The organism is Altericroceibacterium indicum (assembly GCF_009828105.1).
Taxonomy (GTDB): Bacteria; Pseudomonadota; Alphaproteobacteria; order Sphingomonadales; family Sphingomonadaceae; genus Altericroceibacterium; species Altericroceibacterium indicum.
The window spans coordinates 1-56,532 of record NZ_WTYQ01000003.1; the positions used below are offsets into that span (position 1 = coordinate 1).

Annotated in this window: 54 protein-coding genes, 3 tRNA genes, 2 rRNA genes and 1 pseudogene; 24 read left to right on the plus strand and 36 right to left on the minus strand. The window is 57.2% G+C overall.

Annotation, left to right across the window (positions count from 1 at the left end):
• The 4 genes from GRI39_RS08415 to GRI39_RS08430 all read right to left on the minus strand — a co-directional run.
• A 23S ribosomal RNA gene (locus tag GRI39_RS08415) occupies positions 1 to 1,859 on the minus strand; the annotation flags it as partial.
• A 374-nt stretch (positions 1,860 to 2,233) separates the two neighbouring features.
• Positions 2,234 to 2,309, minus strand: a tRNA-Ala gene (locus GRI39_RS08420).
• 20 nt (positions 2,310 to 2,329) lie between these two features.
• Positions 2,330 to 2,406: transfer RNA gene (locus GRI39_RS08425), tRNA-Ile, on the minus strand.
• A gap of 207 nt (positions 2,407 to 2,613) precedes the next feature.
• Positions 2,614 to 4,102, minus strand: a 16S ribosomal RNA gene (locus GRI39_RS08430).
• 635 nt (positions 4,103 to 4,737) lie between these two features.
• Here GRI39_RS08430 and GRI39_RS08435 point away from each other — a divergent pair.
• The gene (locus GRI39_RS08435) at positions 4,738 to 6,195 is read left to right on the plus strand and encodes an oligosaccharide flippase family protein (protein ID WP_160739294.1); all 1,458 of its coding nucleotides are present in this window, start codon (positions 4,738 to 4,740) and stop codon (positions 6,193 to 6,195) included.
• On the plus strand, positions 6,192 to 7,361 hold the full coding sequence (locus GRI39_RS08440) for a glycosyltransferase family 4 protein (protein ID WP_160739295.1): 1,170 nt from the start codon (positions 6,192 to 6,194) through the stop codon (positions 7,359 to 7,361). The genes GRI39_RS08435 and GRI39_RS08440 overlap by 4 nt, the downstream gene beginning before the upstream one ends.
• Here GRI39_RS08440 and GRI39_RS08445 read toward each other — a convergent pair.
• Positions 7,358 to 8,293, minus strand: a complete 936-nt coding sequence (locus tag GRI39_RS08445) for a hypothetical protein (RefSeq protein ID WP_160739296.1) — start codon at positions 8,291 to 8,293, stop codon at positions 7,358 to 7,360. The two genes, GRI39_RS08440 and GRI39_RS08445, sit on opposite strands and share 4 nt — an antisense overlap.
• A 244-nt stretch (positions 8,294 to 8,537) precedes the next feature.
• Here GRI39_RS08445 and GRI39_RS08450 point away from each other — a divergent pair, with 244 nt between their 5' ends.
• Both GRI39_RS08450 and GRI39_RS08455 read left to right on the plus strand, forming a co-directional pair.
• Positions 8,538 to 10,349, plus strand: coding sequence for an ABCB family ABC transporter ATP-binding protein/permease (locus GRI39_RS08450; RefSeq protein ID WP_160739297.1), 1,812 nt, complete (start codon positions 8,538 to 8,540; stop codon positions 10,347 to 10,349).
• Between the two features lie 213 nt (positions 10,350 to 10,562).
• Complete coding sequence (locus GRI39_RS08455) at positions 10,563 to 12,056, plus strand: SulP family inorganic anion transporter (RefSeq protein ID WP_160739298.1); 1,494 nt, start codon at positions 10,563 to 10,565, stop codon at positions 12,054 to 12,056.
• An 85-nt stretch (positions 12,057 to 12,141) separates the two neighbouring features.
• Here the strand turns inward: GRI39_RS08455 and GRI39_RS08460 are convergent, their stop codons facing one another.
• The 4 genes from GRI39_RS08460 to GRI39_RS08475 form a co-directional block, all read right to left on the minus strand.
• A complete protein-coding gene (locus GRI39_RS08460; protein WP_160739299.1) occupies positions 12,142 to 12,333 on the minus strand; it encodes a DUF1737 domain-containing protein in 192 nt (63 codons plus the stop codon).
• 13 nt (positions 12,334 to 12,346) lie between these two features.
• Positions 12,347 to 13,651, minus strand: a complete 1,305-nt coding sequence (gene hslU, locus GRI39_RS08465; protein WP_160739300.1) for an ATP-dependent protease ATPase subunit HslU — start codon at positions 13,649 to 13,651, stop codon at positions 12,347 to 12,349.
• 5 nt (positions 13,652 to 13,656) lie between these two features.
• Positions 13,657 to 14,229 (minus strand): ATP-dependent protease subunit HslV, encoded by a 573-nt coding sequence (gene hslV, locus GRI39_RS08470; RefSeq protein ID WP_160739301.1) that lies wholly within the window; start codon positions 14,227 to 14,229, stop codon positions 13,657 to 13,659.
• A 79-nt stretch (positions 14,230 to 14,308) separates the two neighbouring features.
• Positions 14,309 to 14,785: an outer membrane protein assembly factor BamE gene (locus tag GRI39_RS08475; protein WP_160739302.1), complete on the minus strand. Its 477-nt coding sequence runs from the start codon at positions 14,783 to 14,785 to the stop codon at positions 14,309 to 14,311.
• Between the two features lie 177 nt (positions 14,786 to 14,962).
• Here GRI39_RS08475 and GRI39_RS08480 point away from each other — a divergent pair, with 177 nt between their 5' ends.
• Both GRI39_RS08480 and GRI39_RS08485 read left to right on the plus strand, forming a co-directional pair.
• The gene (locus GRI39_RS08480) at positions 14,963 to 15,481 is read left to right on the plus strand and encodes a ubiquinol-cytochrome C chaperone family protein (RefSeq protein WP_160739303.1); all 519 of its coding nucleotides are present in this window, start codon (positions 14,963 to 14,965) and stop codon (positions 15,479 to 15,481) included.
• Positions 15,478 to 15,987 (plus strand): YceD family protein, encoded by a 510-nt coding sequence (locus GRI39_RS08485; protein WP_160739304.1) that lies wholly within the window; start codon positions 15,478 to 15,480, stop codon positions 15,985 to 15,987. The genes GRI39_RS08480 and GRI39_RS08485 overlap by 4 nt, the downstream gene beginning before the upstream one ends.
• 70 nt (positions 15,988 to 16,057) lie before the next feature.
• Here GRI39_RS08485 and ssb read toward each other — a convergent pair whose 3' ends face one another.
• The 5 genes from ssb to GRI39_RS08510 all read right to left on the minus strand — a co-directional run bounded on the left by ssb (position 16,058) and on the right by GRI39_RS08510 (position 20,212).
• The gene (gene ssb / locus GRI39_RS08490) at positions 16,058 to 16,621 is read right to left on the minus strand and encodes a single-stranded DNA-binding protein (RefSeq protein WP_160739305.1); all 564 of its coding nucleotides are present in this window, start codon (positions 16,619 to 16,621) and stop codon (positions 16,058 to 16,060) included.
• 97 nt (positions 16,622 to 16,718) lie between these two features.
• Positions 16,719 to 18,572 carry a FeoB small GTPase domain-containing protein gene (feoB, locus tag GRI39_RS08495; RefSeq protein ID WP_160739306.1) on the minus strand — a complete coding sequence of 618 codons (1,854 nt, stop codon included), beginning with the start codon at positions 18,570 to 18,572 and terminating at the stop codon, positions 16,719 to 16,721.
• A complete protein-coding gene (locus tag GRI39_RS08500; RefSeq protein ID WP_160739307.1) occupies positions 18,569 to 18,811 on the minus strand; it encodes a FeoA family protein in 243 nt (80 codons plus the stop codon). Before GRI39_RS08500 ends, feoB begins: the two co-directional genes overlap by 4 nt.
• Before the next feature lie 57 nt (positions 18,812 to 18,868).
• Positions 18,869 to 19,516: a COQ9 family protein gene (locus GRI39_RS08505; protein ID WP_160739308.1), complete on the minus strand. Its 648-nt coding sequence runs from the start codon at positions 19,514 to 19,516 to the stop codon at positions 18,869 to 18,871.
• Between the two features lie 69 nt (positions 19,517 to 19,585).
• Positions 19,586 to 20,212, minus strand: coding sequence for an ankyrin repeat domain-containing protein (locus GRI39_RS08510; RefSeq protein WP_343033317.1), 627 nt, complete (start codon positions 20,210 to 20,212; stop codon positions 19,586 to 19,588).
• Positions 20,213 to 20,309: 97 nt separating this feature from the next.
• On the opposite strand from GRI39_RS08510, the gene GRI39_RS08515 reads away from it, so the two are divergent.
• The 6 genes from GRI39_RS08515 (at position 20,310) to GRI39_RS08540 (ending at position 24,297) form a co-directional block, all read left to right on the plus strand.
• Entirely contained in the window at positions 20,310 to 20,903 is a 594-nt protein-coding gene (locus tag GRI39_RS08515) for an SCO family protein (protein WP_246204994.1), read from the plus strand.
• Positions 20,891 to 21,388: a YcgN family cysteine cluster protein gene (locus GRI39_RS08520; protein ID WP_160739310.1), complete on the plus strand. Its 498-nt coding sequence runs from the start codon at positions 20,891 to 20,893 to the stop codon at positions 21,386 to 21,388. Before GRI39_RS08515 ends, GRI39_RS08520 begins: the two co-directional genes overlap by 13 nt.
• The gene (locus GRI39_RS08525; RefSeq protein ID WP_160739311.1) at positions 21,385 to 22,107 is read left to right on the plus strand and encodes a M48 family metallopeptidase; all 723 of its coding nucleotides are present in this window, start codon (positions 21,385 to 21,387) and stop codon (positions 22,105 to 22,107) included. The genes GRI39_RS08520 and GRI39_RS08525 overlap by 4 nt, the downstream gene beginning before the upstream one ends.
• Before the next feature lie 66 nt (positions 22,108 to 22,173).
• Positions 22,174 to 22,695 (plus strand): hypothetical protein, encoded by a 522-nt coding sequence (locus GRI39_RS08530; protein WP_160739312.1) that lies wholly within the window; start codon positions 22,174 to 22,176, stop codon positions 22,693 to 22,695.
• On the plus strand, positions 22,685 to 23,689 hold the full coding sequence (gene ribD / locus GRI39_RS08535; RefSeq protein WP_343033318.1) for a bifunctional diaminohydroxyphosphoribosylaminopyrimidine deaminase/5-amino-6-(5-phosphoribosylamino)uracil reductase RibD: 1,005 nt from the start codon (positions 22,685 to 22,687) through the stop codon (positions 23,687 to 23,689). Before GRI39_RS08530 ends, ribD begins: the two co-directional genes overlap by 11 nt.
• Positions 23,674 to 24,297 (plus strand): riboflavin synthase, encoded by a 624-nt coding sequence (locus tag GRI39_RS08540; RefSeq protein WP_160739314.1) that lies wholly within the window; start codon positions 23,674 to 23,676, stop codon positions 24,295 to 24,297. The genes ribD and GRI39_RS08540 overlap by 16 nt, the downstream gene beginning before the upstream one ends.
• Before the next feature lie 68 nt (positions 24,298 to 24,365).
• On the opposite strand, the gene GRI39_RS08545 is transcribed toward GRI39_RS08540, so the two are convergent.
• Together GRI39_RS08545 and GRI39_RS08550 are read right to left on the minus strand one after the other, a co-directional pair.
• Positions 24,366 to 25,541, minus strand: coding sequence for an amino acid aminotransferase (locus tag GRI39_RS08545; protein WP_160739315.1), 1,176 nt, complete (start codon positions 25,539 to 25,541; stop codon positions 24,366 to 24,368).
• 78 nt (positions 25,542 to 25,619) lie between these two features.
• A complete protein-coding gene (locus GRI39_RS08550; protein WP_160739316.1) occupies positions 25,620 to 26,438 on the minus strand; it encodes a DUF1134 domain-containing protein in 819 nt (272 codons plus the stop codon).
• Between the two features lie 216 nt (positions 26,439 to 26,654).
• On the opposite strand from GRI39_RS08550, the gene GRI39_RS08555 reads away from it, so the two are divergent.
• Positions 26,655 to 26,745: transfer RNA gene (locus GRI39_RS08555), tRNA-Ser, on the plus strand.
• On the opposite strand, the gene GRI39_RS08560 is transcribed toward GRI39_RS08555, so the two are convergent.
• The 3 genes from GRI39_RS08560 to GRI39_RS08570 form a co-directional block, all read right to left on the minus strand.
• Positions 26,705 to 27,091 carry a hypothetical protein gene (locus tag GRI39_RS08560; RefSeq protein WP_160739317.1) on the minus strand — a complete coding sequence of 129 codons (387 nt, stop codon included), beginning with the start codon at positions 27,089 to 27,091 and terminating at the stop codon, positions 26,705 to 26,707. The two genes, GRI39_RS08555 and GRI39_RS08560, sit on opposite strands and share 41 nt — an antisense overlap.
• A gap of 145 nt (positions 27,092 to 27,236) precedes the next feature.
• Positions 27,237 to 27,479, minus strand: coding sequence for a hypothetical protein (locus tag GRI39_RS14460; protein ID WP_211371524.1), 243 nt, complete (start codon positions 27,477 to 27,479; stop codon positions 27,237 to 27,239).
• A gap of 228 nt (positions 27,480 to 27,707) precedes the next feature.
• Positions 27,708 to 28,070, minus strand: coding sequence for a CHC2 zinc finger domain-containing protein (locus tag GRI39_RS08570; RefSeq protein ID WP_160739318.1), 363 nt, complete (start codon positions 28,068 to 28,070; stop codon positions 27,708 to 27,710).
• Between the two features lie 114 nt (positions 28,071 to 28,184).
• Here GRI39_RS08570 and GRI39_RS08575 point away from each other — a divergent pair, with 114 nt between their 5' ends.
• Entirely contained in the window at positions 28,185 to 28,619 is a 435-nt protein-coding gene (locus GRI39_RS08575) for a helix-turn-helix domain-containing protein (RefSeq protein WP_160739319.1), read from the plus strand.
• Positions 28,620 to 29,157: 538 nt separating this feature from the next.
• Here GRI39_RS08575 and GRI39_RS08580 read toward each other — a convergent pair.
• The 7 genes from GRI39_RS08580 to GRI39_RS08610 form a co-directional block, all read right to left on the minus strand.
• Positions 29,158 to 31,698 (minus strand): hypothetical protein, encoded by a 2,541-nt coding sequence (locus tag GRI39_RS08580; protein ID WP_160739320.1) that lies wholly within the window; start codon positions 31,696 to 31,698, stop codon positions 29,158 to 29,160.
• 174 nt (positions 31,699 to 31,872) lie between these two features.
• The gene (locus GRI39_RS08585) at positions 31,873 to 32,376 is read right to left on the minus strand and encodes a DUF4262 domain-containing protein (RefSeq protein WP_160739321.1); all 504 of its coding nucleotides are present in this window, start codon (positions 32,374 to 32,376) and stop codon (positions 31,873 to 31,875) included.
• 120 nt (positions 32,377 to 32,496) lie between these two features.
• Positions 32,497 to 32,826, minus strand: a complete 330-nt coding sequence (locus GRI39_RS08590; RefSeq protein ID WP_120323635.1) for a helix-turn-helix domain-containing protein — start codon at positions 32,824 to 32,826, stop codon at positions 32,497 to 32,499.
• Positions 32,813 to 33,211 carry a type II toxin-antitoxin system RelE/ParE family toxin gene (locus tag GRI39_RS08595; protein WP_246204995.1) on the minus strand — a complete coding sequence of 133 codons (399 nt, stop codon included), beginning with the start codon at positions 33,209 to 33,211 and terminating at the stop codon, positions 32,813 to 32,815. Before GRI39_RS08595 ends, GRI39_RS08590 begins: the two co-directional genes overlap by 14 nt.
• Positions 33,204 to 34,136: a tyrosine-type recombinase/integrase gene (locus tag GRI39_RS08600; protein WP_160739323.1), complete on the minus strand. Its 933-nt coding sequence runs from the start codon at positions 34,134 to 34,136 to the stop codon at positions 33,204 to 33,206. Before GRI39_RS08600 ends, GRI39_RS08595 begins: the two co-directional genes overlap by 8 nt.
• Before the next feature lie 43 nt (positions 34,137 to 34,179).
• Positions 34,180 to 34,989 (minus strand): class II glutamine amidotransferase, encoded by an 810-nt coding sequence (locus tag GRI39_RS08605; protein WP_160739324.1) that lies wholly within the window; start codon positions 34,987 to 34,989, stop codon positions 34,180 to 34,182.
• A gap of 15 nt (positions 34,990 to 35,004) precedes the next feature.
• Positions 35,005 to 36,720: a thiamine pyrophosphate-dependent enzyme gene (locus tag GRI39_RS08610; protein ID WP_160739325.1), complete on the minus strand. Its 1,716-nt coding sequence runs from the start codon at positions 36,718 to 36,720 to the stop codon at positions 35,005 to 35,007.
• Between the two features lie 448 nt (positions 36,721 to 37,168).
• Here GRI39_RS08610 and GRI39_RS08615 point away from each other — a divergent pair, with 448 nt between their 5' ends.
• From GRI39_RS08615 to GRI39_RS08640, 6 genes and pseudogenes are all read left to right on the plus strand, one after another.
• On the plus strand, positions 37,169 to 38,053 hold the full coding sequence (locus tag GRI39_RS08615; RefSeq protein WP_160739326.1) for an OmpA family protein: 885 nt from the start codon (positions 37,169 to 37,171) through the stop codon (positions 38,051 to 38,053).
• A gap of 59 nt (positions 38,054 to 38,112) precedes the next feature.
• Complete coding sequence (locus GRI39_RS08620; protein WP_246205032.1) at positions 38,113 to 38,964, plus strand: IclR family transcriptional regulator; 852 nt, start codon at positions 38,113 to 38,115, stop codon at positions 38,962 to 38,964.
• Positions 38,965 to 39,195: 231 nt separating this feature from the next.
• Complete coding sequence (locus tag GRI39_RS08625; RefSeq protein ID WP_160739328.1) at positions 39,196 to 41,580, plus strand: TonB-dependent receptor; 2,385 nt, start codon at positions 39,196 to 39,198, stop codon at positions 41,578 to 41,580.
• Between the two features lie 76 nt (positions 41,581 to 41,656).
• Complete coding sequence (locus tag GRI39_RS08630; RefSeq protein ID WP_160739329.1) at positions 41,657 to 42,577, plus strand: TauD/TfdA dioxygenase family protein; 921 nt, start codon at positions 41,657 to 41,659, stop codon at positions 42,575 to 42,577.
• A 44-nt stretch (positions 42,578 to 42,621) separates the two neighbouring features.
• Positions 42,622 to 44,280, plus strand: a pseudogene (locus GRI39_RS08635) (thiamine pyrophosphate-requiring protein); the annotation flags it as partial.
• Positions 44,277 to 45,560 carry a spinster family MFS transporter gene (locus GRI39_RS08640; protein WP_160739331.1) on the plus strand — a complete coding sequence of 428 codons (1,284 nt, stop codon included), beginning with the start codon at positions 44,277 to 44,279 and terminating at the stop codon, positions 45,558 to 45,560. The pseudogene GRI39_RS08635 and the gene GRI39_RS08640, both read left to right, overlap by 4 nt.
• 27 nt (positions 45,561 to 45,587) lie before the next feature.
• Here GRI39_RS08640 and GRI39_RS08645 read toward each other — a convergent pair whose 3' ends face one another.
• On the minus strand, positions 45,588 to 46,295 hold the full coding sequence (locus tag GRI39_RS08645) for an NAD-dependent deacylase (RefSeq protein WP_160739332.1): 708 nt from the start codon (positions 46,293 to 46,295) through the stop codon (positions 45,588 to 45,590).
• Positions 46,296 to 46,330: 35 nt separating this feature from the next.
• Here GRI39_RS08645 and dapB point away from each other — a divergent pair, with 35 nt between their 5' ends.
• The 3 genes from dapB to GRI39_RS08660 are packed head-to-tail and all read left to right on the plus strand — an operon-like array spanning position 46,331 to position 48,169.
• The gene (gene dapB, locus GRI39_RS08650) at positions 46,331 to 47,071 is read left to right on the plus strand and encodes a 4-hydroxy-tetrahydrodipicolinate reductase (RefSeq protein WP_160739333.1); all 741 of its coding nucleotides are present in this window, start codon (positions 46,331 to 46,333) and stop codon (positions 47,069 to 47,071) included.
• Positions 47,068 to 47,733, plus strand: a complete 666-nt coding sequence (gene nth, locus GRI39_RS08655) for an endonuclease III (protein ID WP_160739334.1) — start codon at positions 47,068 to 47,070, stop codon at positions 47,731 to 47,733. The genes dapB and nth overlap by 4 nt, the downstream gene beginning before the upstream one ends.
• Before the next feature lie 49 nt (positions 47,734 to 47,782).
• Positions 47,783 to 48,169, plus strand: a complete 387-nt coding sequence (locus GRI39_RS08660) for a DUF6491 family protein (protein WP_246204996.1) — start codon at positions 47,783 to 47,785, stop codon at positions 48,167 to 48,169.
• 2 nt (positions 48,170 to 48,171) lie between these two features.
• Here GRI39_RS08660 and dapE read toward each other — a convergent pair whose 3' ends face one another.
• The 8 genes from dapE to GRI39_RS08700 form a co-directional block, all read right to left on the minus strand.
• Positions 48,172 to 49,302: a succinyl-diaminopimelate desuccinylase gene (gene dapE / locus GRI39_RS08665; RefSeq protein ID WP_160739335.1), complete on the minus strand. Its 1,131-nt coding sequence runs from the start codon at positions 49,300 to 49,302 to the stop codon at positions 48,172 to 48,174.
• Between the two features lie 2 nt (positions 49,303 to 49,304).
• Positions 49,305 to 49,967, minus strand: coding sequence for a glutathione S-transferase family protein (locus tag GRI39_RS08670; protein ID WP_160739336.1), 663 nt, complete (start codon positions 49,965 to 49,967; stop codon positions 49,305 to 49,307).
• A gap of 70 nt (positions 49,968 to 50,037) precedes the next feature.
• Entirely contained in the window at positions 50,038 to 50,679 is a 642-nt protein-coding gene (yihA, locus tag GRI39_RS08675; protein ID WP_160739337.1) for a ribosome biogenesis GTP-binding protein YihA/YsxC, read from the minus strand.
• A 7-nt stretch (positions 50,680 to 50,686) separates the two neighbouring features.
• Positions 50,687 to 52,450 (minus strand): membrane protein insertase YidC, encoded by a 1,764-nt coding sequence (yidC, locus tag GRI39_RS08680; RefSeq protein ID WP_160739338.1) that lies wholly within the window; start codon positions 52,448 to 52,450, stop codon positions 50,687 to 50,689.
• Positions 52,451 to 52,508: 58 nt separating this feature from the next.
• Positions 52,509 to 52,721 (minus strand): membrane protein insertion efficiency factor YidD, encoded by a 213-nt coding sequence (yidD, locus tag GRI39_RS08685; protein ID WP_160739339.1) that lies wholly within the window; start codon positions 52,719 to 52,721, stop codon positions 52,509 to 52,511.
• Positions 52,718 to 53,125 (minus strand): ribonuclease P protein component, encoded by a 408-nt coding sequence (rnpA, locus tag GRI39_RS08690; protein WP_160739706.1) that lies wholly within the window; start codon positions 53,123 to 53,125, stop codon positions 52,718 to 52,720. The genes yidD and rnpA overlap by 4 nt, the downstream gene beginning before the upstream one ends.
• Before the next feature lie 22 nt (positions 53,126 to 53,147).
• The gene (gene rpmH, locus GRI39_RS08695) at positions 53,148 to 53,282 is read right to left on the minus strand and encodes a 50S ribosomal protein L34 (protein ID WP_120324153.1); all 135 of its coding nucleotides are present in this window, start codon (positions 53,280 to 53,282) and stop codon (positions 53,148 to 53,150) included.
• Positions 53,283 to 53,382: 100 nt separating this feature from the next.
• Complete coding sequence (locus GRI39_RS08700; protein WP_160739340.1) at positions 53,383 to 54,063, minus strand: alpha/beta hydrolase; 681 nt, start codon at positions 54,061 to 54,063, stop codon at positions 53,383 to 53,385.
• 165 nt (positions 54,064 to 54,228) lie between these two features.
• Here GRI39_RS08700 and GRI39_RS08705 point away from each other — a divergent pair, with 165 nt between their 5' ends.
• Positions 54,229 to 55,737 (plus strand): YifB family Mg chelatase-like AAA ATPase, encoded by a 1,509-nt coding sequence (locus GRI39_RS08705; RefSeq protein ID WP_160739707.1) that lies wholly within the window; start codon positions 54,229 to 54,231, stop codon positions 55,735 to 55,737.
• 7 nt (positions 55,738 to 55,744) lie between these two features.
• Here GRI39_RS08705 and GRI39_RS08710 read toward each other — a convergent pair whose 3' ends face one another.
• Positions 55,745 to 56,380, minus strand: coding sequence for an HAD family hydrolase (locus GRI39_RS08710; RefSeq protein ID WP_211371525.1), 636 nt, complete (start codon positions 56,378 to 56,380; stop codon positions 55,745 to 55,747).
• Positions 56,381 to 56,532: the final 152 nt, after the last annotated feature.

Sequence of the window (56,532 nt, forward strand, 5' to 3'; positions counted from 1 at the left end):
CCCGACAAGGAATTTCGCTACCTTAGGACCGTTATAGTTACGGCCGCCGTTTACTGGGGCTTCAATTCGGAGCTTGCACTCCTCCTCTTAACCTTCCAGCACCGGGCAGGCGTCAGACCCTATACGTCGTCTTGAAGCCGACTTAGCAGAGTCCTGTGTTTTTGATAAACAGTCGCTACCCCCTGGCCTGTGCCCCCTGCCAAAAGTTGCCTTAAGACAGGGCCTCCTTCTTCCGAAGGTACGGAGGCAATTTGCCGAGTTCCTTCAGGATACTTCTCTCAAGCGCCTTGGTATACTCTACCTGACCACCTGTGTCGGTTTCGGGTACGGTCTATATGAAGAGGCTATTTCCTGGGACTATTTGGCTGCCCGATCAATCCGTTAAGATCGAACAACTTCCACAATCCGTCACACATCTTCAGGCCCACGAATATTAACGTGGTTCCCATCGACTACCCCCTTCGGGCTCGTCTTAGGGGCCGGCTCACCCTACGCTGATTAGCATTGCGTAGGAACCCTTGGTCTTTCGGCGAGAGGGCATCTCACCCTCTTTATCGCTACTCATGTCAGCATTCGCACTTCCGATACGTCCACCCTCGGTTACCCTTGAGCTTCACTCGCTTACGGAACGCTCCGCTACCGCTCAGAATAAATTCTGAACCCTAAGCTTCGGTGCATCACTTTAGCCCCGATACATTTTCGCCGCAGGAACCCTTATTTAGACCAGTGAGCTGTTACGCTTTCTTTAAAGGATGGCTGCTTCTAAGCCAACCTCCTGGTTGTTTTGGGATTCCCACATGCTTTCCCACTTAGTGATGACTTGGGGACCTTAGCTGTAGGTTAGGGCTGTTTCCCTTTTGACGACGGACCTTAGCACCCGCCGTCTGTCTGCCGGATAAGACTCGTTGGTATTCGGAGTTTGGTTAGGTTTGGTAGATCTCGCGACCCCCTAGCCCATCCAGTGCTCTACCCCCAACGGCATACATCCGACGCTCTACCTCAATAGATTTCGCGGAGAACCAGCTATTTCCCGGCTTGATTGGCCTTTCACCCCTAAGCACAACTCATCCGATAATTTTTCAACATTAAACGGTTCGGACCTCCAGTGCGTGTTACCGCACCTTCATCCTGGTCATGCATAGATCGCCGGGTTTCGGGTCTAATCCAACATACTCTGTCGCCCTATTCAGACTCGCTTTCGCTGCGCCTACACCTATCGGCTTAAGCTTGCATGGTAGATTAAGTCACTGACCCATTATGCAAGAGGTACGCTGTCACCCCCTAAAGAGGCTCCAACTGCTTGTAAGCATTCGGTTTCAGGTACTGTTTCACTCCCCTAATCGGGGTGCTTTTCACCTTTCCCTCACGGTACTAGTTCACTATCGGTCATGTACGAGTATTTAGGCTTGGAGGGTGGTCCCCCCATGTTCAGACAGGATTTCACGTGTCCCGCCCTACTCGAGTCTTCTCACATCATTTTCACATACGGGGCTGTCACCCGCTATGGCCACTCTTTCCAAAGTGTTCTGTTAATTGAATGAGAAGCACTGGCCTGGTCCGCGTTCGCTCGCCACTACTAACGGAATCTCGGTTGATGTCTTTTCCTCCGGGTACTGAGATGTTTCAGTTCTCCGGGTTCGCTTCACCAAAGCTATATATTCACTAAGGTGATACCCTATCCACCTCGCTCATTATCCGATTGCTCGAACAACGAGAGAAATGGTGAAGGTGGGTTTCCCCATTCGGAAATCGCCGGATCAAAGTTTGCTCACAACTCCCCGACGCTTATCGCAGCGTGCCACGTCCTTCATCGCCTGTACATGCCTAGGCATCCACCAAATGCTCTTACCTCACGCTTGAGAATCCACACCATCAACGACAGGCCTGAGAGTGATAAAACTTGCTGCTTGCATAAACCAGCAAGTCCTCAAACCCATGCTACTAACCTGTAGCTTTTGTTGCGGACGTTATCTCAGCCAGACATAAAATATCTGTTGTGTCGCATGATCACATCAGTCCGTAGACCAATATAAATCCATGCGCCACGGCATCGATTAAAAACCCATTCACAATGTCAAAGACGCGAAGAGCAGATCTCTTCGCTACCACACCCTGGCCAAAGCCGGGCGGGATCAGATGTATTTCATACACTGGAGTGTAAAGAATGCGCCTCAAGTAGCGTAAGCGATAGGCGCTTAAACGCCTCAAGCAGCGCAGCGGTAGGCCACATAAATGGTGGAGCCTATCGGGATCGAACCGATGACCCCCTGCTTGCAAAGCAGGTGCTCTCCCAGCTGAGCTAAGGCCCCCTACCAAACTTTAAAATCTATGGTGGGCCGAGTAAGAGTTGAACTTACGACCTCACGCTTATCAGGCGTGCGCTCTAACCACCTGAGCTACCGGCCCATCGCGCCATCACAAGCTCTCAATTCTATACAATAGAATTGCCAAGCCGCGGGCGGCGTGAGCCAGCTCAGGCATTTATCACATGCGCAGTAAAGCGCCTGTAACAATCTCCAGTGATGAAAGGACATGAGGACGACGGCAATGTTCTTTGAAAAAGTGCGAAGCTCTTCCAACCGCAAGGGCTGGCGCTTTCGTACTAATCCTTAGAAAGGAGGTGATCCAGCCGCAGGTTCCCCTACGGCTACCTTGTTACGACTTCACCCCAGTCGCTGATCCCACCGTGGTTAGCTGCCTCTCTTGCGAGTTAGCGCACTACCTTCGGGTGAAACCAACTCCCATGGTGTGACGGGCGGTGTGTACAAGGCCTGGGAACGTATTCACCGCGGCATGCTGATCCGCGATTACTAGCGATTCCGCCTTCATGCTCTCGAGTTGCAGAGAACAATCCGAACTGAGACGGTTTTTAGAGATTAGCATGTTCTTGCGAACTAGCTGCCCACTGTCACCGCCATTGTAGCACGTGTGTAGCCCAGCGTGTAAGGGCCATGAGGACTTGACGTCATCCCCACCTTCCTCCGGCTTATCACCGGCAGTTTCCTTAAAGTGCCCAACTAAATGATGGCAACTAAGGATGAGGGTTGCGCTCGTTGCGGGACTTAACCCAACATCTCACGACACGAGCTGACGACAGCCATGCAGCACCTGTCACCGATCCAGCCGAACTGAAGAAAAGAGTCTCCTCTCATCGCGATCGGGATGTCAAACGCTGGTAAGGTTCTGCGCGTTGCTTCGAATTAAACCACATGCTCCACCGCTTGTGCAGGCCCCCGTCAATTCCTTTGAGTTTTAATCTTGCGACCGTACTCCCCAGGCGGATAACTTAATGCGTTAGCTGCGCCACCCAAGTTCTGTGAACCCGGACAGCTAGTTATCATCGTTTACGGTGTGGACTACCAGGGTATCTAATCCTGTTTGCTCCCCACACTTTCGCACCTCAGCGTCAATACTTGTCCAGTCAGTCGCCTTCGCCACTGGTGTTCTTCCGAATATCTACGAATTTCACCTCTACACTCGGAATTCCACTGACCTCTCCAAGATTCTAGTCTAGCAGTTTCAAGGGCAGTTCCGGGGTTGAGCCCCGGGATTTCACCCCTGACTTAATAGACCGCCTACGCGCGCTTTACGCCCAGTAATTCCGAACAACGCTAGCTCCCTCCGTATTACCGCGGCTGCTGGCACGGAGTTAGCCGGAGCTTATTCTCCAGGTACTGTCATTATCATCCCTGGTAAAAGAGCTTTACAACCCTAAGGCCTTCATCACTCACGCGGCATTGCTGGATCAGGCTTTCGCCCATTGTCCAATATTCCCCACTGCTGCCTCCCGTAGGAGTCTGGGCCGTGTCTCAGTCCCAGTGTGGCTGATCATCCTCTCAGACCAGCTATGGATCGTCGGCTTGGTAGGCCTTTACCCCACCAACTACCTAATCCAACGCGGGCCCATCTTAAGGCGATAAATCTTTGGTCCGAAGACATCATCCGGTATTAGCAGTCATTTCTAACTGTTATTCCGAACCTTAAGGCAGGTTCCCACGCGTTACGCACCCGTGCGCCACTAACCCCGAAGGGTTCGTTCGACTTGCATGTGTTAGGCATGCCGCCAGCGTTCGTTCTGAGCCAGGATCAAACTCTCAAGTTTGAGTGCATCAATACAATAACCAGCCAAAGCCAGCCATCATACCAACGTTCAAGGAGCCGATTACCTGCATCTATCAAACGTAATGGATACGAAGGACTATGTAAGGTAACGACTTAAATACCGGTATCCGGAGCCTTAAAACCCCCGGACCGGGCGCCGTCGCCCACATGTCCCTTCATCAATCAATCAACAATGTCAAAGAACCCCAACAACAAAGACAGCAATCAGTCCCTGAAATTAAATCCCAGGGGAATTGCTATCCCATCAATGTTGGCGACCAACTCAGTAGCGCCAGAAGCGCCGTCCCCGTGTCGGTGAAGCCCCTCTAGGACTAACCCCAGATTCGGTCAACACACTTTTTTCACTTTTATGTCACTTTTTCCATAAACCCCTGAACTGCTTGGTTTTTGCGTTAAATCGGCTGTTTAGCCTTCGAGAATGCACCCATTGCATCATGCCACGCCTCATTCTTTGTTTACTCTCCACGCGATAGAGACTGGCTCGCGCGACACTGTTAAAAGCGCGCTTGATCTGCTTAGAGAGGATAGCTTTCGATTATGGCCAGCCCGTTCCGATGCGCTCCGTGGATTTGACCCAGTGCTTTATATAAGCTGCGCATATTGGACCCTTGCCCGATGACGTCCTTTCGAAAATCACTCATCATCAACTTCTTCTCATCGTCGGGAGCGACGATGGCGCAGTTTGTGATTTCCCTTATTGTCGCGCGTTTGCTGTCCCCGTCCGAGATCGGCATTTATTCCATCGCCGTTGTGCTGGTGAACATTGCCCATGTGTTTCGCGATTTTGGCGTCAGCACCTATTTACAACGTGAAGCAGAACTGACCTCAGGCAAAGTCCGTTCAGCGATGGGCGTTGCCTATGCAATCGCATGGTTCATTGCCTTTTGCATATTCGTCAGCAGCGGCATGGTTTCGCGCTATTTCGGATATTCCGAAATTCAGCCGGTCATGCATATCCTTGCCATCAGCTTCCTGTTCATTCCCTTCAGCTCCGTAGCCCTCGCGCTTCTGCTGCGAGAGTATGATGCGACGAAAATAGCCTGGGGCGCTTTCTGGGGGACATTCGCCTATGCCGTGGTATGTCTCGGCTTGGCCTATACAGGCCACGGGGCACAAAGCCTTGCCTGGGCCAATCTGGCCAATGTTCTGGCCACAGGAATCACCTACCTCTGGCTGAAGCCGCTCCACATGTACTACCTGCCAAGGTTTCGCGAACTGGGTGGCATTATCCGCTTTGGCGGTGGAGCACTGGCAACCAACCTCATCAAATCGGTGAATGATGCCTTGCCCGACCTGATTCTCGGCAAGATCGGATCGGCGCGACAGGTGGGTCTCGTCAGCCGGGCCAATTCTACCGTTAACATCTTCATCTACGTCGCCGGTTCTGCGATGAATTTCGGATCACAATCCTATTTCGCCAAAGCGCATCACAGCGGGCAACCGCTGGCACCTATGCTCCACCGTTCGATCGGACTGGTGACCGGTGTTGGCTGGCCGACACTGGCGATCACTGCCATTGCCGCTCAGGATATTGTCGTAGGGCTTTATAGCGATATCTGGCTGGATGCTGTGCCGGTAGTCACACCACTTGCCTTGATGGCCAGCATTGGCCTGATGTTCTATTATCATCCCGCAACGTTCAACGCGATCGGACGGCCTTATCTCGCAGCCATTCCTCTGCTCATTACGGCGCTTAGCCGCATTGTCCTGACTGTTGTGCTGTTTTCGGGCAATATCGTTTCCTTTGGCTGGGCCTTGGCTCTGGCAACGCTCGCAACCATGCCCGTATGGCTGATCCTTCAGAAGAAACACCTGAAATGCAAAGTGGTGCCGCTCTTTGCCGCTCTCTTGCCCAGTGCAATAGTCACCCTCTGCACAGGAATTGTGGGCGCTGTGGCGATCCACCTCATTCACCAGACACCCCTTCAGTCACCGATTATTCGGGTTCTTGTGATGGCCATTCCCGTGGCCATCGCCTGGCTTTTGTCGCTGAGGCTTTTGCGCCACCCGCTCTATGAAGAAATGCTGATTGTACTGAGCGGGATCGTTTCCAGACTCAAAAGACCCGCATGAGCATGTTGAAAGATAGCAGCCCCATGAAGATGAAGCGCCAGTCCATTCTTTTCTGTATGCGCTACCCTGACGATCAGGGGTTTGTCTGGCGAACAGTGTCCCGCTTACGCGATATGGTGGCAGGCAATCTGGGGGAGTTCGACTGTTATATTGCTTTCCCGGAACTGACCGGCCGCTCCGTCCATCAATTTGAACACCTTAAGCCGATTGAGCTGGATGGCTATACTCTGGCCGCGCGTGACAAGGAGAAGCTCTCACACTTCGCTCAAGAGCAAAAGCTGGCTGCCATCGTCTATATGAGCGCAATGCCATCAACCCTGGACATGGCGTTCCTCAAGAGCCTGAAGGTTGCGACGATCACCACCGAGAATGACAGTTTTGATCACACACAGCGCAACTCTCTCGTCAAAAAAGCAGCGAAATTCATCTTGCGAAGAATATTGCATCGCCAGATCCACGATCTGCATATTGCCAATGCCGTAAAGCAGGGGGAGTGGCTTGCCTCCTTTGCGCAAATTCCCAAAGACAGAATTGTCGTTGCCCCCAATGGCATTGATTGCACACGGTTCATTCCGGCGGGCGACACCTCCGCCCCGCGCCTTGATCCAGCGTTGCGCTGGGTCATTTGCGTCAGCCAGGCACGGCCTGAAAAACGGGTCGACATGATTATCCGCACTGCGGCACGGATCATGAAGCAAGAGCAGTTTTCTGATGTTGCCTTTGCCTATGTCGGCGATGGTGCGATGGCTCCGGCATGGAAGCAACTGGCAGCAGACCTCCACATCAGCGACCGCTTCCATTTTGTTGGCCAGCAGCAGGATTTGCTGCCCTATTATCAAGCGGCCACCTTGATGGTTCACGCAGCAAAGCGCGAAAGTTTCGGCCTTGTGCTGGCCGAAGCGATGGCCTGCGAATTGCCGGTTGTCGCTTGTGCGGCCGCGGGGCCGATGGAAATCATCGACAATGGGGTGACCGGCACGCTGGTCGGATTGAATGACGAAGACGGCTTCCAGGCAGCGGTTGAGTTCTATCTGCAAGAACCCACAATCGCGATGCAGCATGGCAAGGCTGGCCGTGAACGCGCCGAGCAGCGTTTCTCGATCCACCGGCAGGCCCGCGATATTGCCAATGCTATCAGGCAGGTGGTGAATAAAGACCGCGACTAACGGTCTGAACGCATCAAATCCCGAATCGCCTGCCTTGCTGCCTTGATATAGCTATTGCCAGAATAGCGGTGCGTGCCGATGAAGTGGAGGAAGCGGGCATCATCGGGAATGCCGCTGTTCCAGAAGTTCAGATATTTGTCATAGGGGAGCAGCAGAGGATCGGGTTGATTGGCGATGACAAAATTCGATGTCACCTGCTCGCTGCCCCATTCCGACCATTTGCCCATACCAAGAAGGCTGGCCGCTTCCCGAGAAAAGGTGACAGCCAATTGCCGCCCCTCATCACTGGGTGCAAAACCGGCAAAGCCCGAACATCCGCGAACATAGCGTGGCGCGTCCAGCCCTGCGATAGTAAGGTGGCCCAGACCGTTCTCAATGGCGCGCTGCACATGTGTGCCCGGCTCAACCACGAAAGGCCTAGCCCGTGCGCCATCGTTGCGAAGGATGGGGACCAGTTCCGCTTCGGCTTCCCCGCGTATCGTGAAGCTGCGGCCTTGCCCTATTGCATCCCTGATTTCCGGCACATTGCCAAGAGTGACAGTATCGGAATCAAGCTGAATGACATAGGCATCCGTCCGCAGATCGAGCAATGTCAGCAAACGCTCCCATGTGCCGCCACGCGGGCAATCCCCGGTATCAACATCGGCGATTGCGATGATGCGAGGATTACCGAGATGGGTGGCCAGCACCGCACGATCTTTTGCCGTCAGCGAACCATCGTCCAAAATCACCATGCGGCCACGGCCCAATGCCGCGTGAAAGGATTTCACAGCCACAAGATAGGGCAGCAAAACCCGCGAGCCGATCATGGAGAAAATAATCACGCCATCATCCACCGGCTTCACCGGCGGCGTGTTAAGCACGTTACGTGTCAGAACCGGAAACAAGCGCTCTCGCAGCTTCCTCAGCAATCTGTCCGGCAATCCGGTCATCCGCTCCCCCAAGGCTCGATCATGGTTCTCCGCAGGCATAGCGGGACATGCAGGAAATCTGTCCCAAGACCACCTGCATGTCAGTGCTGATCGTCACGTGGAGCATGGAACATTTATGACGAATTTTTCCCTGTTACAACACTGCTTCTCGATAGGGGCACTTGGAAAGCAAGATACAGTGAAGCTCTGAAACAGTGCATCGCGCGGCTTTCGCTTGCCCTTCCCTGCCCCTACATAGCATGGGATGCCACCACAATCAGACACAAAATCCGATGCAGTCACCCATGACGGGTGGCCGACCATTCGTCGGTTTCTGCCGTATCTCTGGCCCAAAGATCGGCCTGATCTGCGCTGGCGCATTGGCTGGGCGATTGTCTTTGTGGTGCTGGCCAAGATCGTCGTGCTTGCCTTGCCGCTGGCCTATGCTGGGGCGGTGGATGCGATGTCCGCTGATGGCAACCCCGCTTTCTGGGTGGCGATGGCGCTGGTGATTGCCTATGGCGCAGGGCGCTTTGCCACGGTGGCCTTTGACAATATCCGCAACATTATTTTTGAGCGGGTGGGCCAGGATGCTGTGCTCAACCTTACTGAAGATGTGTTTCATCGGCTGCATCGGCTGAGCCTGCGCTTCCACCTCTCGCGCCGGACGGGGGAAGTCACCAAGATCATCGAACGCGGAACCAAGAGCATCGACACGATGATCTATTTCCTGCTGTTCAACATCATGCCCACTGCCATCGAACTGCTGATTGTGGGCGGCATCTTCTATGTCAAATTCGGCCTGCCGATTGTCGCTGCCACGGCGGCAACAGTGGTCGCCTATATCTATGTCACCCGGATGATTACCGAATGGCGCACCAAATTGCGCCATGAAATGAACGAGCTGGATGGCCGGGCGCTCGCCCGCGCGGTGGATTCGCTCCTCAATTATGAGACGGTAAAATATTTCGGCGCAGAATCGCGCGAGCAGGACCGCTACAGTTCCGCCGCACGCGCCTATTCCAGAGCCGCCATCAAATCGGAAAACTCGCTCGGTGTCCTCAATATCGTGCAGGCGATCATCATGAATCTGATGATGGGTGGCGCGATGGCCTATACTGTCTATGGCTGGAGCACGGGGCGCTTCAGCGTGGGTGATCTGGTCCTCATCAACACCTATCTGATGCAGCTTTTCCGTCCGCTCGACATGTTGGGCTGGGTCTATCGCACCATCCGGCAGGGCTTGATCGACATGGCCGCCATGTTCCGCCTGATCGATACGCCGGTGGAAGTAAGCGATGCGCCCAATGCGCCCGCATTGCTGGTGCGCAAGCCGACGGTTGTGTTCGATAATGTGGTGTTTGGCTATGAGGATGACCGCGATATTCTCCACGGCCTCAGCTTTGAAGTGCCAGCGGGCGCGCATGTGGCGATTGTTGGGCCGTCGGGCGCGGGCAAATCCACTATCGGGCGGCTCCTGTTCCGCTTTTACGATCCGCAGTCGGGCCGCATTCTGATCGACGGGCAGGATATCGCCAGCGTGACGCAGGAAAGCCTGCGCGCCGCCATCGGCATTGTTCCGCAAGATAGCGTGCTGTTCAACGACACGATCGGCTATAATATCGGCTATGGCCGCGAAGATGCGCGTGATGAAGACATCGCCCGCGCCGCCGCGGACGCCGCCATCTTGCCCTTCATCCGCTCTCTGCCTGATGGCTTTGACACCGAAGTGGGCGAAAGGGGCCTCAAACTCTCAGGCGGTGAAAAGCAGCGCGTGGCGATTGCCCGCACCTTGCTCAAAAACCCGCCCATCCTGCTGCTCGACGAAGCGACCAGCGCGCTCGACACCCGGACCGAACAGGAAATCACCGGAACCCTGCGCCGCGTCTCGCGCAATCGCACCAGCATAGCCATCGCCCACCGCCTCTCCACAGTGGCCGATGCCGACACGATTTTCGTGCTCGATAAAGGCCGCCTGGCCGAAAGCGGCTCCCACCAGCAACTCCTGCGGCATGACGGGCTCTATGCCGAAATGTGGTCAAGACAGGCGACTGAGGATGTGGAAGAGGTGAACTAACTTTCAGATATCGGAATAAAAATACTTATCCCATTGAGGCATTCGTTGTGTCGTCAATTTACCCCCGCAAAACCACAGGGGTTGCCATTCGGCGGCTAATCAGTGTATCTGCCCTCAACCCTTGGCGACAAGGTTCCCAAAATTGACGCTCGAAAACAGGTGCGAAGTCGGACATGGCCGATTTCGGCGCCTCTATCGCTGTATGGATGATATATGAGTTTTGCTGAAACGCTGAAGCGCGATTGGCTGTCCAATCCCAAAGCCGATATTCTGGCCGGAATCGTGGTGGCGCTGGCCCTCATTCCTGAAGCGATCGGCTTTTCGGTGATTGCCGGGGTCGATCCGCGCGTGGGGCTTTATGCCTCGGTGGTGATTGCCATGGTGGTGGCCTTTACCGGCGGGCGCACGGGGATGATCTCTGCTGCAACCGCCGCCGTCGCCGTGGTGGTGGTGCCACTGGTGAAGCAATATGGCGTGGACTATCTCTTCGCCGCGACGATCCTGATGGGCATTATCCAGATTGCTGCGGGGTTTCTGCGGCTCGACCTGTTGATGCAATTCGTGTCGCGCTCGGTCATCACCGGCTTCGTCAATGCGCTGGCGATCCTGATCTTCATGGCCCAGCTTCCGCAGCTGACCAATGTCGGTTGGGAAACCTATGCCATGGTGGCAGCAGGCCTGGCGATCATTTACCTGCTGCCGCGCCTGACCACGGCGGTGCCCTCTCCGCTGGTGGCGATCATTGTGCTCAGCGTGATTTCCATTTCGATGGACCTGCCGGTCAACACGGTGGGCGATATGGGCAAGCTGCCTGAGGGCGTGCCCTATTTCGTGCTGCCCCATGTGCCACTGACGTGGGAAACCTTGCTGATTATCGCGCCCTATTCTGTGACGATGGCGGCGGTTGGCCTGCTGGAATCGATGCTGACCGCACAGATTGTCGATGACATGACCCATACAGAGAGCAACAAGCGCCGCGAATGTGGCGGCCAGGGCATTGCCAATATGGCAGCGGCATTCTTCGGCGGCATGGGTGGCTGTGCCATGATCGGCCAGTCCGTCATCAACATCACGTCCGGTGGACGCGGGCGGTTGTCTACATTTACCGCAGGCCTGTTTCTGCTGATTATGCTGGCCGCGCTTGGCTCCATCGTAGGGCAAGTGCCTATGCCATCGCTGGTGGCTGTGATGATTATGGTTTCCATCGGGACATTCAGCTGGAACTCCATCTCCAATCTGCGCATCCATCCGCTGACCTCCTCCATCGTGATGCTGGCAACGGTTGTTGTGGTGGTGGCAACGCATAATCTGGCGCTGGGCGTGCTGGTGGGTGTGCTGCTGTCGGGCGTGTTCTTCGCCTATAAGGTGCGCAACATGTTCGAAGTGGTGCGCACGCGCGAGGAGGAACGGGCAGTCTATACGATCACCGGGCAGATATTCTTCGCATCCGTGGACCGGTTTCAAAAAGCGCTGGGGCCTGAAGGCCATCAGGCCAATCCGGCAGACCATGTGGTGTTTGATGTGACCAAAGCGCATTTTTGGGACATTTCCGCCATTGATGCGCTGGATAAGGTGGTCGAACGGATGCGTCGCAATGGCCGCAGCGTGCAGGTTCTGGGCCTCAACACGGCCAGCGCTGATCTGGTGGATCGTTTTGCCAATACGGACAAGACCGGCGTAGAAATCGGCCTCGCCCCGCATCCATAGGGCAGAGGCGCAAAGCTTACAAAAAAGGCCGGCGGATCGTGGTGATCCTGCCGGCCTTTTTCGTATCAGAGCTTAAGTCAGCCGATCAGCCGATAAAGCCGCTCCAGATCACCGCCTGGGCGCAAATCACTGTCTCGCCATTAAAGGTGAGAGCCGGTGAACCGTGCAGTTCCCAGCCATCTTGCAATGCCTGCGACACGCGCTTGCAGAAAGTGTCATCATCAGGGCCGGTGATGCAGCGATAGATCGGTTTGCCATCTGGCGGGGTTGTGCTCATGGTCGCGCGTTCCTCAGAGGATATATTTGCTCAAATTGGTATCCTGCACCAGATCGGACAGTTTTTCACGGACATATTCTGCATCCACCAATACCGTATCGCCGCGACGATCTTCGGCCTCAAAGCTGAGTTCCTCCAGCAGGCGCTCCATCACGGTCTGCAAACGGCGGGCGCCGATATTCTCGACGCTTTCATTCACCTGTGCTGCCAGCCGCGCCACTTCGCGGATCGCTTCGGGCGTGATATCCAGCGTAACCTGTTCGGTGCCGATCAGCGCCTTGTACTGGTCAATCAGATTGGCCCGCGTATCGCTGAGGATGGCGACAAAATCGTCTTCCGTCAGCGCGGAAAGTTCCACCCGGATCGGCAGGCGGCCCTGAAGTTCCGGCAGCATATCTGACGGTTTGGAGAGATGGAACGCACCGCTGGCGATGAAGAGGACATGGTCGGTCTTCATCGGGCCATATTTGGTGGCAACCGTGGTGCCTTCGATCATTGGCAGCAAATCGCGCTGCACACCTTCGCGGCTGACGGTGCCGCCGCTGCGTGTGTCAGATACGGCGATCTTGTCGATCTCATCCAGAAAGACGATGCCATTTTCCTGCGCATTGAGCAGGGCAACGCGGGCCACATCATCCTGATCGAGACGCTTTTCCGCTTCTTCATCGACCAGCTTGTCCCACGCATCAGGCACTTTGAGCTTGCGGCGTTTGAGGTTCTGCTTGCCGAACGCCTTGCCCATCATATCGGACAGGTTAATCATGCCGACACTGCCGCCCATGCCGGGGACTTCCATCGGCATAGTGGGGCTGTCTTCCACTTCGATTTCGACTTCCGTGTCGTTCATCGCATTTTCGACGATACGCTGGCGGAAGCTGGCGCGGGTGGCTTCCGAAGCGCTATCCCCGACCAGAGCATTGAGCAGCCGCTCCATCGCGGCGGCAGAAGCCGCTTCGCGCACGGATTCGCGGCGGCGTTCCTTTTCCAGCCGCACAGCTTCTTCGGCCAGATCGCGGGCGATCTGTTCCACATCGCGGCCGACATAGCCCACTTCCGTGAACTTGGTCGCTTCCACCTTCACGAATGGCGCATTAGCGAGCCTTGCCAGACGGCGGCTGATCTCGGTTTTACCGCAGCCCGTGGGGCCGATCATAAGGATATTCTTCGGCGTGATCTCTTCACGCAAGTCAGCATCGAGCTGCTGGCGGCGCCAGCGGTTACGCAGCGCCACAGCCACAGCACGTTTGGCCTTGTTCTGGCCAATGATATGTTCGTCGAGAGCGGCGACAATCGCCTTGGGGGTCAGTTGATCGGTCATGAATCTCAGATGGTTTCGACCGTCACACGGTCATTGGTGAAGACGCAGATTTCAGCAGCCACAGCCATGGCGCGGCGGGCGATGACTTCGGCATCTTCTTCATAAGCGTCGAGAGCGCGGGCGGCCGACAGGGCATAATTGCCGCCGGAGCCGATGGCGGTGATACCGCCTTCAGGTTCCAGCACATCGCCATTGCCGGTAAGAACGAGGAGGCATTCCTCATCCGCCACGATCATCAAGGCTTCAAGGTTGCGAAGATATTTGTCGGTCCGCCAATCCTTGGCGAGTTCGACGGCGGAACGCAGCAATTGGCCGGAATATTGTTCCAGCTTGCGTTCAAGCCGTTCGAAGAGGGTGAAGGCATCGGCAGTGGCACCGGCAAAACCGGCAATCACCTTGCCCTTATCGGGGCCGCCTTCACCGATCCGGCGAACTTTTCGGGCATTCGGCTTCATCACCGTATTACCCATGGAAACTTGACCATCGCCGGCAATAACGGTCTTCCCGTTTTTCTTGACGCCAATGATCGTAGTGCCATGCCACTGGGTCAGGCCGTGGCTCGCTGTCTGGTCATGCATGAGGCGGCATATGGGAGGCTGGGGTATCGGCTTCAAGCCACTTCACCCCAAGAACCACCCGCATTATGCCAAATTATAATCAGGTGCCGTTAGGTCCGCCACCAGCGGGGCCTGCCCCACCCGGCATACCGCCAACCTGACCGATATTGCCGAACAGATCTTCCAGGAAGCTGCGTTCGCGGCCCAGAGTCGGTGTGGAATCGCCATTGGGGTGAATGCGCACAACCTGATCCATGCCCGTGCGATCAGCCGAAACGACATTGCCCTTGCTGTCAAACTTCACCGCAAGAACAGTCTGGGCCGTAATATGCGGAGTCGTGAAAGGGGCCTGTTCCGTCGTGCTCGACACGTAATACCAGGTTGGCTGACCAAACTGGCTCTTGAAGCTGGGCTGACCAAGCGTGCCTTCCACGGACCGTTCATTATCGATCCCTGGGTGCACCGCATACATCAGCGTTTCATCAACGATATAACCGCGATGAGTGGTGATCGAACTGCAAGCAGCCGACGCACACGCCAAAGCCACTACTGCCCCGATCCGACCAAATTGAGTCATACTCACCTTTCCAATTCCGTGCCGGCCCGTCATGTCTGACAACAGAGACTTTGATTTGCCTTCGATATTGCCACATTCTACAGCGCGAGCCTTAAGGCCAAGCGCAGTGCTTCGCAATGGCGCTTGGCCTTCGGCAATTTAATAACCGCTGAACAACATAGGACAGAGCCGCTCGAAATGTCCCTTTTATCCCGCCTGATCCGTCACAATACGGACCCTCGCGACAGTCTGCGCCCCTTGTGGCATCGGGTTGTAGAAATTTCGCGTGAGAAGCATTGGTATGCCGATGCGCATGTTGCAGACAGCGTGGCCGGGCGGTTTGACATGATCACCACCGTCCTGTGCTTCACTCTGCTGCGCATGGAAAAGGATGAAGCCCTGATTGCCCCTTCCGTCCTGCTGACCGAGCTGTTTGTCGAGGATATGGACGGGCAATTGCGCGAAAGCGGTGTGGGCGACATGGTGGTAGGCAAACATATCGGCCGCCTGATGTCGGTGTTGGGCGGCAGGCTGGGTGCCTATCGCGAAGCGCTGGCGCAAGCAGACGATTCGAAACTGGCGGAAGCGGCTACCCGCAATGTGACCTTGGCACCCGATGCTGAGCCAGGACAATTGGCAGAGGTTCTGCGCAAGCTGGAGGCAGACCTTGCCGCCATGCCTGCCGAAGCCCTGCTCGAAGGACAGATTACACGATGAGCGATACTGAATTTACCTGCATCATTGATCGGCGGCATTTGAAAGAAGCCCCCGTCACCCTGAATGCAACGCCTGAACAATGCGCCGCATTGGCGAAACGATTCGATATTCCTCAGGTGAAGAGCCTGACAGCCAAACTCACCTTGCAGCTCGAAGATGGGGATGTGACGGCCAAGGGCCGGATGCAAGCCTCTATCGTGCAGAGCTGCGCCGTTTCGGGGGATGATTTGCCGGTTGAAGTGGAGGAGAGCCTGTCCTTCCGCTTCGTGCCTGATGTCACCATCACCGAAGAAGAAATCGAGCTGGAAGAAGAGGATTGCGATGAAATCCCCTATTCCGGCACCAGCTTCGACCTTGGTGAAGCGGTGGCGCAAAGCCTTGCGCTAGCGATTGACCCCTTCCTTACCGGGCCAAATGCGGATCAGGTGCGCAAGGAAGTGGGCCTGCTCGATGAAACCAGCGCCGGGCCATTTGCAGCATTGGCGGGTCTGAAAACCAAGGATTGATGCCCCAAAACAAAGGGAGGGCGGAACCGCAGTGGTTTCGCCCTCTCTTTGTGATTTGTGTTCGGTCCGATCAGAACGGAATATCATCATCCAGATCATCACCGAAATTGCTGCCACCGCTGGACGGTGAGCCACCGCCGCCTTGATTCCAGCCGCCCGATGAACCGCCTGAAGAGCCACCGCCCTGATTCCAATTGTTGCCACTGCCACTCTGGCCGCCGCCCTGGTTCCAACCACCTGACGAACCGCCCGAGCTTTGGCCGCCGCCGCCACTGCCGCCGCCGGGGCCATCCAGCATGGTCAGCGTGCCATTGAAGCCACGCAGCACCACTTCGGTGGAATAGCGGTCATTGCCCTGCTGATCCTGCCATTTGCGGGTCTGAAGCTGGCCTTCGACATAGACCTTGGAGCCTTTGCGCAGGAAGCGCTCAGCCACATTGACCAGACCTTCAGAGAAGATCGCCACCGTGTGCCATTCCGTGCGTTCCTGACGTTCACCGCTGTTGCGGTCTTTCCAGCTTTCACTGGTGGCGATCCGCAGATTGCAGACCTTGCCGCCATTCTGGAAGCTGCGCACTTCCGGGTCCTGCCCGAGATTGCCGATCAGAATGACCTTGTTGACACTACCTGCCATGGAGATGCTTTCCTCAATACGTCTGTTGCGTTGCCGCTTAGCCTAAAAGGCGGGCGTGACACCAGCGCAGGCTGCTGTCCATTCCACAGCAGTGTAGCTACAGACCCGCCGCCGTTGCCAGCCAGAATGTCAATCCAGCGAAAATATAGGCCAAGGTAAAGAGATAAGCGAGCATGAAGGCAGGCCATTTCCACCCGTTCGTTTCACGCCGCGCCACCGCGATGGTGGAGAGACATTGCGGGGCGAAGACGAACCACGCCAGAAACGCCAGTGCCATCGGCATGGTCCACCGCGCCGCCAGCTGATCGCTGAGCTGAGCTGCTTCGGCATCTTCATCGTCGCTCGAAATGGCATAGGTTGTCGCCAGTGAAGACACAGCCACTTCGCGCGCCGCCATGGCGGGAATGAGGGAAAGCGCCATTTCGCGGTCAAAACCAATTGGCTTCACCACTACGGCAAGGCCATTGGCCAATTGCCCGGCAATCGACGCATCCACTTGGCTTTCACCCGGCTCCGCTTTCGGGAAGCTCAAGAGAATCCACAAGACCACGGTGACGGTAAAAATGATCGTCCCGGCGCGGCGCAGAAACACCCATGCGCGCTGCCACAGGCCGATCAGAAGATCACCCAGCTTGGGCATCTGATAGCGCGGCATTTCCATGATGAAGCCGCTCGCCTTGCCCGCCGTGACGGACCGACGCAGCACAAGCGCGACCAGCACAGCGCCAATGATTCCGGCAACATAAAGCGCGAACAGGACCAGCCCCTGAAGGCCAATGCCCCATCCCACGCTGGTTTTGGGGATGAAGGCCCCAATGATCACAGCGTAAACGGGCAAACGGGCTGAACAGGTCATTAGCGGCGCGATCAGGATCGTGGTCAGACGATCTTTCGGGTCAGCAATGCTGCGCGTGGCCATGATACCCGGAATAGCGCAGGCAAAGCTGGACAGAAGCGGAATGAAGCTGCGGCCTGACAGGCCTACATAAGACATCAACCGATCCATCAGGAAAGCCGCGCGGGCCATATAGCCTGATTGCTCCATCACCAGAATAAAGGCGAAGAGGATGACGATCTGCGGCAGGAACACTACTACCGAACCCACGCCCGAAAGCACGCCCTGTGTCAGAAAATCACGCAAGATGCCGGGTGCCATATGCTCAGTAACAAGGGTGATCAGCACCCCGACCCCGCCATCCAGCGCATCCATGATCGGGTTGGCCCAGGCAAAAACGGCCTGAAACACCACAAACAGCACCGCAAAGAGCAGCGGCGGACCAAGCCATGGGTTGAGCAGCACCTTATCCAGCCCGGCATGAACCATATGTTCGGTGCTCTTGGACAGGATCGCGCCCTTGGCGATGTTGCGCGCCGCCAGGCGCCGTTCGGGCAAAGTGAGATGGCTCAGCGGATGATCGCCAGGATCATATTCGGCATTGCGTTCGGCCACAGCAATTGCCTGCGTCAACTCTTCAAGCCCACGGCGACGAACCGCGACGGTTTTCACCACCGGCACACCGAGAGCTTCAGACAAAGCCTTCGGATCGAGTACCAGACCATCGCGTTCAGCCAAGTCAAACATGTTGAGCGCAACCACCGTGGGGTGGCCCAGCGCGATGACTTCCTGCGCAAACACCAGGTGCTGTTCGAGATTGGACGCATCAAGCACCACCACGAGGACTTCGGGCTTCACTTCGCCAGCAAATTCACCCAGCACCACTTTGCGGGTGACTTCTTCATCCGGGCTGGACGCATCCAGACTGTAGCTGCCGGGAAGGTCGATCAATTCCAGCGGCTCGCCAGAAGGCAGCGTCAGCCGCCCGGCTTTACGCTCCACCGTGACACCGGGGTAATTGGCGATTTTCTGCCTTGCGCCGGTCAGCGCATTGAACAGGGCGCTTTTGCCTGCATTGGGATTGCCGACAAGTGCGGCTGTGCGAAGTCCGCTCACCGGATTTCCTCCACCGTCATCGCTTTGGCATGGGAGCGACGGATCGCCACCGTCATCTTGCCAACCACCAGCGCGATTGGGTCTTTACCTGCGAAAATCCCGCGTCGGGCAATTTCCACATGCGCCCCTTCATCAATTCCCAGCGCGCGAAGGCGTTTGCCTTCATCCGGGGCGAGAAGGGACCAATCCACCGCGACGATTTCAGCGCGGCTCAGAACGGGCAGATCATCGAGATTCATGAATGGTCCGTGCCAGACCGCAGAGCTAATTGCAACTGCTTCGCAATTATATTTCGATTATCTCGCCGGGTAGCGCAAGCGGCCAAGAAAGCGGGTGACGCTAAAGCGGTCTCGCGGCTTCAAAAACTGCGCTTTGGCTTTCTCAAATTGCATCACGCCGTTGATACGACGCTCGAGAAAAGCGCGCGTATCGCTCTTGTCGGGCGATTCATCATCGATGAAAACCGCCAAAGTCGCGCCGTAAATTCCAGCAAGAATGGTCCGCTTGGTGTAGTGATTGTAATCAGTGGCCTTGTCCCCGGCGAGCCGCCACATCAGATCAGCGCTGCTCCAACCGAATTTCACGGCGCGCGCCACATTCTGCGGCATGGCCTGAATAATCAGCGCCCGGCGCAAGGCTTCTTCCTGCCCCTTCACAGCATCCAGCCGATATTGAACGAGAGTGCGAATACGTTCCCGGATCGGCATGGTTGCCAGCCGTTCTGGAGTAAGGTCATCTGCCATGCGCTGATCGATCGTGCCGATCCATGCAGCGATCATGTCCATCGCGCCGCCGGTAAAGGCAATGCACGCAACTTCAGGATCTATGCCGGACTGCTTGGCTGCGCTCATCAGGGCCTGATCGCTCCACCCGTCAAAGATAGCGGCATCAGCGATCGCAGGCGCCAGTTTCAGGCGAATTTCGTCAAGCGTAAGATCATCCATGGCAGATACTTAAACATTTGGCCGGAACATTGAAAGGCCAACCACCGTCATAAGCTGGCCAAAGACCTCTTAGAAAGAAGGCCCATATGTCTTTTGCGCATTTTCCCTTTCGCTGGCTGGCTTCGCATTGCGATCGATTTCATCGAGCAGAACGCTGTCATTGCCTTGCAGCTGGGCATAATCGCGTGCGGATCGCCCGGAATTATCAGCCCGGTCAGGATCAGCCCCAGCCTTCAGCAAGACACGCATCATCGCAATATCGCGGCGATGAACGGCCGCCATCAGTGGAGTCTCACCGGCAGAATTGGGTTCATCCACCCGCGCGCCATCGGCAGCCAGAACCTGCACCCCATCAGTAAAGCCAAGCTGGCTGGCCAGCATGAGCGGGGTCATGCCCTGCTTGTTGCTGATGTTAGGATTGGCACCTTTGCCCAGGAGAAAGCGAATCCAGGTCAGATCACGCCGTGCCGTTGCAATATGGAGTCCGGTATCCCCGGTCGTCACATCGCGTGAATTGACCACCGTCGTGCCCGGTTGTTCGAGCAATTGCGTAACGGTCGTACCGTCCTTTTTCTTCACCGCTTCAAGGAATTTATACCCATCCGAAAACATCTGCGCGGAAGCTGGAACCGCGCCAAACAGCGCAATGGTGCAAAAGATTCCGGCGATGGCTTTCAAAAACATACCCCTGAACACAGTTTCACTCCTTCATTAAGGCGGCAGATGGTAAGGTCTGCCCTATTTACATCCCCCCTTGTCCTCACAGCTTTAGCAGAGCATGAACCACCACGCTATGACCAAGCATTTTATCCTTGCCGCCCCGCTGCTTTTGCTCGCAGCCTGCAACAATGCCGTTTCTGCTGACAATCCGGGGGAACCGCCATTGGCCGGTGCCAAGATCGGCGGCCCATTCGAATTGACCAGCAGTTCTGGCGAAACAGTCAAATGGTCAGATTTTCAAGGCAAATATCGTATGGTCTATTTTGGCTATGCCTATTGCCCCGATGTCTGCCCGCTTGATGTGCAGCGGATGATGAAAGCCTATGCCGAATTTGCCAAGGCAGAGCCGGAGATGGCCAAACAGCTTCAGCCTATTTTCATCACCGTCGATCCGGAACGCGATACGCCCAAAGTGGTGGGTGAATTTACCCACGCATTTTCAGATGACCTTCTGGGTCTCACCGGTACGCCCGAACAGATCAAGAAAGCCGCCAGAGCCTTCTCGGTATATTATGCCAAGGGTGCCGTACGCGAAGACGGCTCCTATCTCATGGATCACAGCCGTGGCGCTTATCTGATGGGCCGCGATGGCGAACCCATTGCCCTACTCCCAGTGGATGAAAGCCCTGAAGCCGTGACAGCGGAATTGAAAAAATGGGTGCGCTAAGACCCAAATTCTGGGAATTGCCACTCGAAGCGCTGTCGCGTGATGAGTGGGAAGCCCTGTGCGATGGCTGCGGCAAATGCTGCCTGCATAAGCTCGAAGATGAAGATACGGGCGAGATCGCCTATACCAATGTCGCGTGCAAATTGCTCGATACGCAAACGGCGCAATGCAGTGATTATCGCTTCCGCAAGATCAAAGTACCCGATTGTATGCGGCTCACCTTGCGAATTGTGAATGACGTTGCATGGCTCCCGCCCACCTGCGCTTATCGCTTGCGGGCCGATGGTGATCTGCTGCCCGATTGGCATCCGCTGCTTACCGGCAGTCAGGATGCCATGCGCGCTGCCGGGGCCAGCATTGCGGGCAAAGTCATCAGCGAAGTCCATGCCGGGCCACTCGAAAACCATCTGGTCGATTGGAGCATGGGCGAAGAGGGTAAAGAGGACGAAGAATCAGAGGATTGGGAAAACGTGGACGGCGCATGATGGACTGGCTGCTCCGCAAAGCTGAAGACCTTACGGTCCAAGTCGCGGATCAAACGCTGCCCATTTCCATCCGCCGCCACCCGCGTGCCACCCGCATGACTTTGCGCCTCGCGCCCGATGGCAGCGAGGTGCGGCTGACGATCCCTCAATGGGGCCGCACTGCCGAAGCCTTGGAATTCGCCCGCAGAAGGGCCGATTGGCTGGGGGCACAACTGGCCAACCTGCCCGATAATGCCCCACCCCATCCTGGTGGTGCAGTTCTCTATCGCGGGCATCCTCTCACCATCCACTGGGCAGCAAATGCCCCACGCAAACCCATGCGAGTGGAAAATGCACTGCGAATCGGTGGCCCGGAAAGCAATCTGCCCACCCGGCTGGGCCGTTGGCTGGAAGGAGAAGCCTTGCAGTTGATGGAGGAAGATCTGGCTCATTATTGCCAGCTTATCGGGCGGGATATGCAGCCCATTCGGCTATCTCGCGCAAAACGACGCTGGGGGAGCTGTTCTTCCGATGGCACTGTTCGCCTCAACTGGCGATTGATTCAAGCGCCTGATCTCGTTCGCCGCTCGGTGGTTGCGCATGAAGTGGCCCACCTTGTCCATTTCGACCATTCACCCGCTTTTCATGCACTGCTCCGCGATATTTTCGAAGGTGATGTGGCGCAGGCCAATCAATGGCTGAAACGCGAAGGGCGCACGCTCTACACCGCTTTCGGCTAAGCGGCTGGCGGCAGAGCGCAAGGATAGGGCTGGTGCCAAGGCGCTGGTGCGACTATCTTGCCACCCATGAGCTTTCTACGCAGCATTAATCCGGTTGGCGCGGTTTCCGATTTCGCCGTAATCTGGAAGGAAAACCCCTATCGCTGGCGGGTACTGATCGTATCGGCCGCACTGACTGTGGGGATTTTCATGCTCCTGCTTCCCAAAAGCCAGCGCATTCCGCCCCGCCCGCCGGAAGTTATCTATATCTCCACCTTTGCTGAAGGGCGGACAGAAGCGGAAATACTCGCTTCCAATCTGTCGCATCAGAAGAAGAAGGAAGCCCTCGAAGACTTACTCGCTCAGCGGGAAGAATTGCGCAAGGATCTCTATCGCAAACTGGGCAAGGCCACTTTCCTCGATGTGGACAAACTCGAAAAGCAGATGGAGCCTGATGAGGATAAGGACAAAGCGAAAAAAGAGGCTGAGCTGGCACGGCTGAAGCAGGAACAGGATGCTGCCATTGCCGCGATTCGATCTGGCAAACCTGAACCCAAATTGCCCCCAGTCGATACGAGCGATCAGGCCAGCACTTCCGGTGATCGATAGGCTGGATGAAAAGTGGCTCGCTGCGGCTGCCGCTTTGGCTGAGCGTGGACGGGTTTTAAGCCACCCTAACCCCTCTGTCGGTGCCCTTATCGTCCGTTCTGATCCTGTTATGTCCCTTTCAGCTGTCGTTGTAGGGCGCGGCTGGACCCAGCCTGGCGGGCGCCCTCATGCTGAAGCTGCGGCACTCGAACAGGCAGGACAGCGGGCCGTAGGGGCCACGCTTTATGTGACGCTTGAACCCTGCGCCCATGTCAGCGAGCGTGGTCCAGCCTGCGCAGATCTGGTCACAAAATCAGGCATTTCCCGTGTAATCATAGGCACTTGCGATCCTGACCCGCGCACACAGGGCAAAGGCATTGCGCGGCTGGAACAAGCCGGAATTGCCGTCACCCTCGCACATCACAAGCCCTCTCACGATAGCCTTCGTGGCTATCTCAAGCAGCGCAACACAGGCCGTCCACACGTCACGCTCAAACTGGCCATGTCGCTTGATGGCGCGATCGCCCTCCGCTCCGGTGAAAGCCGCTGGATCACCGGGCCAGAGGCGCGCGCCCATACCCACCGCGAACGCGCGCGTGCCGATGCGATTCTCGTCGGGGGCGGCACTTTGCGGTCTGACAACCCTCGCCTTGATGTCCGGCTCCCCGGCCTTGAAACCCGCAGCCCGGCGCGCTTTGTGCTCTCACGCAGTGCAGTACCCGCAGGCTGGCAAGCCATTGCAAATCCTGAAGAAATATTGGCTTTACAGGATATCCAGTACCTCTTCATCGAAGGCGGCGCGCAAACCGCAGCGGCTTTCCTGAAGCGCGATCTGGTGGATCGGATACTGCTCTATCGCGCGCCCATCATCATCGGCGGCGGTCTTCCTGCTATTGCCGATTTCGGCCTTTCCGACCTCACCTCAGCCCATGGGCGCTGGTCCCTCAGCGACCAGCGGAAGCTGGGCAATGATACTCTCGAAATATATGAGCGAACCCCATGTTTACCGGCATAGTCACCGCAATCGGCACCATCACCAAGGCAGAACAGCGGGGCGATATTCGTCTTACCATTTCCTGCCCCTTCGATCCTGAAACCATCGCCATCGGCGCATCGATCGCCTGTTCCGGCGTTTGCCTGACAGTGGTAGAAAAAGGCGGAAAACCTGGAAACTCCTGGTTTGCCGTTGATGTTTCTGCTGAGACAATAGCCTGCACGTCACCCGAAAACTGGGCTGAGGGCAGTCAGGTCAATCTTGAACCATCTCTCAAGATCGGTGATGAACTCGGTGGCCATATCGTCAGTGGCCATGTTGATGCCGTGGGCACCATCCTCTCGATTCGCGATGAAGGCGATTCGCATCGCTTCACCATTGCTGCACCAGCAACACTTGCCCCGTTCATCGCCCCCAAGGGATCAATCACCGTGGATGGCATTTCCCTCACAGTGAATACCGTGGAAGATCAGACGGACGGCACCGTCCAGTTTGGCCTGAACATCATCCCGCACACAGGCGATGTCACGACTATTGGTGCGCGGGCCGAAGGTGATAGCGTCAATCTCGAAATCGACACAGTCGCGCGCTATCTCCACCGGATGAACAGCCTGCGCAGCCAAAGCTAAGGCGCTGGTGCGCATATGAAAATCCCCGCCACATGGGCGGGGATCATCATTCAAGTCCGTTCATTTGCTCAAGCGCTGACATCTGCCACAGCGTCGATGAACTTTTCGATATTGCCCATCGTCAGACCAGCAATATTGATCCGGCCAGAGCCAGCCATGTAAATACCGTGATCTTCACGCATCTTCATGATCTGCTCCTTGGACAGCGGCAGCATAGAGAACAAGCCATTCTGAATGCCAAGCGGTGTCAGATCAACAGTGCCTACCGTTCCAGCTTCCGCCAAACGATCCCGGACCTGCCGCATCCGCGCCCGCATCGCGTCCAGCTCACCATGCCACATGGCGGTCAGCTCTTCATCGCGCAGGACAAGGCGCACCGCAGCCGCGCCGTGATCAGGCGGCATCGACCAGTTCGCACGGGCCAGCGAATGGCCGTTGGACAGAATACGATCGATCTGATGGCTTTCCTTAGCCATCACATAAAGCGCACCAACGCGATCCCGGTAGAGGCCGAAATTCTTATCGCAGCTATAAGCGATCAGCGCTTCAGGTACTGCGGCAAGAACAGCGCGCAGGCCGTAAGAATCTTCTTCCAGCCCGTGCCCAAGACCCTGATAAGCAAGATCGATAATGGGAAGGATCGGGCTGTTGCTCAGCGCTTCAGCGATTTCGTCCCACTGCTCATGCGTGTAATCAATGCCGGTCGGGTTATGGCAGCAGCCATGCAGCAGGATGGAATCACCTGGCTGTGACTGAGCAATCGCCTGCTTGACCGCATCAAGATCGGCCACGCCATCTTCAGTAGCATGATGGAAGCTGACGATCTCAAGGCCGATATCCTTGATGATCTGCGCATGGTTGGGCCAGCTCGGTGCGCCAACAATCATCCGTTTGGCACCCGACTTATGCGCCAGAGCCACCGCAAGACGCACTGCGCCCGTGCCGCCAGGTGTCTGCATACCTTCAATGCGACCGCTACGCGTGGGGTCTTCACCGAAAATGTAAGGCATCAGCGCATGGACAAAGCCCATGTCGCCTTCAGGCCCGAGATAGGCTTTGGAATCCTGCTCCAACACCAGCTTGTGCTCTGCCGCTTTAATCGCCGCAAAGACAGGGGTTCCCCCATCTTCCGTGCGATAGACGCCCACACCAAGGTCGATTTTATCGGCACGTGGGTCGTCATTATAGAGCTTGATGAGCGCAAGCAGCGCATCGGGCGGTTGTTGGTCGAGTGTGTCAAGCATGGTCGGGCTATTGCTCTTGTGCGGCTGGCCTATCAAGCGTGAATTTCAAGGCCAGCCGATTTTTCGCAAGAAAGTTCCTCAGAAAGGCAGCCAACGCTGCTTTTTCGAGAATTTCATGTAGCCTGCATTCACCCCAAGGCGCAGGCCCGCGCCCATTCTGATGGGGATCATCACAATGTCACCCTTACGCAGGTAACTCGCTGTGAGGCCACCGACGATATAAGCTTGGCCTTCCCCCGCCGGAAAGCGCGAATAGAGATCTTCTGTATCCCAGAGGTTATAAACCAGAATAAATGTATTGCCGGCATTGGCCCCCGCATCGAACCCGATAGACGGACCAGTCCAATAGACCGGCTTTTCACCTTCCACTTTATGATAAAGCGTGCCCGAACCGTAGCGGACCCCAAAGATAAAGGCACCGCCACCTTCACGCCCAACGATATAGGCATTGGGTTCACCTTGCTTGGCCAGCAGATCTTCGATCATCCGCGCCAGCCCTTCGGCACCCTTGCCGAACAGCCCTTCAGCAGCGCCGATCAAATCGTCCTTCTTATAGGTGTTTCCGCTTTCCGAAGCCTCTGTGGCAGCAACGGACGGATTATCCGACGGAACCGGGTTAACCTGATCTGATTGTGGAGTGGCGGGCTGAGAATCAGTGGTTTGGGGATAAGAATTATCAGCGGGCGTTTCCGCTTCCGGTGGCAAGTCCGCCGTCCTATCTTCGTAGCTCGGAACAGTCGTGGGCTGCGTGGATTGCGGCTGAGACAGATCACCATCGATTGCTGTGTCAGGGTCAATCTGCTGAACCTGTGCAGCAGCAGGATTTGCAGCCAGCACAGCCAGAGGCACCATCGCCACCGCCAAACCGCGCCGCAACATTCCAGCAAAATCGATCATTATTCTTTGTCCCATTCACACCTCAGCTCGTTTAATTGTGTCAGAAACGCTTTCGGATCTGAAGCAACAATGAATGCGCGGCAAGCTGTCTCTCTTTTAAGGCAGATTGCACAAAATTGCAGACACGGAATTTAATGACACTTTTCTGCAAATCCGGGCTTGTCCCTTTTGAACCCTGCGATTATAGCGCCCGCTCATCGCCGAAAAAGCGATGCTGGAGACGTGGGTGAGTGGCTGAAACCAGTTCCCTGCTAAGGAACCGTACTCTATCCGGGTACCGAGGGTTCGAATCCCTCCGTCTCCGCCATCGCTTTTCCAGACACTGAAAATTCCCCTAACGCCTTAAAAACATTCGAAGTTTCGGGTGTTCGAAACCCCTCATTCCGGCAATAGACGAGATGCCCCGAAAACAGCAGGCGAAGGGTGGTTCTTCGGCCTATAATATCGCCGTTTTCCCATAGTTTTGAGGGGTTTGCAAGGAATCGCAGCGTGTGTTCGAACATCTCGCTGAATGTGTGTTTCGGCTTGCCCAGCTTTGCGCTCTTTTCCTGCCATACCAGCTTTTCCCGCTCCAGCTTGGCGATACGCTGCTCATAGGCTTTGACGACACTATCGCTGGAGGCATCAACGATGCGGTCCAGCAGCTTGGCCACTTCCGAATCAAGCTTTCGGATAGCGTGCTTGGCAGCGTTCTTGCCCTGCGATGCAATACGGGATTGCTGTCTTCACCATCCAGACAGCACATGACGAAGTGCATGTCTTTGCGGGGGCGTGAGATGGAGACCCAAACCTATAATTTCACATGGCAAGGTATCGAGATCGAGGCGACTTATCGGCCCCGCCTTCGAGCATCAGCGTCGCCATGGTGTGGCGCAGCAGGTGGCACGAGCCGGTCTTGTCGGTATCGGCGGCGGCGACGTAGTTACGCACCAGCTGGGTCATCCGGTTGGCGGCGAACGCCTCGCCCAATGTGGTCAGGAACAGCGTGCCGTCATCGTCGCCGACGATCGGCTTGGCTTTGGTGTCCCCCTTGCGCGGCATGGCGGATGCCTAGCGGGTCACTCGGCGGGGACCGCATAGGGGTAGGATGCGGCGCTGCCGTTTGCTCTTATGAAGTGCGTTTCGGGGGTGTTGGCAGGATCATCCTCGCAACCCCTTGCTGGCTGCGGCTTTGCTCCCGTTTGGTCGCTCCGACCACCTGCCGATCGGTCCCCGACCACGCCCCGACCAGGGGCCGACCGCGCCCCGTTTGCCCCCGACCGCTCGGCATCATACCTGTCCTGAGCATCGTCGAAGGAGGGACAGGTTTCGGCAGCGATACCGGGACCGCTGAGGCCCATCACGAACCGCTGCACCATCGCGCAGCAGCTCCGCCGCATGACGGAAGCTCACCCCTTCCGCCTTCATCACCCAGTCGATCGGCCCGCCGCTCGCATCGCAGCCGAAGCAGCGGAACAGGTTCTTCGCAGCGTTCACCGACAGGCTCGGCGTATCGTCATCGTGGAACGGGCAGCGCCCCGCCAGTTCGTCCTTGCCCTTCCGCGCCAGCTTCACGCCCGACGATTCGACAAGCCGCACCAGGCTCACATCGGCCTTCAGCCGCTCGATCTCGCTATCGGCGATTCGCGCCATGTTTCCCGCCTTCGGCCAAAACCCTGTCAAGCGTAAAGTGCGCTTTCAGCTCGACTTTGTTTATAACAATATGTTATCGATTCAAGCTCATCGGCCAGAACAGGGGATATGCTCATGCACCGCTTCGCAACCAGGATCGCAAAGCCCGCCATGAGTCCCGACGAACAACCCTACTTCCAGGCACTCGGCCAGCGCATCGCCAAGGCCCGCACCGCCGCTGATCTGACGCAAGTCCAGCTCGCCGACGCGCTCGGCATCTCACAGCCACAGCTCGCCTTCTACGAGGTCGGCAAGCGCCGGGTGCCGGTCTCGCTGCTACCGGGGCTGGCGCGGGTGCTCGATACGCCGGTGGAGCTGTTGATCGGAGAGGACGGCCCCGCCAGCGCATCAGTCGTGCCATTGCGCCGCTCACGGCGCGGCCCACCCTCCAAGCTCGAACGCCAGCTCGATGCCATCGCCCAGCTTCCCAAGGCTCAGCTGAAGGCAGTCTCAACCGTTCTCGATGCCGTGCTCGCACAACATGGACAGGAGAGCGCCAACGCCGCCTGATCCTCTCTCAGCCGCCCACAGAGCGGCCTGACAGCGCGAACACAGGTCAGGGGCCGGGACACTCCCGCAGCCCCTCAGCGGAGCCTTTTGGCAGCTCTATCTACATCTCCAGCACCGCGACCGATCGGGCCGGCACACCCCGTTTCCCGTGGATCGCAGACCACTCGCGGCAAGCGCCAGGATTGCAGCGACAGATCAGCGCCTTACGCGCAGGTGAGTGGCCCACGGATCGGCGCAAAGCCGCTCCACTCGCAGGCGGGTCACTTTCGCCCAAGAGGATTTCCACACTACTTCAACGAGATGCATCCCGAAGTCGCGGGGTAGGGTGTGCGCGAAGTTGTTCCCTATTTGGACCGATGTGATCGACCACTTGCCCGTCCGATTCCCGATGGCAAAGGCCTTGGTTTCACGTGGATTTTCTAGCCCATCGGGCGCTTGAAGGATAGCCAGTTCTGCCTCGTAATTTCGTGTTAAACGGGGCGATTTGTAGCAGATAGCCATTCATCAACGGTGATCTGTGCGTTGCAATTGTCTCTCACTATGTCACCCAGCTTGAGATTGTCGCGAAGCGCCACTTACCTCCCTCGAGCCAGAACATAATCGTTCCTCCCGTCCAACCGCTTGACCAGATCGCGTAGCCCCGGGACTTCTCGCGGTTCATGACCAGCGAAGGTAGTTCGATCAGACGGAAGTCCGGCGAGCGGCGCTGAAGAGCGTTCTCGCCTTGCGAACCGTAAACCAACACCGGCATCGGCAAAGGTGCCATGCAGGCCAAATCGGCAGCATGGCCTTTGACAAAGAGTGGCCATTTTTCACCGGTCGATGGGCGCGTAAGTCCGGAAAGTAGGGGCGCGTCAGGTGCGCGATCAATCGGCTCACGTATCGCCGCTTCGTCAATACCGGTGAGCATGAGAAGAACCTTGCGGCGCACGGAAGCGACTGGGTCTGCTTCTCCGCGTTTGCAGGTTGCCGCATCCGAACCCACCACAAACGGTGTCTCGCCTGCGGGACCATCTATGGCCAGATGAGCGGCCACAAGATCACTGAGACCGTCGCCGTTGCTGTCTTTGGTAAGCGCCTCGATCGGAATATCCAGCCAGAGGTTTGGCTCCCGTCGTAACGTACGCAGCCCTACCGGAGGATAAGTGATGCTGGAAGTATCGAGCAGCGCATAAGTGACTTCGATCTGGAGGTGGTCATCCTTCAATAAAGGCAATTTTGAGGTGGGCTCGATCAGATAGGGAAAGCGAGCCGCAAGGCCGGTATAGAGCGGCTGACCCCACGTCTTTCCGCCATCTTTGCTGAGATGAATCCAGTAGCCGCCGCGCCCCACTTCGCCACCTCGGTCAAGCAAGCCGGATTGGCTAATTGCAACCGTGCGGGTTCCCTCGCTTTGCCAGCGGACCGGCTCGAAGCCCAGTGGCAGAGCGGTCCAGCCTTTTGGCCAATCAACAGTTTCCGCGACGTCTGATCGCTTGTCTGAGCGGCGCGAGATTAGCTCGGGGGGCAGTGTATGTTGCGCGAAAGGGGGGTGGATCGGTTCAATAGGAGGCCTGTCCGCATAAGGCTCATTTGTATCGCCGTCGTCAAAGGCGGCAAGACCTGCAACACGCTCGCTTTCAAGTCGTGCGGCAATCGAATCCCATTCTGGCAGGTTGAGTGCAGCCAGAGCGCGTCGCGCTTCGGGCTCTTCCTCGCTTTCGTATCTATCGGGTTTGAGGTTGTAGGCCACTGAGCGTCTTGCATCAGCACAAACGCCGCCCGCCACATCAGCGTCGAACACTGAGCAATAGAATCGTGCGATTGGCGCATTTGCACCGGAACTCCTGCCGCCGCTGAACCCCGCTTCGAGCATCGGATACGGGTCGGTCTGCGGAGCGTTAAGCGCCCATGACAGGATCAGGCTATCTACATTGGGATCTTTCCAATGCTGGTCTTTACCCTCGTAGCAAACTTTCAGGCCCTGCCCGGGATCTTTCGCTGTGCGCCCCTTATAAAGGCAGTCAACCAGCTTGCGCTCTGACGGCAGTTTCGAGTCTTTTTCGACCATCGCTCGCGCTTCATCTGTCCGGCCTGACAAATACATCGCTGCGGCTAGGCTGGTGGTAAGGCTGGTATGCTCTCTCGCGCCAAATATTACGGGAATTCCGTCGATTGTTGCGGTAAATCCATCCTGCGTGTCCGCCAGCATTGCACTCCGCCCCTCGGGATCAAGTGCATCATACAGGGCGAGCCCACGCGCATCGGCACCCACCGCAAATGCATCTTCAATTGCCTTGCGAGTGAACGTCAATCGGAACGCGCGCTGTGCCGCTGGTGCAATATGCTGTTCTACTTCGGGGCGCAGCAACCATAGGGTAAGTGTCGGCTGATTTTGGAGGACTTCGCTCAGCATGGCCAAATCGGCGACCTGGTGCGGAGGGTCAACCTTGACAGCTTCCAGTAGCGGATCACTGCAACCGGTTACGGCGGCAATGGAGCGAAAAGAGGCAGCGCGATCCGCTGCAGCACCTGGCAGCGTCATCAAGCTCTTGTCGCATAGATTGGCCTGATCGATCGTGAAGGCCGCAAATTGGACAAGAAGTGGGTTACGGCCAGCTTGGTCCAGCCCCTTGTTGATGATTTCGATCAGCCGCGTCCGGTTCTGGACGTCCTTCACTTCGTCGCCAAAAAAGTCATATTTGTGGGCTCGCACAAGGGCAAAACTGCGCAAGAGTTGGCGCACGGCATTTTCGGGTAGAGCATGATTCTGCGCGATGGTGCGGCTGGAAGCGGTAAAATCACCGCGTTCGAACGCACTCAAAAGGTCGTTCATCCAAGCGTGAAATTCAGCCGGTGCCGTCGCCGGAATGTCGTCGATGATGTCCTTGTTCGATCTGACGATGCTCGTCCGAAGCGCCTTGTCGTCAGTGGCGAAAATATTCTGCGGCTCGGCGTCAGGTTCGATCAGCTCTTCGATTGAGACAGCCTCGGCGCTTGCCTTACCTTGAGCGATGCCGGGCGATGGCACTGCGGAGCTGAGCAGCAGCGCCAACAGGCTCAGACCCGCTCGCAGGCTTTCTCCTCGCAAAACCGGCACGTCCACTCCCTCCCACTAATCCGCTGCAAGCTTTAGCAAAACTAGCGGACAATAAGATGAAGTCGAGTTCTTTGATCCTTGCACCCCTCGGAGCCAGACTGCTTGTAGCGTCTCATTCGATTTCAGATTGCGAAAATGATCTGCTGGGTTGCTGGAGTGCCAGGAATTCAGACGTCAGATCGTCACGCTGGTCCAATTGCCAGTTGCCAAATAGGGCTGATCGTTTGCGAACTCTGGATCGAAGTTAGGCTCCCACGGAAACAACCCCACACGGTCCGGCCAAACAAGCTGGAGGCACGGGAAATCGTCACCGCGGTAAAACCATCGACTCCAACCAAGATGCTCGGCGTAGAAGTCCCGAGAGACAGGAAGAAGTACAGCCTGATGGTTCCCGAATATGCCCGAGAGCCTTGTCTCCGGTTTCGGAAATTTCCCCTCGCGAATGTCGCTGTAAATGTCCCATAAGATGTCGTGGGACACCTGCTTCGGCAATGAGAATACAATGATTTCTGGGTGACCTAGGCCATGGAAGAAGCCGGTTGAGTATGTGAAATCAGGTTCCTGCTTCTCTGGATCGAAAACGCGTGTGCCGAACCACCCGTGCTCCCGGATTTGTGCAAGGAAGTCACGATCTGCGGCGTCAAGTTCAATTTCCGGGAGATCGAGGGCTGTTTTCATGTTGCTTGATTCTGCACGCAAAGTCTGTTGCTTGCAATGACCGCTAAGGGGGCAGGCAGCCCTTAAGCCAGAGTGGATGATAGGTGACTCACCGGGGCAAACTTAAATCGCGAACTCCGCCTACGCGACCGCATCGAGCCCGCTGCGCTGAATGATCGAAAGGAGCCGCAGTGCCGGACCTCCCGGCTTCTTCGCTCCGCGCTCCCAGTCCGAAACCAGGTTCTTCGACACGTTGAGATAGCGCGCGAACACGGGCTGCGACACATGCTCTGCCTCCCGGATCGCCTTGATCTCGTCAGGCGACAGGACAGGCGCGGGCGCAAGGCAAGCTTCATCGAATTCGCGCATGGTGCGCTTGTCGATGCTGCCTGCGTCGTGAAGGCCTTCCATCATCTCGTGGACGGCGGCCATCGCCTCGCTCTTGTAGGTCTTTGCCTTAGCCTTGCTCATCGTCTTTCACCTCGACCAATCGGCCTGCTTCAACTTCCGTTCCGATCTGGTCATCACCCAGTTCCAGCATAATGCTGGCAGCCTTGCGATAGACCTTCAGTTCCGCCGCACTCAGGTTCGCCTTGTCGCTCTTGGCGAAGGCGAACACGAAGATGGCCCGCTCACCTGAGCGGAAGATCAGGATCGAGCGATAGCCACCCGACTTGCCTCCGCCCTGGCGCGCGATGCGCTGCTTGATAAGGCCGCTGCCAAGATCGGCATCGATCAGGCCGGATTCGGCCCGATGCACGACATCAGCAAGCGTGGCATCGCTGATCTTTTCCTTTGCCGCGAACTTGGCGAACCAACGGTTGGCGTAGATGCGGATGCGCGGATTGTTAGTCATGCAGCAACGGCCCACTATCATACTTAGTGTTACGGCTCAATGAATATGAGCCGCTCATACTTTGCTCGATCTGGTCGCCGATGCGCTGGGCTGCCTCGATCACATGCCCATCGTCAAGATGGGCATAGCGGGTCGTGGTCCGCACATCGGCATGGCCGAGCAGCTTGCCGATCATCGGCAAGGTTTCAGAGTGGGCGGCGGCATGGCTGGCAAAGCTGTGCCGCAGATCGTGAATGCGGACGCCGGGTAGACCCGCCTCGTCACGCAACTTGCTCCATAAGTTGCCGATGTCCGTGATCGGGCGCTGGGTGGCCGGGTTCCAGAATACATAGCGCTGCTTCTCACGGCGCGGCAGGGCGTGCAGGATCGTTGCAGCTGCTTCGGCCAGCCAGACTGTGCGCGGGCCGGTCTTGCTGTCGGTCAGCAGCAAGCGCCGCCCTCGAACTTCGCTCCATTTGAGGCAGGTGATCTCCGACTTGCGGCAGCCGGTCAGGATCAGCAGGCTGATCGCCGCGCAATGCAGCGGAAAGTGTTTGCCATGCCGGTCGAGCACTTCGCCAATCCGCTTGAACTCCTGATCGGACAGGAAGCGCTCGCACTTCCGCCCCTTGTTCTTGCGGACGTAGAGGCAGGGGTTCGATCCTTCGGGCCGAACGCCCCATTGCTCGGCCTTGTTGAACATGGCGCGCAGGATTTCACCGCAACGATTGGCAGCACCGGGGCCGCCCGTGTTGGTGATCCGGTTGAACCATTCCTGCACATGGCGTCCCTCGATCTCGTCGAGAAACAGGCCTTCGAACGCCCGGTCGAGGTATTTCCGCTTGTAATAGCGGTGAGTGTAGAGCGTGGACGGTTTCCATTTGGGCGACACACGGTCCCAGTAGGTCTTGAGGAAGTCGCGGTAGGACGGAAGCCTGACAATCAATGGGTCCTGAGCCTAAGAATCCCAACTCGGCAAGCGCTGGCAATCACGCCACTTGTCGTGCGATTTCAACGCCGTTGCGCAGGTGAAGCGAGGTTCCTCGGGCGAGCGGCTGCCATTCCGTGTCATCCAGCGGAACACTGGCGAACACCAAGGTTCTGGGGCTGACATCGCTCATCCTGGGTCCACACAGATTGTAGTCCTGCCCTGGCTCACAATCACCGAAATGGCGCATAACCAGGCCGGGTTCGCGTGGCTCGGTCAGTCCATCGGGGGTTTCAAACGCACGCCTGTCAGCATGAACAAACAGGCTACGGCCATCGAAAAACAGGAAGTTGGAGCTGCCCAGTTCCTGCATTTCGGCAGCAAAGCGCGCAAAGGTAGCAAACTCTTCCTCGTCCCCTGCCATTTCGTCAAGAGCATCCAGCCGCGATAACAGCAGCAGAAAGGCCAGTTCCGAATCGGTATCGCCCACCCGCTCAGACAAGAGCGGCTTGCTTTCCGCGAGCTGCTCGATGCCGTGCAACGTCCCATTATGCGCAAAATGATGCGCCCTGCCTTTTCGCGTGCGCGTAAAGGGATGAGTGTTGGCCAGCAGCGGCTGACCTTTTGATGCGCGCCGGACATGCGCGATCAGGTGGCGGCAGGCGATCTCACGTTCGAACACCATGCGGGCCAGTTCACTGTTGCTGGCAGGGGCTGCTTCGCGGAAAACATGGGCGTCACGCTCTTCCGCAAACATGATGCCCCACCCGTCCCGATTGCGATGACGCTCCCCTCCTTCTGCGGCGAAGGATTGAAGCTCATAACTGACAATGGCGACTTCAGCCGAAGTCATGGCAAAGAGTTCACACATGGCGTTGCTCCGGCCTTATCTCAGAAAATTGTCACGCAGGAGCGAAACCACTTCGCGGCTACGCCCATCAAGGACAGCTTTGACACCGAAGAGCGCCGTTGAGGCCACCTGCCCCAATTCGACCTTCGGCGGCATCACCAGCTCCATGCGATTGACCTTAACATCGAGCAGCGCCGGGCCATCATGACCGAGCCATCTTTGCATGGCCCCATCCAACTGGCTGGCATTCTCCACCCGCTCACCAAACAGGCCACAAGTCCGCGCCAGAGCGGCAAAATCGGGATTTTCGAGATCGGTATAGCTGTCTAGCAGGCCTTCAACCCGCTGCTCCATCTCCACAAAGCCCAGAGAGCCATTGTTGAATACCAGCAGCTTCACAGGCAGCGCTTCCTGCTTCAGCGTCAGCAGGTCGCCCATCAGCATGGTCATGCCACCATCCCCGCACAGGGCAATCACCTGCCGTTCAGGATAAGCAGCCGCAATTCCCATTGCTTGCGGGTAGGCATTGGCCATGGTTCCATGGAGCAGGCTGATCAGGAAACGTCGGGAACCGTTAGCGGTAAGATGGCGCAGGCACCACACCATCGGGCTGCCGCCATCTGCCGTGAAGATGGCATCACTGTGGGCCAGCGTATCGAGCCGATGGGCAACAAATTGCGGGTGGATGAGCGCCGGATCGCTTTCCTCCGCGGCCTCCATATAGGCCGCACGGTCTTTTTCCCATTGCGCCAGCGCCCGGTCGAGATGCGCCTTATCTGCCTTCGCTTCGATGAGCGGCAAGAGTGCATTGATCGTTGCCCCGACATCGCCCACCAGCCCAAGATGCACCGGGCTGCGGCGCCCGATATGGGTGGGGTCACAATCCACCTGAACGATTCTCGCTTTTTCAGGATAATATTGCGTCCAGGCAAAATCGGTGCCGAGGCACAGCAAAAGGTCACACTGCTCGATGGCATCCATCCCGGCATGGTTGCCCAGGATTCCGGGCATCCCGACGTTGAAAGGATTACTCGGCTCAAGAAATTCCTTAGACCGGCTGGTGTGAACCATCGGCGCGTTCAACTTGCGCGCCAGTGAGACTATTTCATCATGCGCCTCGCGCGCGCCATAGCCTGCCAGAAGCGTGACTTTATCGGCATGCGCAATTTCAGCGGCAAGCTGGCTTAGCTCTGCTGGCGCAGGCGTGGTGACAGGGGCAGGCCGGTGAACAGCCCATGGCAGTTTATCCGCATCCTTTTCGGTAAACATATCACCATTGACGATAATCACAGCCACACCGCGCTGCGTCAAAGCGGCCTGTGCCGCCATCGCGGTGATCCGCCGCGCCTGCGATGGATGGGAGATATATTCGCAAAAAACCGAGGACTGTTCGTAAATCTTCTTCTGATCGACTTCCTGCGGGAAGTTCAGCCCTACCTGGGGCCGATCCACATTGGACGCGACCAGCACCACCGGAGCGCCATTACGGTGGCTTTCAAATATTCCATTGACGAAATGCAGGCTGCCCGGCCCAGCAGTGCCCGCGCAAAGGGTGAGTTCGCCGGTCATATAGGCTTCGCCGCCAGCGGCCAGCGCGCCTGCTTCCTCATGCCGGACACTTATCCATGAGACATCCGACCGGCGCACCGCATCGATGAAGTGGTTGATCGTATCCCCCACAATTCCATAGCATCGCTTCGCCCCTGCCTTTTGCAACGTATCGATGACGATTTCGGCAACGGTGTGGCTCACAATGCGACTCCTGTAAGATGATACATAGGACACCAGCCCAACAATGACGGCAGGATGCAGCGATGAGGGCTGTTATATGCCACTAACGTGCGAGACATGGAAAGAGTGCCCCATCATTCGTAGCTGTTTCGGCCGCTCATTATGAGGGCATCGTCCCACAATCTCTCCAGAGTCTAACGCACTGATTCCCCACCCTCTTACATCAGCTCATCGCACTGACGGGTCAAATGACCCGCATAAACGGGCATTCCACCGCATACGTTCATGTAGAGGAAAGGCTGATTTAAACAGGCAGGTCATCCACTACATTCAAGTGCAGCATCATCGCGGCACCTTTCATTAAACAAAACTGAAGGGGGTTTGATAGTCGGATACGCCAAATAAGGGGTTTTTCTTCCAAAGGTGAAGAATATGCGTTTCCGTCTGATTGCAATTTAAGGAGTTCATGATGAGTTTTGCTATTAATAATTCCAAAGCGTTCTTGCTGATTACAATGCTCTCAGTTCCAGCAACTGCCAGCTTCGCCGCTCAGCAAGACCCGGAACCTTCAACCACTGTGTATGGCGCAGCAGCAGAAGAAACCGATGCCACCCAGACAGCAGACCTCACAGACGGTCCTGACATTGAAGGCATTATTTCCGCCCGGAGCGGCGATCGGATGCAGGTCACCTCGGCCGATGGCTCTCGCTCGGTCATCACCATTGACGATAGCACAGACATTAAAGGCACCGGCGGCTTTCTGGGGCTGGGCAGGAAAGACCGCGCCGCTGCTTCACTGATGAACGGCCTGCCGGTCAGCGTTGAAACCAAGCAGGCCGGTTCTGTTTTGCTGGCCAGCAAGATCCGCTTCAAGAATGACGATCTTGAAACGGCGTCCATGATCCACACCGGGACCGATCAGCGCTTTGCCGAACAGACAGCCGCCACCGAGGCCCTGCGTGGCCGTATGGGTGATATCGACAAATATAATGTGAAAGGCACCACCAACGTCCATTTCGATACTGGCAAAGCGGTTCTTTCTCCGCAGGCGAAGGCTGATCTTTGCGCCACGGCGCGTGCGGCTGACGGGATGGATAATGCTTTGATGCTGGTGGCCGGTTACACAGACTCCACCGGGGATCAGGAATTTAACCAGCAACTCAGCGAAAAGCGGGCGGCGCGCGTGGTGAACTACCTGCAACAGGCCTGTGGCTGGAAGCCCTATCGGATGTTGACGCCAACCGGCATGGCGGAATCCAACCCCGTCGCCAGCAATGCAACCGAGGAAGGCAAAGCGCAGAACCGCCGCGTCTCGGTAAATATTCTGGTCAGCAAGGGTCTGGACGGTATTTAAGACATAAGGGGTGGGCTTTGGGCCCACCCCGACATTGTTCGACGGCGTAAAATGTGCACATGCTCAACGCTGAAAACGGCGAAACGATCGCAATGTGGAACAACCACAGCACCCGCCGGTTTTTTGCCAGAGAGGATAGATATGTGAACAACGCGCCAAGCGGCTCCGCCGGCCGCCTGATTCATCTTCTGAAGCTTATCGCCACTGGCCCGCATGTCTTTTCGCTCAGTGCGCTGGCCGAACGCGCGCAATTGCCGGCCAGCACGGTGCATCGCTTGTTAAAAGAGCTGATGCAGGCCGGATTTGTGGAGCGCGGGACAGGCCAGCTTTATCGGCCGGGGCGCGAATTACACCGCATGGCATCGCAATTGGTGGCCAAGTTCGACCTCATCCGCAGCGCCCGACCCTTTCTCGACGATCTGGTGGAAAAGTGGCGGGAAACAGCGGTGTTGTGCGCCTATAGCCCGGTCAACCGCAATGCTGTGATTGCCGATACCATCGCCACGCCACACCCTTTGCGCTTTACCGTGGAAGCAGGCAGAGAAATCTCTTTGCCGTGGGGCGCTTTGGGCCGTGCCATTCTCGCCTTTCTGCCAGCCGGGGAAATAGAAGCGGTTATTCGTGAGGCCAAGTTTGGTCCACTCAGCGGCAAGCCGCGATCGCCCCGTGCACTAATTGAAGCCGATCTCGATCAGATTCGCCAGCAACATTACTCACGTTTCTACGATCCGGAGAATGATATTGCAGGCATTGCCAGCCCCATTTTCGGCTCCAATGGCGAAGTGCTGGGTTGCATTGGCGTAACCATGCCTTCCAACCGATATCAGCGCCATCTTGAGGATGATCTGGCGATTGCCACGCTTGAGGCCGCTCAGCATATCAGCGAATTGGCCGCCATCGCTTACAGCTGATCCGCACCGCCACACCAAAACACTTGTGATTTCCCGTAAACTATCCGCACATAATTTCCGTATAATGGAATTAATCTTTCGGAATATGGAATCTGCTTGATAGTTAGCGTGCTCCCGGATTGAATAGATCCACCTGCCATACAGAGCGGGATTATATGGGAGATGGACATGCGGCACGATCATGCATGGATTCGAGGATCTACTTCTGCTTTTGCACTTATAGTTTCAGCCATGGCCCCGACCGCCATGGCGCAAGAGGCCGACAGCCTTGCGGCTGCGGAAGCCTCTTCACCTGACGCACAGCAAATTGTTGTCACCGCCCAATTTCGCGAACAAAACCTTCAGGATACACCACTCGCCATTACGGCGGTGACAGGCGACATGCTCGAAGCGCGGGGTCAAACGAGCATTGAAGATGTCGGCGCACAAGCGCCCAATGTAACCTTGCGTCAAAGCCCTGCGACCTATGGCCCGGCCATGGTGGCCTATATCCGCGGCGTGGGTCAGCGCGATTCGAGCTTCGCGCTGGAACCGGGCGTCGGCGTCTATGTCGATGATGTTTACCTCTCGACCGTGCACGGTTCGATGCTGGGTTTGCTGGATCTCGAACGGGTGGAAATTCTGCGCGGACCGCAGGGCACGCTGGCGGGGATGAATTCCATCGGCGGGGCGATCAAGCTCTATTCCAAAAAACCAGATGGGCAAGGCGGCGGCTTTGCTGAACTGACCTATGGCAGCTATGATCGGCTTGAAGTGAAGGCCGCCGGGGATTTTGCGGTCACAGATAAGCTCTTCGCACGGGTGTCCGGTGCATCGGTCAAGCGCGATGGTTTCGTAACCCGCTATGATTATGGCTGCACCCATCCGGATAGCGGTATCCCCTCCGTCGTCACCAATACCGACAGTTGCAAACTGGGCACCGAAGGCGGGCGAGACTATACCGCAGGCAGGCTGGCCTTGCGCTGGGAGCCGACAGACCGGGTTTCACTCGACATTGTTGGCGACATTACCCGCGATGACAGCGAAGTCGGCGCATCGACGCTGCTCTATGTTGGACAAGCCGCGCCTCCGGGCAAGGAAGTGACCGGATCATCAGGCGGCGCCGCCTATTTCCTCAATGGCATTCCCCTTGGCACGGCGCAGGGATCGCAATTCATTACCTATTCGCCCTATGGCAATTTCGCGCTCGATAGCTTTTCCAAGAGCCCCTATGTCTCTTACGAAACCTATATCGATCTTGATCCACGGGATGGATCAGCCCCCTGGCAGGCACCGCTGAAATCAGCGGTCAACAATTGGGGCCTGTCAGCCAATCTCAATGTTACGCTGGCCGACAATCTCGCTCTCACCTCGATCACGGCCTATCGCGATTATGATGGCGTGTTCTCGTCAGGTGACAGCACGCCGTTCACACCGGGTCAGGTCGCCAATGACATTTACAACCATCAGTTCAGCCAGGAAGTGCGCCTCTCGGGGCAATTCGCTGATATTGTGAATGTGACCGTGGGAGGCATGTATCTCCACAAGCGCAGCCAGAATATCTCGCGCGTCACTTTGGCAACGCTGATGTTCATGGAAAACAACATCGTCCCTTCCACCACATGGGCCGCCTTTGCCAATGCCGATGTGGCGTTGACCGACCGCCTGACCGTGGGGGGCGGCATCCGCTACACCGATATGAAGAAGACCTTCAAATATGGTCGTGGCGGGATTCCGGGGTCGGACCTCGGTGGCGCTCCGCCCCCCGCCATTGCCGGGCTGGACGGTGTGGAAAGCACCTTCAAGGGCGACCATGTCGATTATCGCGCGGTGATCCAATATAGCTGGACAGACAGGCTGATGACCTATGCCCAGATTTCCACTGGCTTCAAAGGTGGCGGGGCCAATCAGCGCCCCTTCACCCCCAGTCAGGCGATTCCGCATCAGCCCGAAACGCTCACCGCTTATGAAGCCGGTTTCAAGAGCGAATTGTTTGACCGGATGATGCGCTTCAATGTCAGCGGCTTCATCAATAAGTATAATGACATTCTGGTGTCCGTCACCACCTGCCCGGAGGGCGTCATCCCTCGCAATCCTTGCGCTTTACCAATCAATGCCGGCAAAGCGACCGTCAAAGGGTTCGAAGTGGAAGCATCACTGAACCCCGTGGATGGGCTGCTGATTGATGCATCGCTCGCCTATCTCAATTTCAAATATACCAAGATGAGCGAGTTGGCTGTCGCGTCAGGTGTCGGCCTGGAGGACAAGGGCCAATATGTCATGCCATGGCAGTGGAACATTGGTGCGCAATATCAGATCGATCTCGGCAAAGCCGGAATGCTGACCCCGCGCATTGATGTCAATCATGACGATACGTTCAACCGCAATTCCAACAATGTCGATGCAGCCACTGGTGGCAAGGACATCTTTGGCGAGGTCAAAGGCCGCACACTTCTCAACGCGCGCATCACTTACGAAACTGAAGACGGTGCATGGATGCTGGCACTGGAAGGGAAAAACCTGACAGACAAGCTCTATTATACCGATGTGTTCGACAATCGCGGTTCCACCAATTCGGTGCAGGGTTCGCCCGGCGAACCGCGTACCTTTGCCATCACTGTCAAACGTCGCTTCTGATCCCCGGCCGGGAGCGTACGCCGCACTGGCTTGCCTGGCACACCGCTCCCGGCACTTTAAATGAAAGTGCTATGTTATGAATGCTATCACCTCTCATGTGCCGATTGTGGCCGGCCGCCCTATGCCGGAGTTCAAGCGTATCGGCGTTGAACCAATCAGCGGTGCATGTGGATGCGAAATTTCCGGTGTGGATCTTCGCGAACCATTGGATGAAGAAACTCTGGCTGAAGTGATGCTGGCGTTTGAACATTTTCTGGTCATCGTCTTTCGCGATCAGGATCTGACCCCCGATCAGCATCGGGCTTTCTCGAACTATTTCGGAGCGCTGACTGAATTGCCTCAAGCCCCGATCTATGACGGCAATCGCGATATGCAGGAAGTGCGCCGCGAAGCGAATGAGCCGGAAAATGTGGTTCCGTCTTTCGAACATTTCCACACCGACAGCCCATTCCTGCGCCAGCCCCCACTGTGCATTGTGATGCGGGCGCTCGACGTTCCGCGCTGGGGTGGCGACACGGCCTTTTCCAACGCTTATCTGATCTATGAAAGCCTGTCCGATGCGATGAAGACCCTGCTCGACGGGCTGGAAGTGGTCTATTCCGGGGCCGATATCTGGTCGAAAAACGAAAAGCTCGCGCCTGATAAACGGCTGCGTCTGCGCGAAAGCCATGATTTCACTGAGGACGAGCTGACCAACATCCATCCCGCCGTGCGTGTCCACCCCCGGACCGGGCGCAAGGCCGTGTTCGCTACTCGCGCCTATTTCAAACATTTCGTCGGCTGGACCGAAGATGAGAGCAAGGCTCTGCTCGACTATATCCAGTCCCTCGCCCAGCAGCTTCATTTTCATTGCCGGGTGAAGTGGAAGAAAGACACGCTCATCGTGTGGGATAACCGCTTCTCACTCCACCGCGGGGTGCATGATTTCAAATATGAGAAACGCCATCTCATTCGCACGACGGTGGTGGGCGAAAGGCCGCTTGGTCCCAAAGACTAAAGTGCCGGACCAACACGCGTGAAGATGAAACCAGAGCCGTCGGAAAGGCGGCCATAAGGGATGGAAAGCCAGTTATGAAAGTCAGTTCCGCCATTGCCGAGATACTCCAGCGCGAAGGCGTGGATGTCATCTTCGGCTATCCGCGCAACGCCGTGCTCGAAACCGCTGCGGAGCTGGGCATACGCCCCGTTATCGTGCGGCAAGAACGCACGGGTGTGCATATGGCTGACGCCCTGTCACGCCTGACACGGGGCAAACGCATGGGGATCTTTGCCATGCAGCATGGTCCGGGGACCGAAAACGCTTATGGCGGGGTGGCACAGGCCTATTCCGAAAGCGTGCCGGTCCTCGTTCTGCCGCAAGGTTATGATCGCAGAATTGCGCATGTGCCGGACAATTATAACGCCTGCATCTCGATGCGGGATGTGTCCAAACATGCTGAACCCATCACGCTGGCGTCTGAAACGTCGAACATCATGCGCCGCGCCTTTACCCAGCTTCGCAATGGCCGGTTGCGCCCGGTGATTGTGGAAATGCCGCGGGATGTGCTTCGCGAAGAGTTTGGCGAAACGCTGGATTACACGCCCGTCATCTCGACCCGCAGCGCACCCGATCCGGATGCCATCCGTCAAGCAGCCAGGATGCTGGTAGAAGCCAAGCGTCCGGTGATCCACGCCGGGCAAGGTGTCCACTGGGCCAATGCCTATGCCCCTTTGCGCGAGTTGGCCGAATTGCTGGCGGCTCCTGTCTCCACCACCTTGGAGGGCAAAAGCGCATTTGATGAAACCCATGCCCTTGCGCTGGGGTCTGGCGGAGCCGCCATTCCGGGGCAATTGCGCCATTTCCTCAACCATTCGGATGTCATCTTCGGCATTGGTTGCAGCTTTGCCCAAACCGATTTTGGCGTCTCCATGCCGGAGGGGAAGAGGGTCATCCACGCCACGCTTGATCCGGCTGACTTCAACAAGAAGGTGATTTGCGAACTGGCTTTGCAGGGCGATGCAGCCCTCACCCTCTCCATGCTGGTGGAAGCCTGCCGCGCATTGATCCCCTCCCCCCGTGATCCCGGCCCGGTGGCGGCTGAAATTGCAAAGGTAGAACGTGAATGGTTGAGTGAATGGCTTCCCCTTCTCACCAGTGAAGATGCGCCCATTTCGCCCTATCGCGTGCTATGGGATCTCCAGCAGGAAGTGGATGTTGCGAACACGATCATCACCCATGACGCTGGTAGCCCGCGTGATCAATTGACCCCTTACTGGAAAACCACTCAGCCGCTCACCTATCTGGGCTGGGGCAAGAGCACCCAGCTCGGCTATGGCCTAGGCCTGGCGATGGGTGCGAAGCTCGCCTGCCCTGACAAATTGTGCATCAATGTGTGGGGTGATGCCGCGATCGGCTTCACCGGCATGGATTTTGAAACCGCAGTTCGCGAAAACCTGCCGATCCTCTCGATCCTGCTGAATAACCATTCCATGGCGATCGAATTGCCGCAAATGCCCGCAGCCACGGAGAAATTCCGCTCCACCGATATTTCCGGCCATTATGCGGATTTTGCCAAAGCGCTTGGCGGCTATGGAGAACGGATCACAGACCCGGCGGATATTCGCGCCGCCATCCGGCGCGGGATCGAAGCGACCGAGCGCGGTCAGCCTGCGCTGCTCGAATTCATGACCACCAAGGAAACACGGGCGTCACGGCTATGAGGGCTATGTCACAGGAGCGGCAAGAGCCCTGGCCCTGGAAAGCCACCTGGCCGCTCATCATCCTCACCCTGATTTCAACCTTCAACTATCTGGACCGGTCGCTGCTGGGGCTTGCCATGCCAGCGATCAAACAGGAAATGCATGTATCGGACACGGTGCTCGGGCTGATTTCCGGTCTGGCCTTTGTCGTCGTCTATTCCCTGCTGGGCGTTCCGGTAGCGTGGGTGGCAGATCGATATAACCGCCGCAACATCATCGCAGCGGGCCTTGCAGTATGGAGCCTGATGACTGCCTTCACTGGCTTCGTCAGCAATATCTGGCAGCTTGCCATGGCCCGTTTCATCATGGGAGCCGGGGAATCCTGCGGCGCCGCGCCATCCAACTCGATGCTGGCGGATTACTTCCCGGCAGGCAGGCGGCCCCTTGCCCTTGCTTTTTATGGCCTTGCGCCAACCCTGTCCTTTGCCCTGTTCTTTCCACTGGCGGGCTGGATTACAGAACATCATGGCTGGCGTAAGATGTTTATCGCAGCGGGTCTGCCGGGAGTGGCAATTGCGATCCTCTTCCTGCTCACCGTGCGTGAACCCAGGCGCACCGCCGGACCAAGTGGCAAAAGCTTCAAGCCCTCCGCCTCCATCATGCAGGACCTCAAGGCCCTGTTCGCCAATCGCTGTTTCGTCTGGATGTTTGCCGGCGTCACTTTCATGGGCGCGAATGTCTGGGCGGCAGGCGCATGGACCCCCACCTTCTTTGCCCGTGTGCACAATATGGGCATGGCCGAAGCATCGGCTGTTATCGGCCCGTCGCGCGGCATTCTGGGGGCTATCGGTGTCTTGGCAGGCGGCTTCATCGTGGACCGTTTGCGGCGTGACCGGCTGAGCTGGCGCATCACCATTCCGGCACTGGCCTGTGCCGCTGTCGGCCCGGCAGAAGCGCTCTTCCTGCTGGGAGATAACAAGACCATATGGGTCGCCGGATTTGCCGCGGCGAGCTTCTTCACCCTGATCCATCAGGGGCCGATCTATGCTGCCGTTGTCAATGTGGTGAACAGCCGCAGACGCGCTTTGGCGATCTCGGTCATCCTGCTGGGTGCTGGCCTGATCGGCAATATCGTCGGCCCCACGGCCGTTGGCATATTGAATGATGCGCTCCACCCGGCATTGGGCGATCATGCGATTCGCTATTCCATGCTGGTGATTGCCTTCACCCCGATTGTGGCGGCGCTGTGTTTCTATCGTGCAGCCGCTTTCTATGAAGATGCGCTGGCGCAGAATGAATAGCAGCCATAAGGCCGGCGCACGCGGAACCTAGCGCGCGCTGGCCAGCATTTCTTCCACCCATGCGGGCACCAACTGGCCTGCCGGGCCAAGCCGGGTGACATCGAAGAAATGGGAGCCCTGGCTGCGTTCCAGATTGAGTTCCACCGTTTGCGCGCCTTGTGCTGCCGCTTCCTGCACCAGACCCGCCGCGGGATAGACTGCACCCGATGTGCCGATAGAGACAAACAGATCCGCTTCGCTCACCGCAGCATATATCTCCTCCATCCGATAGGGCATTTCGCCAAACCAGACGATATCGGGGCGCAGGGTTTCAGCCGAGCATTCCGGGCAGGCGGGGCGATCGATCAGCGGCCCGCGCCAATGGTGCCGCGCATCGCATGACTGGCACCATGCAGAAAGGTGCTCCCCATGCATATGCAGCACACGGCTCGCCCCGGCCCGTTCATGCAGATCATCCACATTCTGCGTAACGATCAGCAGATTGCCCTCCCATTCGGCATCAAGCCGCGCCAGCGCATAATGGGCAGCATTGGGCTCCACCTGCTGAATTGCCGCGCGCCGTGCATCATAGAAGCGGTGCACCAGATCAGGATCGCGGGCAAAGGCTTCAGGTGTAGCCACATCTTCCACCCGGTGATTTTCCCACAGGCCCCCACCCCCGCGAAAAGTGTCGATGCCGCTTTCGGCGCTGATTCCGGCTCCGGTGAGGATCACGATATTGCGGATATTGCTCATGTCCCCCATGAAGCACGCGCAAGGAAGGACATGCAATGACACAATCGGGCATCACAATCGGAATTATCGGCAGTCAGGGCCGCATGGGGCAAGCCCTCGCGCAGGCTATTGAGGCGGCGGGATGTGTTCTGGCTGGCGGGGTGGACCGGGATGGCGATGTGGCAGCGCTCGCCGCGAAGAGCGATGCGCTGGTGGATTTCTCCTCGCCCGACGCACTTGCCGCCAATCTGGCCGCAGCCCGCACCGCCCAAATCCCTATCCTGATTGGAACAACCGGCTTTGATGATAACCATCATGCGCTGATTGACGATGCGGCCAGGGACATTGCCGTGCTGCAAACCGGCAATACCTCGCTTGGTGTGACGCTGCTCGCCCATCTGGTTGAAGAAGCCGCCAGCCGTCTGGGCGATGATTGGGACATTGAAATCGTTGAAATGCACCACCGGATGAAGGTCGATGCCCCATCCGGTACGGCTTTGCTGCTGGGTGAAGCCGCAGCCAAAGGGCGCGATATTGCTCTGTCCGAGAACACCGAAAGCGGGCGTGACGGGCATACTGGCAAGCGCCAGCAGGGCGCGATTGGCTTTGCCGCCTTGCGCGGTGGCACCGTGGCAGGGGATCATTCGGTGCTGTTCGCAGGCGAGCAGGAACGCATCACCCTCTCCCATTCAGCGGAAAACCGCATGATCTTTGCCAATGGCGCGGTGAAGGGGGCAAACTGGCTGATCGGTAAGCCTGCCGGGCGTTACACAATGGCGCAGGTGCTGGGATTGTGACGAAAGACCAGATCTTCGAATTCTTCCGCCTGCTGGCCGAACTCAACCCCGCGCCGGAAACGGAGCTGGAATTTGGCAATGTCTATCAATTGCTGGTGGCGGTGGTGCTATCCGCGCAAGCGACAGACGCCGGGGTCAACAAGGCCACCCGTGCCCTGTTTGCCAAGGTGAAAACGCCTGAAGAGATGGTCGCGCTGGGGGAAGAAGGGCTGAAAGCCCACATCAAAACCATCGGCCTGTTCAATTCCAAGGCGAAGAATGTCATCGCCCTGTCCGAACAATTGATTGCCCATCACGGCAGCGAAGTGCCGCAGAACCGTGATGCGCTGGTGGAGCTACCCGGCGTCGGCCGCAAGACCGCCAATGTCGTGATGAATTGCGCCTTTGGGGCAGAAACCTTCGCGGTGGATACCCATGTTTTTCGCGTCGGCAATCGCACCGGGCTGGCCAAGGGCAAAACGCCCGAACAGGTGGAAGCTAAGCTGGAAAAGCGCGTGCCCCAGCCCTTCCGCCGTGATGCCCATCACTGGCTGATCCTGCTGGGCCGCTATACCTGCAAGGCCCGCAGCCCGGAATGCTGGCGCTGCCCGGAAGTGGAATTATGCTCCTTTAGAAAAAAGGTGCTGGAAAATCCTAAAAAGGCTAAACTCACCGCGAGTTGACCGGGCTTCCTTTGGCGGGGGCACTGGATCTATGAGAGGAGCCTTGCCGATGCCTATGCTCAAAACACCTCTGTTCCTTGGTGCCACTGCACTGCTGGCGCTCACCGGATGTCAGAACGCAGTGGAAAGCGAACCGAATATCAAGGCACCGCCCGCCACTGTGGTTGGCGAAGCGGTAAGCTGTATCGATAGCTCCCGGATCGATCGCTCCACTGTCTATGATGATTACACGATCGATTTCACCATGCGCGGCGGCAAGACCTATCGCAACACGCTCAGCAATCGCTGCCCCGGCCTCGGCTTCAACCGGGCCTTTACCTACAGCACCAATATCAACAGCCTGTGCAACACCGATACGATTACGGTGCTTCAGAACGGCAATAATCTCGGTGTAACCTGCGGTCTCAGCGATTTTGTGCCGGTGAAGCTGAAATAGCCTTACGCCAGCGCTGCCAGCGTGACCCGGCGATAGATCCGCGCCAGCGCTTCCAGATCGTCCACCGCCACAGCTTCATCGCGCTTGTGCATCGTCGCATTGACGAGGCCAAATTCTATCACCGGACACAGATCTTTGAGGAACCGCGCATCCGATGTGCCGCCGCTGGTGGAGGCTTCTGGCACCACGCCCAATTCCGCTTCCACAGCATCGGCAATCATCTGCGAAAAATCACCCGGCGGAGTGAGGAAGGATTCGCCTGAAATAACGGGTTGTGCCGTGCCGCCATGCTTCTTTGCAATGGCGATGACCTGATCGCCCAGCGCCTTGCCGGTATGCAGATCGTTAAAGCGGATCGAAATGCGCGCTTTGGCCTTTGCGGGGATGACATTATGCGCCGGATTACCGACTTCGATTTCCGTGATTTCGAGATTGGATGGCTGGAACCACTCGGTGCCATCATCCAGATGCAGCCCGTCCAGTTCAGCCAGCATCGCTACCAGTTTGGGCACGGGATTATCGGCCAGATGCGGATAAGCTACATGGCCCTGCACACCTTCCACTTCGAGGAAGATATTGACCGAACCGCGCCGCCCCACTTTCATCATATCGCCAAGCCGGTTCACTGATGTCGGCTCCCCCACCAGGCACAGATCGGGCTCTTCACCCAATTGGCGGATCAGATCGATCAGCGCGCGTGTGCCATAGATGGCCGGGCCTTCTTCATCGCCCGTAATGATAAAGCTGATCGTGCCAGCCTCTGCCGGAATGTCCTGCACCGCCGCGATCATCGAAGCGATGGAGCCCTTCATATCGACCGCGCCACGGCCATAGAGCAATTCGCCCCGCCGTTCCGGCAGGAAAGGCGCGCTGGTCCACCCTTCGCCCGGAGGGACAACGTCCAAATGACCGGCAAAGGCAAAATGGGGTGAACCCTCCGGCCCTTTGCGGATGGCAAAGCAGTTTTCCACCGGGCCATCAGGCGCTTCGCCCACAATGAAACGATGGCAGGTAAAGCCCAGCGGTTCGAGCAAGCCCGCCAGACAATCGAACACCGGACCGACAGCCGGAGTGATGCTTTCACATGCCAGCAGTTTTTCCGCGATGGCGAGAGCCGAGAGCGTCTGTGTCATGCTCAGGCTTTCACCTCGAACTGTTCGATGATCCAGTCTTCATCCTCAGCGGATTTGATCCAGCTTTGCAGCCAGTCATGTTCCCATACAGCCTGCATATAGCTTTGCGCAAAACCGGGCACGCCGATGCCATAGGTGAGGAAACGGCTGACGATGGGGGCATAAAAAATGTCCGCCGCGCCGAAAGTGCCGAACAGGAAAGGACCGCCATTGCCGAACCGCGCCCGTGCTTCAGCCCAGAGGCCGAGAATACGGACGATATCGCTCTTGGTTTCTTCGCTCAGCATAATGCCGGGCACCCGCCGCCGGATGTTCATCGGGCATTGCCGGCGCAAGGCAAGATAGGAACTGTGCATTTCAGACACCATCGCACGGGCCATACCGCGTGCCGCGTCTTCCTTGGGCCAGAAGCGATCGCGCCCGACCTTGTCAGCCAGATAATCCATAATGGCGAGGCTGTCCCAAATGACCGCTTCGCCATCCCACAGGATCGGCACTTTGCCGGAGGATGGAAGGAATTCGCCTTGCTCGCGCTTGGCCGCTTCCCAATCTTCCCCGTAAAGGCTGACTTTCAATTCTTCGAAAGGGAGGCCCGATTGCTTCGCCGCCAGCCAGCCACGCAATGACCAGCTGGAATAATTCTTATTGCCGATAATAAGCTTCATGCTCGTCCCTTCAACTTAACCTGCGGCCTAATCAGTCTGCCGCGCCGTGTCGAGGGCGAAGGGGAAACTCTTATAGGCGGCTATCGGCCAGAACCGCCGCGCGCAGCTCTGCAATGCCCATGCCCTTTTCCGCCGAAGTGACGTGCAGCTGTGGGAAACAGGCTGGATGCTTACGCGAAGCGGCTTCCACCGCAGCGCGGGTTGCTTCCAGTTCTTCTGCCTTGATCTTGTCAGCCTTGGTCAGCACCAGACGATAGCCAACCGCCGCCTGATCGAGCATCTCCATCATTTCTAAATCCACCGGCTTCAGCCCATGGCGGGAATCGATGAGCACGAGGGTCCGCTTGAGCACCACCCGGCCGCGCAGATAATCGCGCACCAGCTTCTTCCACTTTTCGACGACCTTCACCGGAGCCTTGGCAAAGCCATAGCCCGGCATATCGATAAAGCGGAACTGGGTCGGTGTGCCGATTTCGAAGAAGTTCAATTCCTGCGTCCGCCCCGGTGTCACCGAAGCGCGCGCGATGGATTTGCGCCCGGTCAGCGCATTGATGAGCGAACTTTTCCCGACATTGGAGCGGCCTGCAAAGGCCACTTCGGGATATTCCGGCTCAGGAAGAAATTGCAGCTGCGGGGCGGATAGAAGAAAATCTACCCGCCCGGAAAACAGCTTGCGCGCTTCTTCAATCAGATCCTGATCTTGCTCGCTCACGTGATGGTCAGTCCTTGGACTTGCTCTTGGCAGCCTCGGCCTGAGCCTTGAGCTGCGGATGCTTGGAATAAAGGTAACGCTGCTGCGCCAGTGTCAGGCAGTTGGAGGTAATCCAGTACAGCAGCAGACCTGCCGCAAATGGCGCCATCACAAACATCAGCACCCATGGCATAATCATGAACATCTGCTGTTGCACAGGGTCCTGCGCGCTCGGATTGAGCTTGAATTGCAGGAACATGGTGATGCCCAGCAGCAACGCCAGCACACCAATCGCCAGGAAGCTTGGCGGCGTGAAGGGCAACAGGCCGAACAGGTTGAGAATGGTTGCCGGATCAGGTGCGGAAAGATCGTGAATCCACAAGATAAAGGGCTTGTGGCGCATTTCGATCGCCAGCAGCAGAGTCTTGTAAAGCGCAAAGAAGATCGGGATCTGCAACACCAGCGGCAAACAGCCCGCCAGCGGATTGACGCCCTCTTCCTTATAGAGCTTCATGATCTCCTGCTGCTGCTTCTGCTTATCGTCCTTATAGCGTTCCTGGATGACTTTCATCTTCGGCTGGACGGCCCGCATCGACGCCATGGACTTGAACTGGCGCTGGGCAACCGGGAACATCAGACCGCGAATGATCACGGTCAGCAGAATGATGGCCACGCCGAAATTGCCGACCAGACCGTAAATCTTCTTTAGCAGGAGGAAGATCGGGCGTTCGAACCAGCGGAACCAGCCCCAGTCAATCGCCAGACCAAAATTCGAAATGCCCTGATCCTGATAGGCATCCAGAACATCGCTTTCCTTCGCGCCCACGAAAAGCTGCGTATCGCGTGTGAACTGCTTGCCGGGGTTCACCGTCACCGGATCGTAGATCACGTCAGCGCGGAATTTATCATTGCCGAGCGAACGGAAGTCAGATCGCGTGGAGGCACCTTCCTGCGGGATAAGGGCGGAAAGCCAGTAAATATCGGTGAAGCCGATCCATTCGGTTTCACCCGGAACAGATATTGTGCCGCTCTCGGCAACATCGCTGTAATTATTGCTGAAGTTCACCGCGTCATCAAACGCGCCGATCGGGCCGGAATGCACGTTCCACGTGTCCTGGCTCGCCGTGCGGCTGGTGCGGTTGATGAAGCTGTAAGGCTGAACAACAATCGCCCCCGTGCCACGGTTGACCACCATCTGCTTCACATCGAGCATGTAATGGTCATCAATCGAGAAACGCACGCGGAAAGTCTGGCCTTCACCATTGTCCCAGCTCAGCGTCACAGGCTTTTCGTGGGTCAGTACTTTGCTGTCAGCCGTCCAGACCGTTTGTGCATTGGGCAGCTTCACGCCGTCACCGATCCAGCCGAACTGCGCAAATTGCTGCGCGGGCGTTCCGGCGGGGGAAAAGAGGCGAACCGGGCCGCTGTCCTTGGCAACCGTCTGGCGATGCGTTTTCAGCAACACATCATCAAGGCGCGCGCCAACGGGATTGATCGAACCGGCCACTTCAGGCGCATCAATCTTGATCCGGTCCTTTGAAGCCAGAACGGTCTTGAGATCCTTTGCCTCTTCAGCAATTTCGGTTGGGTCTGTCAGGCCGCCTTCACGCGTATGGCGAACAGATTTGTCTTTTTCGTCTGACGCGACATTGCTGACGGGTGCGCTCGCTAAAGCATCGCTCTGCGATACTTGCGCGGGTTCTGGGTAGAGCTTGCCGACGGCAAAGTCCCAACCGAACAGCACCACAGCGCTCAGCACGACTGCAAGGATAAGATTACGCTGATTGTCCACGGATAATCCCTAGATTCTGGCCTTAAAAGACTTGGTCAACATAAGGCCACGCCGGTTATCACGGCACCGGATCATAGCCATGTCCCCCCCAGGGGTGGCAGCGCAATAACCGCTTAAGGGCCAACCATCCACCCTTGATTGCCCCATATTTTGCGATTGCCTGAATGGCATACTCACTACAGGAGGGTGCATAGCGGCATGTGGGCGGCAAAATGCGCGACGGGCCGAGCTGCCAAATCCGGGCAATAAGGATCAATATCCGCCCGATCATGGCACTTTCCGGTTGTCTGAACCACGGCCCCGGCCGCCGCCTTTGCTACGCCTGCCGCCGCCACGCGATGGCGGATCGCCTTTACCTTTACGTGCCCGATCAAGCGCTACGCTCAATTCATCACGCATTTTGGCAAAGTCACGTTCGACACCGCCCGCCCGGCCGATCATCACATGATCGTGATTCTCAAGCCCTTCTGTAGCCAGCGAATCACGCAGCAATTCACGAAACCGCCGTTTCATCCGATTGCGGACAACGGCATTGCCGATCTTCTTGGTGACAGTAATGCCATAGCGCTTGCCCTGCCCATTGTTGGGGAAAGCAAGCAACACAAAACCGGGACGTGCGACTCGCAAGCCCCGGTTAGCAGCAAGAAAATCGGCGCGGCGCGTGAGCACCGCGATTTTCCGGGAGGGCTGTTCGCCCTCAGGCAGAGAGTTTCTTGCGGCCACGAGCGCGACGGGCACGCAGAACCTTGCGGCCACCAACAGTGGCTTTACGGGCGCGGAAACCGTGGCGGCGCTTGCGCACGAGGTTACTCGGCTGAAAAGTGCGCTTCATCGTCTCAATCCTCAAAAATTCTGTCAGAGTGTTCCGCCCGATGCGAAACACAAAAGAAAAGGGCCGCCCGTAAAGACGGCCTTCGAATAGAAACGCGCGCTTACTGAAGCAGCGCGCTCAAGTCAAGATATGCAAGCCGTGGTGCCGAATTTGCAGCCTGTGTCCAGCGGCGCATATCCTGCGCATCCAGCCACAGGGCATCTTCATGGGCAACCGAATTGGTCATCGCATAGAATGCTTTGGCCTGTTCAGCGTCAAAACCCATTTCCTTATAATAGGCAAGATATTTGAGGTTTTCAGGCGATGTGGCTGCGTAAGAGGTAGCTTCACGGCCAGAATCATCGAGCCATGCGTGAACCGCAAATTCTGCGCCATTATCGATTCGACGGGTAACGCCTGAGAAAAACAATTCCACAGCGCCCGAACGAACTGAGCCATCAGCAGGAACATGTGTTGCAAGGCCAGCCGCGCGAATCAGGCGGCCCAGACGCAGATTGGCATGATCGTCGAACGTGCCGGGGCACTCGACCATTTCCAGCACCTCCAGTTCAGGGAAAGCCTGCATCATTGCGGCGAATTGGCCCGGTGTGCGCTCGTCCGTAATGTCGAGCAGAGCCACGCGATGTTCGTCCAGCACCCGGAACGGGCCAAACCGGGCAATCGCTTCATGCTCGATCCTTTGAACCGAGGGGCCATTATAGCGATAGGCACTGCCGGTGATGGTGGTCTGGTTGTAAGCAGCCGCTTCATACGCCGTTTCAGCATAGGCGGGCGTAGCCACCAAAGCCGCGAAACAAGCAAGAAGAGCAGTAAATCGAACCATAATGGGACATTTACAGGAATAGACCTGCCCCTTTCACAAGGAATAGGGTTACCCAATCTTAACCATTTGCCATCGTGAGGCGCAGAAATGCTGCGATATGGCGGAATGGAGCGAGGGGGTAGTGTGGTAGCTTTGGTCAGCACGGTCGCTTATCTCGGGCTCGAAGCGCGCCGGGTGGAGGTTCAGTGCCAGATCGCCCCCGGACTGCCGCGATTCGCCATTGTTGGCCTGCCGGATAAAGCCGTGGGCGAAAGCCGCGAGCGGGTACAATCCGCCCTTGCCTCCATGGGGCTGGCCCTGCCCCCTAAGCGAATCGTCATTAACCTTTCTCCGGCTGATCTGCCCAAGGAAGGCTCGCATTATGATCTGGCCGTGGCACTGGCATTGCTGGCCGCGATGGGCGTGACCGATGCTGAGCAATTGGCCGATTGGGTGGTAGTGGGTGAATTATCGCTCGACGGACGGATCGCCCCTTCCCCCGGTGTCCTGCTCGCCGCGCTTCATGCCAGCGAAATGGAAAAGGGCCTGATCTGCCCCGCCTCCCAAGGCTCCGAGGCACGCTGGGCGAGCGGTGTCCCCATCCTCGCCGCGCCTGATCTGGTGAGCCTGCTCAATCATTTGAAAGGCACGCAGCGTCTGCCCGACCCGCAACCCGGGGAAGCGATCACAGAATATAAGGGGCCAGACCTCAAGCAGGTGAAAGGTCAGGAAACCGCCCGCCGTGCGCTGGAGATTGCCGCCGCAGGTTCGCATAATCTGCTGATGTCCGGCCCACCCGGTGCTGGCAAAAGCCTGCTGGCGGCCTGCCTCCCCGGAATTTTGCCCGAACTCACCCCCGTCGAAGCGCTGGAAAGTTCCATGGTGGCATCTGTCGCCGGCTTGTTGGAAAATGGCCGTATCAGCCGCACGCGCCCATTCCGCGCACCGCATCATTCCGCTTCCATCGCCGCACTGACGGGCGGAGGTTTGAAAGTGCGCCCCGGTGAAGTCAGCATGGCGCATCTGGGTGTGCTGTTTCTCGACGAATTGCCCGAATTTCAGCGTGCCGCGCTCGATTCACTGCGCCAGCCGCTGGAAACAGGGGAAGTCAGCGTGGCGCGCGCCAATGCCCATGTCACTTACCCCGCCCGCGTACAGTTGATTGCAGCCATGAACCCATGCCGTTGCGGCCATTTAGGCGATGCGGCGCTCGCCTGTTCCCGCGCCCCGCGCTGTGCCGCCGATTATCAAAGCAAGGTTTCCGGCCCACTGCTCGACCGAATCGACCTGCATGTTGATGTTGATCCGGTGCGGGCAGTGGATCTGGCCTTGCCGCCACCCAAGGAAGGCTCCGCGCAAGTGAAGCGCCGGGTCTGCGCTGCACGTTCCATTCAGACCGAGCGGCTCCACGGCACCACCATGCGCAGCAATGCCGAGCTGGAGGGCGATTATCTGGAGCGTTTCGCCACGCCGGACGACGCGGGCCGCCAGCTTTTGCTGCAAGCTGCCGAAGCGATGAAACTATCCGCGCGGGGCTACACCCGCATGTTGCGCGTCGCCCGCACCATTGCCGATCTGGCAGGGGCCGAGCAGATAGCGCGGGTGCATATTGCCGAAGCGCTGAGCTATCGCCGCCAACCGCCCCGCGCCTGAAGCACGATCAATCGAGCAGGCCGTAAGCTTTCAAATCCGCTTCAAGGCTTTTGGCGTCATGGAAATGATGGGCATTCCAGCCACATTCGCGCGCCGCTTTAATATTGGCCGGATTGTCATCAATGAAGAGCAATTCATGCCCCGGATAGCCAAAACGCTCTTCTGACAGTGCGTAAATCGCCGGATCGGGCTTGGCCATCTTCTCTTGCCCCGACACCACAATGTCGCGGAAATGATCGAAGATTGGTTCTGTGGGGCGAAATTCCGCCCAGAAAGGCACGGCAAAATTGGTCAGCGCGTAAAGCGGCACATCCCGCGCGGCCAATCGCTCCACCAATTCATGCGTGCCGGGGATGTGGCCGGGAATGGTTTCGAGAAAGCGCGTGGCATAGGCTTCGATAATATGGGCATGATCAGGGAACTGGAGCTTCTTTTCCGCTACCATCTCCGCCAGTTCACGCCCGGCATCATGTTCAAAATGCCATTCTTCAGTCACGACATTGGCCAGAAACCAGTCCAGCTCTGCCGGATCACGAATCAATTTGGCAAACAGCAGGCGCATGTCCCAACGGATCAGGACCTTGCCCACATCAAACACCACAGCTTTGATCGGGGCTTTGATCGTTCGATCCGCATTATCCATGGCAGCGCCTTCTCTCTTGCTTTTCAAAAACCCATGCAAAAAGCCCGTTCACCCATCTGCCCTTAACGCATGATACGCTGCGGGGCAGATGGATGAACAGGCCATTCGCAAACACCATTGCATGCAGAGCTTGTGGCCCTGCTGCATGGTCA

Bases quoted from the DNA above. Each gene is read 5' to 3' on its own strand.
- GRI39_RS08435 (WP_160739294.1), top strand. From the start codon at position 4,738: ATGACGTCCTTTCGAAAATCACTCATCATCAACTTCTTCTCATCGTCG.
- GRI39_RS08440 (WP_160739295.1), top strand. From the start codon at position 6,192: ATGAGCATGTTGAAAGATAGCAGCCCCATGAAGATGAAGCGCCAGTCC.
- GRI39_RS08445 (WP_160739296.1), bottom strand. From the start codon at position 8,293: ATGACCGGATTGCCGGACAGATTGCTGAGGAAGCTGCGAGAGCGCTTG.
- GRI39_RS08450 (WP_160739297.1), top strand. From the start codon at position 8,538: ATGCCACCACAATCAGACACAAAATCCGATGCAGTCACCCATGACGGG.
- GRI39_RS08455 (WP_160739298.1), top strand. From the start codon at position 10,563: ATGAGTTTTGCTGAAACGCTGAAGCGCGATTGGCTGTCCAATCCCAAA.
- GRI39_RS08460 (WP_160739299.1), bottom strand. From the start codon at position 12,333: ATGAGCACAACCCCGCCAGATGGCAAACCGATCTATCGCTGCATCACC.
- hslU (WP_160739300.1), bottom strand. From the start codon at position 13,651: ATGACCGATCAACTGACCCCCAAGGCGATTGTCGCCGCTCTCGACGAA.
- hslV (WP_160739301.1), bottom strand. From the start codon at position 14,229: ATGCATGACCAGACAGCGAGCCACGGCCTGACCCAGTGGCATGGCACT.
- GRI39_RS08475 (WP_160739302.1), bottom strand. From the start codon at position 14,785: ATGACTCAATTTGGTCGGATCGGGGCAGTAGTGGCTTTGGCGTGTGCG.
- GRI39_RS08480 (WP_160739303.1), top strand. From the start codon at position 14,963: ATGTCCCTTTTATCCCGCCTGATCCGTCACAATACGGACCCTCGCGAC.
- GRI39_RS08485 (WP_160739304.1), top strand. From the start codon at position 15,478: ATGAGCGATACTGAATTTACCTGCATCATTGATCGGCGGCATTTGAAA.
- ssb (WP_160739305.1), bottom strand. From the start codon at position 16,621: ATGGCAGGTAGTGTCAACAAGGTCATTCTGATCGGCAATCTCGGGCAG.
- GRI39_RS08500 (WP_160739307.1), bottom strand. From the start codon at position 18,811: ATGAATCTCGATGATCTGCCCGTTCTGAGCCGCGCTGAAATCGTCGCG.
- GRI39_RS08505 (WP_160739308.1), bottom strand. From the start codon at position 19,516: ATGGATGATCTTACGCTTGACGAAATTCGCCTGAAACTGGCGCCTGCG.
- GRI39_RS08515 (WP_246204994.1), top strand. From the start codon at position 20,310: ATGACCAAGCATTTTATCCTTGCCGCCCCGCTGCTTTTGCTCGCAGCC.
- GRI39_RS08520 (WP_160739310.1), top strand. From the start codon at position 20,891: ATGGGTGCGCTAAGACCCAAATTCTGGGAATTGCCACTCGAAGCGCTG.
- GRI39_RS08525 (WP_160739311.1), top strand. From the start codon at position 21,385: ATGATGGACTGGCTGCTCCGCAAAGCTGAAGACCTTACGGTCCAAGTC.
- GRI39_RS08530 (WP_160739312.1), top strand. From the start codon at position 22,174: ATGAGCTTTCTACGCAGCATTAATCCGGTTGGCGCGGTTTCCGATTTC.
- GRI39_RS08540 (WP_160739314.1), top strand. From the start codon at position 23,674: ATGTTTACCGGCATAGTCACCGCAATCGGCACCATCACCAAGGCAGAA.
- GRI39_RS08545 (WP_160739315.1), bottom strand. From the start codon at position 25,541: ATGCTTGACACACTCGACCAACAACCGCCCGATGCGCTGCTTGCGCTC.
- GRI39_RS08550 (WP_160739316.1), bottom strand. From the start codon at position 26,438: ATGATCGATTTTGCTGGAATGTTGCGGCGCGGTTTGGCGGTGGCGATG.
- GRI39_RS14460 (WP_211371524.1), bottom strand. From the start codon at position 27,479: ATGCCGCGCAAGGGGGACACCAAAGCCAAGCCGATCGTCGGCGACGAT.
- GRI39_RS08570 (WP_160739318.1), bottom strand. From the start codon at position 28,070: ATGGCGCGAATCGCCGATAGCGAGATCGAGCGGCTGAAGGCCGATGTG.
- GRI39_RS08575 (WP_160739319.1), top strand. From the start codon at position 28,185: ATGCACCGCTTCGCAACCAGGATCGCAAAGCCCGCCATGAGTCCCGAC.
- GRI39_RS08585 (WP_160739321.1), bottom strand. From the start codon at position 32,376: ATGAAAACAGCCCTCGATCTCCCGGAAATTGAACTTGACGCCGCAGAT.
- GRI39_RS08590 (WP_120323635.1), bottom strand. From the start codon at position 32,826: ATGAGCAAGGCTAAGGCAAAGACCTACAAGAGCGAGGCGATGGCCGCC.
- GRI39_RS08595 (WP_246204995.1), bottom strand. From the start codon at position 33,211: ATGACTAACAATCCGCGCATCCGCATCTACGCCAACCGTTGGTTCGCC.
- GRI39_RS08605 (WP_160739324.1), bottom strand. From the start codon at position 34,989: ATGTGTGAACTCTTTGCCATGACTTCGGCTGAAGTCGCCATTGTCAGT.
- GRI39_RS08615 (WP_160739326.1), top strand. From the start codon at position 37,169: ATGAGTTTTGCTATTAATAATTCCAAAGCGTTCTTGCTGATTACAATG.
- GRI39_RS08620 (WP_246205032.1), top strand. From the start codon at position 38,113: ATGCTCAACGCTGAAAACGGCGAAACGATCGCAATGTGGAACAACCAC.
- GRI39_RS08625 (WP_160739328.1), top strand. From the start codon at position 39,196: ATGGCCCCGACCGCCATGGCGCAAGAGGCCGACAGCCTTGCGGCTGCG.
- GRI39_RS08630 (WP_160739329.1), top strand. From the start codon at position 41,657: ATGAATGCTATCACCTCTCATGTGCCGATTGTGGCCGGCCGCCCTATG.
- GRI39_RS08640 (WP_160739331.1), top strand. From the start codon at position 44,277: ATGAGGGCTATGTCACAGGAGCGGCAAGAGCCCTGGCCCTGGAAAGCC.
- GRI39_RS08645 (WP_160739332.1), bottom strand. From the start codon at position 46,295: ATGAGCAATATCCGCAATATCGTGATCCTCACCGGAGCCGGAATCAGC.
- dapB (WP_160739333.1), top strand. From the start codon at position 46,331: ATGACACAATCGGGCATCACAATCGGAATTATCGGCAGTCAGGGCCGC.
- GRI39_RS08660 (WP_246204996.1), top strand. From the start codon at position 47,783: ATGCCTATGCTCAAAACACCTCTGTTCCTTGGTGCCACTGCACTGCTG.
- dapE (WP_160739335.1), bottom strand. From the start codon at position 49,302: ATGACACAGACGCTCTCGGCTCTCGCCATCGCGGAAAAACTGCTGGCA.
- GRI39_RS08670 (WP_160739336.1), bottom strand. From the start codon at position 49,967: ATGAAGCTTATTATCGGCAATAAGAATTATTCCAGCTGGTCATTGCGT.
- yidD (WP_160739339.1), bottom strand. From the start codon at position 52,721: ATGATCGGGCGGATATTGATCCTTATTGCCCGGATTTGGCAGCTCGGC.
- rpmH (WP_120324153.1), bottom strand. From the start codon at position 53,282: ATGAAGCGCACTTTTCAGCCGAGTAACCTCGTGCGCAAGCGCCGCCAC.
- GRI39_RS08710 (WP_211371525.1), bottom strand. From the start codon at position 56,380: ATGGATAATGCGGATCGAACGATCAAAGCCCCGATCAAAGCTGTGGTG.